This is a genomic window from Geminocystis sp. CENA526, assembly GCF_050753365.1.
Lineage (GTDB): Bacteria > Cyanobacteriota > Cyanobacteriia > Cyanobacteriales > Cyanobacteriaceae > Geminocystis.
Window position 1 is genome coordinate 1 of sequence record NZ_JBLZFY010000015.1, and the last position, 55827, is coordinate 55827.

At 33.9% G+C, this 55827-nt stretch carries 67 protein-coding genes; 25 read left to right on the top strand and 42 right to left on the bottom strand.

What is annotated here, in order from left to right; all coding sequences use genetic code 11:
• Positions 1-126: 126 nt before the first annotated feature.
• From ACN4EE_RS06370 to ACN4EE_RS06380, 3 genes are read left to right on the top strand one after another with little or no spacing between them, the layout of a single operon-like run.
• On the top strand, positions 127-711 hold the full coding sequence (locus tag ACN4EE_RS06370) for a sigma-70 family RNA polymerase sigma factor (RefSeq protein WP_431705642.1): 585 nt from the start codon (positions 127-129) through the stop codon (positions 709-711).
• Positions 708-1058, top strand: coding sequence for a hypothetical protein (locus ACN4EE_RS06375; protein ID WP_431705575.1), 351 nt, complete (start codon positions 708-710; stop codon positions 1056-1058). The genes ACN4EE_RS06370 and ACN4EE_RS06375 overlap by 4 nt, the downstream gene beginning before the upstream one ends.
• Positions 1059-1077: 19 nt before the next feature.
• Positions 1078-1581 (top strand): Spy/CpxP family protein refolding chaperone, encoded by a 504-nt coding sequence (locus ACN4EE_RS06380; protein ID WP_431705576.1) that lies wholly within the window; start codon positions 1078-1080, stop codon positions 1579-1581.
• A 116-nt stretch (positions 1582-1697) separates the two neighbouring features.
• Here ACN4EE_RS06380 and ACN4EE_RS06385 read toward each other — a convergent pair whose 3' ends face one another.
• The 6 genes from ACN4EE_RS06385 to ACN4EE_RS06410 all read right to left on the bottom strand — a co-directional run bounded on the left by ACN4EE_RS06385 (position 1698) and on the right by ACN4EE_RS06410 (position 5763).
• Entirely contained in the window at positions 1698-2999 is a 1302-nt protein-coding gene (locus ACN4EE_RS06385; RefSeq protein ID WP_431705577.1) for a proton extrusion protein PcxA, read from the bottom strand.
• Positions 3000-3102: 103 nt separating this feature from the next.
• The gene (locus ACN4EE_RS06390) at positions 3103-3513 is read right to left on the bottom strand and encodes a type II toxin-antitoxin system VapC family toxin (RefSeq protein WP_431705578.1); all 411 of its coding nucleotides are present in this window, start codon (positions 3511-3513) and stop codon (positions 3103-3105) included.
• Positions 3514-3517: 4 nt separating this feature from the next.
• Positions 3518-3820 carry a hypothetical protein gene (locus tag ACN4EE_RS06395; protein ID WP_431705579.1) on the bottom strand — a complete coding sequence of 101 codons (303 nt, stop codon included), beginning with the start codon at positions 3818-3820 and terminating at the stop codon, positions 3518-3520.
• A gap of 184 nt (positions 3821-4004) precedes the next feature.
• A complete protein-coding gene (locus ACN4EE_RS06400; protein WP_431705580.1) occupies positions 4005-4349 on the bottom strand; it encodes a nucleotidyltransferase family protein in 345 nt (114 codons plus the stop codon).
• Between the two features lie 60 nt (positions 4350-4409).
• On the bottom strand, positions 4410-5384 hold the full coding sequence (gene galE / locus ACN4EE_RS06405; protein ID WP_431705581.1) for a UDP-glucose 4-epimerase GalE: 975 nt from the start codon (positions 5382-5384) through the stop codon (positions 4410-4412).
• Between the two features lie 169 nt (positions 5385-5553).
• Entirely contained in the window at positions 5554-5763 is a 210-nt protein-coding gene (locus ACN4EE_RS06410) for a hypothetical protein (RefSeq protein ID WP_431705582.1), read from the bottom strand.
• Between the two features lie 8 nt (positions 5764-5771).
• Here ACN4EE_RS06410 and ACN4EE_RS06415 point away from each other — a divergent pair, with 8 nt between their 5' ends.
• The 4 genes from ACN4EE_RS06415 to ACN4EE_RS06430 are packed head-to-tail and all read left to right on the top strand — an operon-like array spanning position 5772 to position 8958.
• Positions 5772-5999 carry a hypothetical protein gene (locus tag ACN4EE_RS06415; RefSeq protein WP_431705583.1) on the top strand — a complete coding sequence of 76 codons (228 nt, stop codon included), beginning with the start codon at positions 5772-5774 and terminating at the stop codon, positions 5997-5999.
• On the top strand, positions 5999-7429 hold the full coding sequence (locus ACN4EE_RS06420; RefSeq protein WP_431705584.1) for a hypothetical protein: 1431 nt from the start codon (positions 5999-6001) through the stop codon (positions 7427-7429). Before ACN4EE_RS06415 ends, ACN4EE_RS06420 begins: the two co-directional genes overlap by 1 nt.
• Positions 7404-8303, top strand: coding sequence for an FtsK/SpoIIIE domain-containing protein (locus ACN4EE_RS06425; RefSeq protein WP_431705585.1), 900 nt, complete (start codon positions 7404-7406; stop codon positions 8301-8303). Before ACN4EE_RS06420 ends, ACN4EE_RS06425 begins: the two co-directional genes overlap by 26 nt.
• Before the next feature lie 10 nt (positions 8304-8313).
• Positions 8314-8958: a hypothetical protein gene (locus ACN4EE_RS06430; protein WP_431705586.1), complete on the top strand. Its 645-nt coding sequence runs from the start codon at positions 8314-8316 to the stop codon at positions 8956-8958.
• Here ACN4EE_RS06430 and ACN4EE_RS06435 read toward each other — a convergent pair.
• A complete protein-coding gene (locus tag ACN4EE_RS06435) occupies positions 8952-9206 on the bottom strand; it encodes a hypothetical protein (RefSeq protein ID WP_431705587.1) in 255 nt (84 codons plus the stop codon). The genes ACN4EE_RS06430 and ACN4EE_RS06435 overlap by 7 nt on opposite strands.
• Positions 9199-9450 (bottom strand): UPF0175 family protein, encoded by a 252-nt coding sequence (locus tag ACN4EE_RS06440; protein WP_431705588.1) that lies wholly within the window; start codon positions 9448-9450, stop codon positions 9199-9201. Before ACN4EE_RS06440 ends, ACN4EE_RS06435 begins: the two co-directional genes overlap by 8 nt.
• A 151-nt stretch (positions 9451-9601) precedes the next feature.
• Here ACN4EE_RS06440 and ACN4EE_RS06445 point away from each other — a divergent pair, with 151 nt between their 5' ends.
• From ACN4EE_RS06445 to ACN4EE_RS06455, 3 genes are all read left to right on the top strand, one after another.
• On the top strand, positions 9602-9892 hold the full coding sequence (locus ACN4EE_RS06445; RefSeq protein ID WP_431705589.1) for a nucleotidyltransferase family protein: 291 nt from the start codon (positions 9602-9604) through the stop codon (positions 9890-9892).
• A gap of 221 nt (positions 9893-10113) precedes the next feature.
• The gene (locus ACN4EE_RS06450) at positions 10114-10386 is read left to right on the top strand and encodes a WXG100 family type VII secretion target (protein ID WP_431705590.1); all 273 of its coding nucleotides are present in this window, start codon (positions 10114-10116) and stop codon (positions 10384-10386) included.
• A 21-nt stretch (positions 10387-10407) separates the two neighbouring features.
• Entirely contained in the window at positions 10408-10707 is a 300-nt protein-coding gene (locus ACN4EE_RS06455; RefSeq protein WP_431705591.1) for a hypothetical protein, read from the top strand.
• A gap of 273 nt (positions 10708-10980) precedes the next feature.
• Here the strand turns inward: ACN4EE_RS06455 and ACN4EE_RS06460 are convergent, their stop codons facing one another.
• The 11 genes from ACN4EE_RS06460 to ACN4EE_RS06510 all read right to left on the bottom strand — a co-directional run bounded on the left by ACN4EE_RS06460 (position 10981) and on the right by ACN4EE_RS06510 (position 16901).
• A complete protein-coding gene (locus ACN4EE_RS06460) occupies positions 10981-11529 on the bottom strand; it encodes an NADH-quinone oxidoreductase subunit B family protein (protein ID WP_431705592.1) in 549 nt (182 codons plus the stop codon).
• Positions 11517-12233, bottom strand: coding sequence for a bidirectional hydrogenase complex protein HoxU (gene hoxU / locus ACN4EE_RS06465; RefSeq protein ID WP_431705593.1), 717 nt, complete (start codon positions 12231-12233; stop codon positions 11517-11519). The genes ACN4EE_RS06460 and hoxU overlap by 13 nt, the downstream gene beginning before the upstream one ends.
• A gap of 118 nt (positions 12234-12351) precedes the next feature.
• A complete protein-coding gene (locus ACN4EE_RS06470) occupies positions 12352-12480 on the bottom strand; it encodes a hypothetical protein (RefSeq protein ID WP_431705594.1) in 129 nt (42 codons plus the stop codon).
• A gap of 77 nt (positions 12481-12557) precedes the next feature.
• Positions 12558-12785 carry a hypothetical protein gene (locus ACN4EE_RS06475; RefSeq protein WP_431705595.1) on the bottom strand — a complete coding sequence of 76 codons (228 nt, stop codon included), beginning with the start codon at positions 12783-12785 and terminating at the stop codon, positions 12558-12560.
• Between the two features lie 337 nt (positions 12786-13122).
• Positions 13123-14469, bottom strand: coding sequence for a phospholipase D-like domain-containing protein (locus ACN4EE_RS06480; protein WP_431705596.1), 1347 nt, complete (start codon positions 14467-14469; stop codon positions 13123-13125).
• A gap of 17 nt (positions 14470-14486) precedes the next feature.
• Complete coding sequence (locus tag ACN4EE_RS06485; protein WP_431705597.1) at positions 14487-14627, bottom strand: hypothetical protein; 141 nt, start codon at positions 14625-14627, stop codon at positions 14487-14489.
• 2 nt (positions 14628-14629) lie between these two features.
• Positions 14630-15148 carry a hypothetical protein gene (locus ACN4EE_RS06490; RefSeq protein WP_431705598.1) on the bottom strand — a complete coding sequence of 173 codons (519 nt, stop codon included), beginning with the start codon at positions 15146-15148 and terminating at the stop codon, positions 14630-14632.
• An 8-nt stretch (positions 15149-15156) separates the two neighbouring features.
• Positions 15157-15339, bottom strand: a complete 183-nt coding sequence (locus ACN4EE_RS06495) for a hypothetical protein (protein WP_431705599.1) — start codon at positions 15337-15339, stop codon at positions 15157-15159.
• Positions 15340-15344: 5 nt separating this feature from the next.
• Complete coding sequence (locus ACN4EE_RS06500) at positions 15345-15740, bottom strand: hypothetical protein (RefSeq protein ID WP_431705600.1); 396 nt, start codon at positions 15738-15740, stop codon at positions 15345-15347.
• Positions 15741-15751: 11 nt separating this feature from the next.
• The gene (locus ACN4EE_RS06505) at positions 15752-15886 is read right to left on the bottom strand and encodes a hypothetical protein (protein WP_431705601.1); all 135 of its coding nucleotides are present in this window, start codon (positions 15884-15886) and stop codon (positions 15752-15754) included.
• A gap of 319 nt (positions 15887-16205) precedes the next feature.
• Positions 16206-16901, bottom strand: coding sequence for a DUF3318 domain-containing protein (locus ACN4EE_RS06510; RefSeq protein WP_431705602.1), 696 nt, complete (start codon positions 16899-16901; stop codon positions 16206-16208).
• A gap of 83 nt (positions 16902-16984) precedes the next feature.
• Between ACN4EE_RS06510 and ACN4EE_RS06515 the strand changes: the two genes are divergently transcribed.
• Positions 16985-17389 carry a hypothetical protein gene (locus ACN4EE_RS06515; protein ID WP_431705603.1) on the top strand — a complete coding sequence of 135 codons (405 nt, stop codon included), beginning with the start codon at positions 16985-16987 and terminating at the stop codon, positions 17387-17389.
• 200 nt (positions 17390-17589) lie between these two features.
• Positions 17590-19008 (top strand): decarboxylating NADP(+)-dependent phosphogluconate dehydrogenase, encoded by a 1419-nt coding sequence (gene gnd, locus ACN4EE_RS06520; RefSeq protein ID WP_431705604.1) that lies wholly within the window; start codon positions 17590-17592, stop codon positions 19006-19008.
• A 109-nt stretch (positions 19009-19117) separates the two neighbouring features.
• On the opposite strand, the gene ACN4EE_RS06525 is transcribed toward gnd, so the two are convergent.
• Positions 19118-19831, bottom strand: coding sequence for a 16S rRNA (uracil(1498)-N(3))-methyltransferase (locus ACN4EE_RS06525; RefSeq protein WP_431705605.1), 714 nt, complete (start codon positions 19829-19831; stop codon positions 19118-19120).
• Positions 19832-19944: 113 nt separating this feature from the next.
• On the opposite strand from ACN4EE_RS06525, the gene mtnA reads away from it, so the two are divergent.
• From mtnA to cobU, 3 genes are all read left to right on the top strand, one after another.
• Complete coding sequence (mtnA, locus tag ACN4EE_RS06530) at positions 19945-21051, top strand: S-methyl-5-thioribose-1-phosphate isomerase (RefSeq protein WP_431705606.1); 1107 nt, start codon at positions 19945-19947, stop codon at positions 21049-21051.
• Between the two features lie 371 nt (positions 21052-21422).
• Positions 21423-21713, top strand: a complete 291-nt coding sequence (locus ACN4EE_RS06535) for a DUF2288 domain-containing protein (RefSeq protein WP_431705607.1) — start codon at positions 21423-21425, stop codon at positions 21711-21713.
• Positions 21710-22246: a bifunctional adenosylcobinamide kinase/adenosylcobinamide-phosphate guanylyltransferase gene (gene cobU, locus ACN4EE_RS06540; RefSeq protein ID WP_431705608.1), complete on the top strand. Its 537-nt coding sequence runs from the start codon at positions 21710-21712 to the stop codon at positions 22244-22246. Before ACN4EE_RS06535 ends, cobU begins: the two co-directional genes overlap by 4 nt.
• A 130-nt stretch (positions 22247-22376) precedes the next feature.
• Here cobU and ACN4EE_RS06545 read toward each other — a convergent pair whose 3' ends face one another.
• From ACN4EE_RS06545 to ACN4EE_RS06560, 4 genes are all read right to left on the bottom strand, one after another.
• Positions 22377-24014 carry a response regulator gene (locus ACN4EE_RS06545; RefSeq protein WP_431705609.1) on the bottom strand — a complete coding sequence of 546 codons (1638 nt, stop codon included), beginning with the start codon at positions 24012-24014 and terminating at the stop codon, positions 22377-22379.
• 51 nt (positions 24015-24065) lie between these two features.
• Positions 24066-25526 carry a cysteine--tRNA ligase gene (gene cysS, locus ACN4EE_RS06550; RefSeq protein WP_431705610.1) on the bottom strand — a complete coding sequence of 487 codons (1461 nt, stop codon included), beginning with the start codon at positions 25524-25526 and terminating at the stop codon, positions 24066-24068.
• A 372-nt stretch (positions 25527-25898) separates the two neighbouring features.
• Positions 25899-26252 carry a hypothetical protein gene (locus ACN4EE_RS06555; protein ID WP_431705611.1) on the bottom strand — a complete coding sequence of 118 codons (354 nt, stop codon included), beginning with the start codon at positions 26250-26252 and terminating at the stop codon, positions 25899-25901.
• Positions 26253-26393: 141 nt separating this feature from the next.
• Positions 26394-27224, bottom strand: a complete 831-nt coding sequence (locus tag ACN4EE_RS06560) for an SWIM zinc finger family protein (RefSeq protein ID WP_431705612.1) — start codon at positions 27222-27224, stop codon at positions 26394-26396.
• A 350-nt stretch (positions 27225-27574) separates the two neighbouring features.
• Between ACN4EE_RS06560 and ACN4EE_RS06565 the strand changes: the two genes are divergently transcribed.
• From ACN4EE_RS06565 to ACN4EE_RS06575, 3 genes are all read left to right on the top strand, one after another.
• Positions 27575-28360 (top strand): energy-coupling factor ABC transporter ATP-binding protein, encoded by a 786-nt coding sequence (locus ACN4EE_RS06565; protein ID WP_431705613.1) that lies wholly within the window; start codon positions 27575-27577, stop codon positions 28358-28360.
• 32 nt (positions 28361-28392) lie between these two features.
• Positions 28393-29280, top strand: a complete 888-nt coding sequence (locus ACN4EE_RS06570) for an ROK family protein (protein WP_431705614.1) — start codon at positions 28393-28395, stop codon at positions 29278-29280.
• Between the two features lie 147 nt (positions 29281-29427).
• Positions 29428-30066, top strand: a complete 639-nt coding sequence (locus tag ACN4EE_RS06575; RefSeq protein WP_431705615.1) for a histidine phosphatase family protein — start codon at positions 29428-29430, stop codon at positions 30064-30066.
• Positions 30067-30091: 25 nt separating this feature from the next.
• Here the strand turns inward: ACN4EE_RS06575 and ygfZ are convergent, their stop codons facing one another.
• The 3 genes from ygfZ to ACN4EE_RS06590 all read right to left on the bottom strand — a co-directional run bounded on the left by ygfZ (position 30092) and on the right by ACN4EE_RS06590 (position 33075).
• A complete protein-coding gene (ygfZ, locus tag ACN4EE_RS06580) occupies positions 30092-31075 on the bottom strand; it encodes a CAF17-like 4Fe-4S cluster assembly/insertion protein YgfZ (protein WP_431705616.1) in 984 nt (327 codons plus the stop codon).
• A gap of 184 nt (positions 31076-31259) precedes the next feature.
• The gene (locus ACN4EE_RS06585; RefSeq protein WP_431705617.1) at positions 31260-32000 is read right to left on the bottom strand and encodes a nucleotidyltransferase family protein; all 741 of its coding nucleotides are present in this window, start codon (positions 31998-32000) and stop codon (positions 31260-31262) included.
• A 79-nt stretch (positions 32001-32079) separates the two neighbouring features.
• Positions 32080-33075 carry a glycosyltransferase gene (locus ACN4EE_RS06590; RefSeq protein ID WP_431705618.1) on the bottom strand — a complete coding sequence of 332 codons (996 nt, stop codon included), beginning with the start codon at positions 33073-33075 and terminating at the stop codon, positions 32080-32082.
• A gap of 51 nt (positions 33076-33126) precedes the next feature.
• On the opposite strand from ACN4EE_RS06590, the gene ACN4EE_RS06595 reads away from it, so the two are divergent.
• Positions 33127-33378 carry an AbrB/MazE/SpoVT family DNA-binding domain-containing protein gene (locus tag ACN4EE_RS06595; RefSeq protein WP_431705619.1) on the top strand — a complete coding sequence of 84 codons (252 nt, stop codon included), beginning with the start codon at positions 33127-33129 and terminating at the stop codon, positions 33376-33378.
• Positions 33379-33558: 180 nt separating this feature from the next.
• On the opposite strand, the gene ACN4EE_RS06600 is transcribed toward ACN4EE_RS06595, so the two are convergent.
• The 4 genes from ACN4EE_RS06600 to glpX all read right to left on the bottom strand — a co-directional run bounded on the left by ACN4EE_RS06600 (position 33559) and on the right by glpX (position 36398).
• A complete protein-coding gene (locus tag ACN4EE_RS06600) occupies positions 33559-33900 on the bottom strand; it encodes a type II toxin-antitoxin system PemK/MazF family toxin (protein ID WP_431705620.1) in 342 nt (113 codons plus the stop codon).
• Positions 33887-34111 carry a CopG family transcriptional regulator gene (locus ACN4EE_RS06605; protein WP_431705621.1) on the bottom strand — a complete coding sequence of 75 codons (225 nt, stop codon included), beginning with the start codon at positions 34109-34111 and terminating at the stop codon, positions 33887-33889. Before ACN4EE_RS06605 ends, ACN4EE_RS06600 begins: the two co-directional genes overlap by 14 nt.
• A 54-nt stretch (positions 34112-34165) precedes the next feature.
• Positions 34166-35098: an NAD-dependent epimerase/dehydratase family protein gene (locus ACN4EE_RS06610; protein ID WP_431705622.1), complete on the bottom strand. Its 933-nt coding sequence runs from the start codon at positions 35096-35098 to the stop codon at positions 34166-34168.
• 259 nt (positions 35099-35357) lie between these two features.
• A complete protein-coding gene (gene glpX / locus ACN4EE_RS06615) occupies positions 35358-36398 on the bottom strand; it encodes a class II fructose-bisphosphatase (RefSeq protein WP_431705623.1) in 1041 nt (346 codons plus the stop codon).
• Positions 36399-36659: 261 nt separating this feature from the next.
• On the opposite strand from glpX, the gene gmk reads away from it, so the two are divergent.
• A complete protein-coding gene (gmk, locus tag ACN4EE_RS06620) occupies positions 36660-37235 on the top strand; it encodes a guanylate kinase (protein WP_431705643.1) in 576 nt (191 codons plus the stop codon).
• Here gmk and ACN4EE_RS06625 read toward each other — a convergent pair.
• The 3 genes from ACN4EE_RS06625 to ACN4EE_RS06635 all read right to left on the bottom strand — a co-directional run bounded on the left by ACN4EE_RS06625 (position 37201) and on the right by ACN4EE_RS06635 (position 42176).
• On the bottom strand, positions 37201-38880 hold the full coding sequence (locus ACN4EE_RS06625) for a glycosyltransferase family 4 protein (protein ID WP_431705624.1): 1680 nt from the start codon (positions 38878-38880) through the stop codon (positions 37201-37203). The genes gmk and ACN4EE_RS06625 overlap by 35 nt on opposite strands.
• A gap of 158 nt (positions 38881-39038) precedes the next feature.
• Positions 39039-41183 (bottom strand): WD40 repeat domain-containing protein, encoded by a 2145-nt coding sequence (locus ACN4EE_RS06630; RefSeq protein WP_431705625.1) that lies wholly within the window; start codon positions 41181-41183, stop codon positions 39039-39041.
• A gap of 117 nt (positions 41184-41300) precedes the next feature.
• Positions 41301-42176 carry an energy-coupling factor transporter transmembrane component T family protein gene (locus ACN4EE_RS06635; protein WP_431705626.1) on the bottom strand — a complete coding sequence of 292 codons (876 nt, stop codon included), beginning with the start codon at positions 42174-42176 and terminating at the stop codon, positions 41301-41303.
• Between the two features lie 315 nt (positions 42177-42491).
• On the opposite strand from ACN4EE_RS06635, the gene ACN4EE_RS06640 reads away from it, so the two are divergent.
• A complete protein-coding gene (locus tag ACN4EE_RS06640; protein WP_431705627.1) occupies positions 42492-43244 on the top strand; it encodes an isoprenyl transferase in 753 nt (250 codons plus the stop codon).
• A gap of 130 nt (positions 43245-43374) precedes the next feature.
• Here the strand turns inward: ACN4EE_RS06640 and ACN4EE_RS06645 are convergent, their stop codons facing one another.
• From ACN4EE_RS06645 to kaiC, 5 genes are all read right to left on the bottom strand, one after another.
• Positions 43375-44001, bottom strand: coding sequence for a hypothetical protein (locus ACN4EE_RS06645; protein ID WP_431705628.1), 627 nt, complete (start codon positions 43999-44001; stop codon positions 43375-43377).
• Positions 43970-44221 carry a DNA-directed RNA polymerase subunit omega gene (locus ACN4EE_RS06650; RefSeq protein WP_431705629.1) on the bottom strand — a complete coding sequence of 84 codons (252 nt, stop codon included), beginning with the start codon at positions 44219-44221 and terminating at the stop codon, positions 43970-43972. Before ACN4EE_RS06650 ends, ACN4EE_RS06645 begins: the two co-directional genes overlap by 32 nt.
• Positions 44222-44287: 66 nt before the next feature.
• Positions 44288-47008, bottom strand: a complete 2721-nt coding sequence (locus ACN4EE_RS06655; RefSeq protein ID WP_431705630.1) for a hybrid sensor histidine kinase/response regulator — start codon at positions 47006-47008, stop codon at positions 44288-44290.
• A gap of 462 nt (positions 47009-47470) precedes the next feature.
• Positions 47471-48100 carry an alpha/beta hydrolase gene (locus ACN4EE_RS06660; RefSeq protein ID WP_431705631.1) on the bottom strand — a complete coding sequence of 210 codons (630 nt, stop codon included), beginning with the start codon at positions 48098-48100 and terminating at the stop codon, positions 47471-47473.
• A gap of 307 nt (positions 48101-48407) precedes the next feature.
• Complete coding sequence (gene kaiC, locus ACN4EE_RS06665; RefSeq protein ID WP_431705632.1) at positions 48408-49928, bottom strand: circadian clock protein KaiC; 1521 nt, start codon at positions 49926-49928, stop codon at positions 48408-48410.
• Between the two features lie 166 nt (positions 49929-50094).
• Here kaiC and ACN4EE_RS06670 point away from each other — a divergent pair, with 166 nt between their 5' ends.
• Positions 50095-50661 (top strand): hypothetical protein, encoded by a 567-nt coding sequence (locus ACN4EE_RS06670; protein ID WP_431705633.1) that lies wholly within the window; start codon positions 50095-50097, stop codon positions 50659-50661.
• Positions 50662-50682: 21 nt separating this feature from the next.
• Here the strand turns inward: ACN4EE_RS06670 and ACN4EE_RS06675 are convergent, their stop codons facing one another.
• The 3 genes from ACN4EE_RS06675 to ACN4EE_RS06685 all read right to left on the bottom strand — a co-directional run bounded on the left by ACN4EE_RS06675 (position 50683) and on the right by ACN4EE_RS06685 (position 53212).
• Positions 50683-52131, bottom strand: a complete 1449-nt coding sequence (locus ACN4EE_RS06675) for a GGDEF domain-containing protein (protein ID WP_431705634.1) — start codon at positions 52129-52131, stop codon at positions 50683-50685.
• Position 52132: 1 nt separating this feature from the next.
• Positions 52133-52744, bottom strand: a complete 612-nt coding sequence (locus ACN4EE_RS06680; RefSeq protein ID WP_431705635.1) for a chemotaxis protein CheC — start codon at positions 52742-52744, stop codon at positions 52133-52135.
• Between the two features lie 108 nt (positions 52745-52852).
• On the bottom strand, positions 52853-53212 hold the full coding sequence (locus ACN4EE_RS06685; RefSeq protein WP_431705636.1) for a response regulator transcription factor: 360 nt from the start codon (positions 53210-53212) through the stop codon (positions 52853-52855).
• Between the two features lie 296 nt (positions 53213-53508).
• Here ACN4EE_RS06685 and ACN4EE_RS06690 point away from each other — a divergent pair, with 296 nt between their 5' ends.
• From ACN4EE_RS06690 to ACN4EE_RS06700, 3 genes are all read left to right on the top strand, one after another.
• Positions 53509-53682 carry a hypothetical protein gene (locus ACN4EE_RS06690; protein ID WP_431705637.1) on the top strand — a complete coding sequence of 58 codons (174 nt, stop codon included), beginning with the start codon at positions 53509-53511 and terminating at the stop codon, positions 53680-53682.
• Between the two features lie 34 nt (positions 53683-53716).
• Complete coding sequence (locus tag ACN4EE_RS06695) at positions 53717-54418, top strand: urease accessory protein UreF (protein ID WP_431705638.1); 702 nt, start codon at positions 53717-53719, stop codon at positions 54416-54418.
• Positions 54419-54628: 210 nt separating this feature from the next.
• Positions 54629-55408 (top strand): PspA/IM30 family protein, encoded by a 780-nt coding sequence (locus tag ACN4EE_RS06700; protein WP_431705639.1) that lies wholly within the window; start codon positions 54629-54631, stop codon positions 55406-55408.
• Positions 55409-55827 lie beyond the last annotated feature (419 nt).

Genomic DNA, 55827 nt, shown 5'->3' on the forward strand with positions numbered 1-55827 from the left:
CTTCCCCCTCTTCCCCCTCTTCCCTCTCTTCCCTTCTTCCCCTCTTCCCCCTCCTCTTTTGTATTCAGTGAACTTTTTGATCAATAGTCAAGTCTAAAGATATGAGTACAACAAACAATAAAGATGATGACTGTCTTAGCAAATAACCCTGCACAGATTACTGATTTAGAGTTAGTACAAAAATGCCAACAAGGAGAAACATACGCCTTTCGTTTACTGTATCAAAGGTATGAACAAAAAGTGAGAGGAACTTTATATAAGTTATGCGATAACCAATTATTGGATGACTTACAGCAAGAAGTTTTTTTGAAGGCTTGGAAGTCTTTACCTAAGTTGCGTAATGGGGAGTATTTTTCCACTTGGCTTTATCGTATCTGCTGGAATGTTGCCTATGATTATGGCAAGGCAAGAAAGCGCGATCGAACTAAAATTTTAAATCAAGTTAAGGAATCTATGCAAGATTTAGCAAGATCAACAAATCACCATCAAACAGGATTATTGCAATTACACTATCAAGATATAGTGCAAACTGCATTGCAAAGTCTTAGTTTGGAACATCGTGCTGTTATTGTACTCCATGATTTAGAAGATATGCCTCAAAAGGAAGTCGCTCAAGTTCTCTCTATTCCTGTAGGAACGGTTAAATCACGATTATTTAAGGCACGAAAAGGGTTACGTCAATTTTTGGAACAACAAGGAGTAAATCTATGAGACAAAATTCATCTAATCCTCATGATGAGGAGTTAGTTACATTTTTGAAAACTTATTCCCCTATTTCCCCCCATGAAAATAAACCCTGTGAAGAGTTGGTGATGCGATCGATCGAAACTACTTCTGTTTCTTGCAGTAAAAAATTCTGGAGAAAGGGATGGTTATTGTCCGGTACACTCATCACTGTTTTAGTAATTATCGGGGGTTATCTATGGAATACAAGCTCTCGATCGAACCCTCAATATGCCTCCGATGAAGTAGAAAAGTTAGAAGCATTTATGCTCGAAACTTGGTATGGTTCTATGGGCGGTGAATCAGAATTAAATTTTGTAAGTATTAACGAATAAAAAAGGAGAATATCAGATTATGAAAAATAAAATTAGCTTACTTTTTCCCTTAGTTACTTTAGCTACCGTTTCTTTTGGTAGCAGTGTCATGGCATTGGAAACCGTCAAAGACAATTCTTTAACTTTGGAAGCCGATAAACCTGTATATTTAGCACAAATGGGGCAAAGGCAAAAACGGGGAGGAGAGAAAGGAGACATTATGACGAAACTCAATCTTACCTCCGAACAACAACAACAAATGCAGTCTATCCGCACTAAATATCAACCCCAGATGGATAGTATTCGACAAGAAATGCGTACTGAAAGAGAAGCCTTGCGTCAAATGATGTCTAATAATGCTTCCCCTGATAATTTACGATCGCAACACAACAAAATTGCCTCTTTAAATCAAAGAATGGGAGATTTAAGATTTCAAAGTATGTTAGAAATGCGAGAAGTTTTAACTCCTGAACAACGTCAGCAATGGAATCAAATGATGGAGGAGAAAAAAGCTAACTGGCAAGAAAAAAGACCCCAAAGATAATATATACTCAGGGGGTGCTGAAAAAGTATCATTAAAACAGGCTTTTAGCCTGTCATCCTTAAACTCGATTTGTTTCTATATCAGGATTATAAATTTTTGGAGAAGTCTATTAATTTTTATGATTCATTCATGTTTTTATAAGTAGCAACGGCGGAAGGTGAAATGCGGTTGAGATAACGGAAAATCCAATACTTTAATACGGTATCTAAAATTACGGGAAAAGTGGCAATGAATAAAAAGTTAAAATCTCGGTTTTCTGGTAAGCCAAAATGACGAGCGATACTTTCTAAGATGATTTCCCAACCGTGAGGAGAGTGGAATCCTACAAATATATCCGTAAAGAGAATAATTAAAAATGCTTTAGCTGAATCACTTAAACCGTAAATTGTTTCATCAATAAATGATTTGAAAATTGAGATTTCTCGTTTACTCATAACCAATATAATCGCAAAGGCACTAAAAGATAGTAAATCGGCAAAAATATTTTTCACTGCATTAGAACTTTCGCTACGATAATTATTAGCAATTTCTAAGGCTTTTTCTTTAATTTTTTCTTCTTCTTCTTCTAATGATAAGTGAGATGTTAAACCAATTAAACTTTTTAGACGTAAAGTTTCTTCAAAAGTTCTTAACTCTGTTAAGGCTTCTTCTTCTAAGTCTTGATTGATAAATACTATCTGTTCATTTTTGGCAAAATAAGGATCAATAAATATTTTTCCTAGGGCAATTTTACTTAAATTATGCACTAATAAAGGTACTATAATTAGCACCAATAAAAACTTAACGGAAATAGCTGTTTTATATCTCGATTTCCTAAATTTATTAATCACATCTTGCTCTATATCCCCTGCTTTGGGATCGATTTCTTGCTTGATTCTATCAAGGGTTCTTAAAAACGATCGAGGTAAAACACTGGTTTTATCGGATACGGTTTCTAAGTTTGGTTCTATATTATTTTCTGAGTTGTTTTTCGGCTTAATTGATGAAGATTTACTGAATTTTTTTTCATTATTTTCTACAGTGGGAATCGTTAATGATGCTTCATAATAATTGTTATTATATTTATCAATAATTGTGTCGATAACGTTTAATCTTTCTAAAACTAATTCTTTTTGATAATCTATGTCTTTATTTCCCTTATTGTTGACATTATTATCTAAAAAGTTGTGAACTGATTTACTGGTTTTAAATTGATTTAGTTTGATATTAATTATTTGTAAATTAGATTTTAATTCGCCTTCAAAATAATCATAGACTCGATCGCCATAATTGCAATTTTTAGGATCAATTTTTTGATTATTAAAATGTTCTTCCTCAATTTTTTTGATAGCTAAAGCCTTTTGATATGCTTCTTCTAAGGCATTTTGAGAATTATTACTAATCCAGCGTTTTGTAGAGCGGAAGATACGATTAAACATGGAATGGACTCTAAAATGACATGATTTCACATTTTATCTTAAATGTCAAAAGAGGATACTTGTTTTATTTTTTCTCTATAAATATTTTTATTGTTATGGGAAGTTATGGGAAAAGAATAATAAAACCTTCTTGAGTGAAATGTACATCATGGGTTAAAACCTCATTTATTTTTAATTGTTTCATCGTATTCATGGAGATACAATCAGTTAAGCTATAACCCTTATCTAAACGTTGTTGATATAACTTAAATCCTAACGTGAAGGATTCATGAGTTTGCTTAATTACCTCTATTTGGCTATTTTCCAATATACTATTAATGAAAGTGGTCGTTTTTTGCTTAAGATGATAACCAGATTTAGAATAAAAAGCTAACACTTCTATTAAGACTTCTTCAGTGGTGACAAAAATTATTTCTGATAGTGAATAACTGAGTTTTAAAACTTCTTGATGATAATCATCTTCTGGATTAATCAAAGCTACCCAATAAAAGGTATCAGCAAAAATTTTTTTCATGGATTTATTGATTTATTTTCTTTGTGCCATAAATATAGTGATCATGTTCAACAGCCCCATCCTTTGGTAATTCTGCTTTTTCAGCATCACTCATATCGTTAATTAAATTTTTTGCTATTTCCCAAATAGGTTTATTAATCTTTTTTTCCTGTGGATTGATAGAGGATTTATTATTCGTTTTAATATTATTGATAACAGGAGTTTTTAAGATAATAATTTCAACTTCTCCTGCGCTAAGATTAATATTATCTTCAATGATTAATTGTCCTTTTTCGTTAACAATACCTTTAATTTTAGTTGCTTCCATTGTAATTATTTCTGATATTAATAATAATTTTTGTTTAATGTGAAAGGAAGAGTAAAAATCTCTTACTAAGAAAGAAAAAAAGTTACTCTCTCATTTTATCTTGTTGTATAATTTTTGGTTATATGGCAGTCCGTTATGAGTTGTGAGAATACAATCCTCCCTAGCCTTAAATAAAGGGGGGAATTTAGTTTAAATTTCTCATAAATTTTTTGACATAAATAACTTTTTGATTGTTTAATATTTCTTGTTTGCGTAACCAGTTTTGACTATTTTCAATGGATTTTCGATTAACTAAATCAACTTTTCTTCCAAAAATTATCGCTAATTCTTGTTTCATTTTTACACGATCGAATAAACTCCAATCTGCTTCATCAGAGAATTGAACTAAACAATCAATATCACTATTTGAATTAAAATCATCCCTTAAAACAGAACCAAAAAAAGCAAACTCAACTATTTGCCATTTCTGACAAAATTTAGTAACTTTTACTAGGGGAATATCAAAATTTTTTTTTAATGTTATAGTCATGATTATTCTGATTGATAGTCAATACTTTTACCTAGATACTCATCACTATTTTAGACTGAATTAACCTTTTTGATGCCATTGCCAAGCATGACGAATAATCGTTTCAATATCAGGATATTCAGGTTTCCAACCCAAAATTTTTCGGGCTTTTTCACTACTTCCTACTAAAATAGGTGGATCACCGGGGCGTCGATCGACGACTTTTACGGTAAAATCTTTTTGGGTGACTTTTTTCGCACTTTCAATCACTTCTTTGACGGAAAAACCATTCCCATTACCAAGGTTAAACACTTCACTTTTACCGCCTTTTAATAAGTATTCTACTCCTAATAAATGGGCTTGGGCTAAATCTTCCACATGGATATAATCTCGAATACAAGTGCCGTCTGGAGTGGGGTAATCATCTCCTAAAATAGACACAGAATCCCTTTTACCTAATGCAGTGTATAAAACTAAGGGTATTAAATGAGGTTCAGGATCGTGATCTTCTCCTATTAAACCATCTACGGAAGCACCTGCCGCATTAAAGTAACGAAAAGCTACATATTCCCAATCGTAAGCTCTTTGAAAGTCTGCTAACATCTTTTCTACGATTAATTTGGTATAACCATAAGTGTTAATGGGATTTTGGGGATGATTTTCGGTGATGGGAATTTCGTTGGGTATGCCATAAGTGGCACAAGTGGAGGAAAAGACAATTTTTTTGACTCCTGCGGATTCCATTGCTTCTAATAAGTTAAGGGTAGCAACGGTATTGTTTCGATAATATTTAGCAGGATTTTCCATGGATTCACCCACATAGGCATAGGCGGCAAAATGAATCACGGCTTCAATATTGTATTCCTGAAAAATTTTATCTAATAAGGGTCGATCGATCAAATCCCCTGAAATAAAATTTACTCCTAATCGATCGATGATATATTGATGTCCATAGACTAAATTATCGAAAACTAGCAAATCATAACCTTTACTTTTTAAGAGTTTGACAGTATGAGAGCCAATATAACCTGCACCACCCGTTACTAAAATAGTCATAAAAATAATTACCAATGACGAAGGACAAAATTAGTTTTATCATTTATTTAGCACAAATAAATTAAGAAAATCAAAATTCTGAAAAAACTTTAAACTCGATCGAACTTTAAGGAAAAATTTGATAGATTTCTCGACGATGGGCAACTCTTTCAAAAATTTTCTTGTATATTCAACTTTCCACATTATTTTTGAGGACTTCTAAATATTTTAATGCTTCATCTTTTGATAGAGTTTCTTCATCTTCTACTTCTTCTATCAGTTTTACTAGCCCATAATTTTCTAAAATTTCTTCTATTTTTTCAAATTCGGTAATAGGAATTTGCACCGCTATCGGTTTTTTGTCACTATCTAAAACATAGTTTTTATTAATTTGCAACATTTAGGGTATTGAGAATCATTAACTTTTTATTAAATTTTATCATTAAAAACCCGATCGAACCTCCCCTCAAAAAACTCGATCGAACCTCTCCTCAATCTCTCCTTAAAACCCCGATCGAACCCTCTCCTCCCTGTCATTGCGAGGAAACGAAGCAATCTCCAAAACTCGATCGAATCCTCCAAAACTTAATATATTACTTTCTTATTGTATCTTTTGAGATATTGGTATATTATTAATGAATATATCGATCGAACTTCCTCAAAATGCGATGCAAAGTAACCAGAAAAACTCACACTATCAAGACCTGAAGGAATATTATAATTGTTTAGGAATTATTGAACATCAGGAAAATTTAATATCTTCTGTTAACAATGATTTGTTTTGGTGTTCTTACAAGTTACAAGAAGCTCAAAAATTACTGAAATCCTCTAAGTTTAGTTATCAAAGCATCAATAATATACCTGAAATTAAACTTTCTGCAACAAAAATATATAGAATAACAGTTGAGAATTTTCTAACTTCTATAAAGAAAAATATAAAAAAACTCAATGAAAATGACAAATTAATAATTGATTTAATTGAACGACAGAAAGTTAAGGCTACAGATGTCAAGTTTTTATCATGTGAGCTACAAGAGTTAGAAAAACAACGGATTCAGAACAATAAAATAGGAAAGATACTGACAAGATCTTTGTTTATATGTATTGTGGCAATATCGATATTTATTGCTATTGGACTTTCTGAAATAGCAACTATATTTTTTTTTATAATAATAATAATTATCGGTTTTCTTTTTATTTTTTCACTAGATATAACAGTTGATCTAAGAATAGATGAATTAAAAGCTAACATTGAGAATAATGAATTAATTATTCATAAATTAAAATTAGAAGAAAGTCAAAAAAAAAGAGATATTGAAAATCAAATCTTAAAATCCTTTTCTCAACTTAATGGATATAATAAATTAGCACGTCAAATTACAGAAGAAACAAAGAATCAATTAGAAAAAATATTTCAGGAAAAACTAGCAAATCTTAATCAAATAATTAACAGAATTTATATTTCAGATTATCCCGATAATCGCCCTCGTTTATTAACTCTTAATTGGGATGATCCTTTATGGATTCCCAGAGAAAATGATCCCTCCCATTGGCAACCTCAAATCAATAGTTTCGCCCCTGATATTGTCCGTATTGGAGAAATTGAAATAAAATATCAAGATACTTTGTTAAGATTTCCAGCCCTCGTCCCCATTCGTGACTTTTCCAAACAATTACAAGGAAGTAAATCTGGACATATTGCCTTTTATTCTCAGGATGCTAACTCCCGTCAAACAGCCCTTTTAGCCTTACAATCCCTTGCTTTTAGAATGATTAGTTCCTTTCCCGTGAGAAAGTTTAAAGGCATATTTATCGATCCTGTAGGTATGGGGGATACCTTTCCCTTTGGCAATTTACACGAATTTATCACCAATCAAAAAATCTATACCCGTGCCGATGACATTAGGGAACAATTACGGGGCTTAACGGAACATATTGAACAAGTAATTCAAAATTATTTAGGTAGTAATTACTCCACCATAGAAGACTATAACCTTGATGCAGGGGCGATTTCAGAGCCTTATCGTTACTTATTTATCTTTGATTTTAGATCAACCTCCTGCTAACGAATTGTTTAACCAAATGGCAGAAGCCATTAATCAGGCAATCAGAAACGTAAAAGTAGATACCATCGGTTTTGCTAAACTCTATCCCGATCATAACTGGTTTGCCGACAGTCGCAAGGAAATTAGAACCCCCATTGGTTTGATGGGTGCAAAGGATAAACTAGAATTTTGGTTCGGGGAAAATGAAGACGGAAATATCGTCAGTAATGGTTTATTAGCAGGAAAACCGGGGGCGGGTAAAAGTTTTACTCTCCATGCCATTATTCTCAGTTTAGCCATGCAATATTCCCCCGATGAATTGGAGTTATATTTATTAGATTTTAAACAAGGGGTAGAATTTCAAATTTATGTGGATGCAGAAAAAGGCGAAAATCGTGATTTTTCCACAGAATTAGACGAAACTAGGGCTTTACCCCATGCCAAAGTTATCTCCATAGAGAGCGATCGAGAGTTTGGCTTAAGTGTATTAGAATATGTGAATCAACAAATAGAAGAACGCAGTAAACTGTTCAAATCCGCAGGTAACTTAGAAAAAATCTATGAATACCGCAACGCTACAGACAAAAAATTACCCCGTATTCTGGTGTTAATCGATGAATTTCAATATATGTTTCAAGAAAGCGATGCGATCGCCCAACGCCTTAACGTAGTCATGGAAAACATCGTCAGACAAGGACGAGCATTTGGTATTCATTTATTAATTGCCTCTCAATCTCCCAATGTTTCCAACATGAATCGTAAAATCTATGACTTTCTCGATTTACGCATGGCTTTACAAATGCCTCAAAACACCGCAGGTTATGTCTTAGATGAAAGTAACACCGATGCCATTGATTTATTAGATCGCCCCGGTAAGATGATATACAATTTTTAATATCATTGATTTGTCGATCGAAGATGAGGATAATTATTGGACAGAAATGACCGTTAATTTTAGGGATATTTTTAATGAATTTTTCCCCATTAAAATTGCCAAAAAATATGCTGATAAAGAACAACAAATAATCAAAGCAGAAACTCTTTTAAAAGAAACTTTTGAGGAGTTTGAAAAAAGATTAAAACTAAGAGATGAAAACCCAGAATTGAACCCCGATGAATTGGGAGAATCTCTCTTTTTTATCTATTCGATCGGCGGAATAAATAAAGCATCAAATTTACGTCCTGTCATGGGAAGGAGAGAAGAAGAACCTTCCGAAGACGCTCAAAAAATTTTAGAGTTAATTTCCAAAGGTTCAGAATTAGGCATTCACACCATTTTATGGCTAGAAGATATGAAGGGTTTTGCTAAATTGAGTAACAATAATCGCCAATGGTTAGGCAACTTTGATTTGCGAGTCGGTTTAACCATGTCAGGGGATAATTCTCGTTTATTATTAGGGGAATCTTTTGCGGAAAAATTACCCCGATTAAGAGCATATTTTAAGGATGATTCCTTGAGTATCGATTTAGATAAATTTAAACCCTATGCTGTACCCAGTACAACAGAAATGCTTGAGTATAAAAATAATTTTAAACAACGTTCTCAGTAAAGAAAAACTCTTATTCTCCTGTTCAGTAAAAAAGGGGAAATAGTTAGGGGGGAAGACTGCTTTTGTAGCCAAGAATCAGATACAAATTCAGAAACCGCTAACCCCATTTTCCCACCTGCTAATATTTCTTGACAAACCTCATAAGGCACAAGAACATCTTGATAAAGATGAGATAAAATTTCTAGGTTTCCCAATGCAGAAACTAAAGAAAGTATAGGGGAAGTATTTATCACAATAATTTTACGCATTAGCTAAATCTGATAATAATTCTTCTTCATCTAAGTCAATCATTGGCACACCATAATCAGCAAGTTTCAGTAAAAATGTCACTCTATCAATTCCTAATAAAATTCCAGCCATTCCCGATGAAATTTTTTCCATTTCAAATAATTTAACCGCCATTGCCCATTTTGCCTCTTGTTCAAATTCTTGAGATGTTTGATTAATGGCATCAGGAAAAGTAGAAGGATATTCAATAATTAATTGTGGCATAAATTAAAATAGAAAATAATCAAGGTTTATTTATTTGTAGCAAAAATCATCGTTGATTGACATTAATTGTACACCTTATAAAGTTCAATTATTAAAGTCACTAAAAAATGAAACACTTTGAAGAAAAATAGTTTTTAAGTTAGATGTAATTATGAACAAACAACAAGTAATCGATATTATTAAAGCCCATCAAACACAAATCCATGATTTTGCCGTTAAAGATTTATTTTTATTTGGTTCAGTGGCAAGGGGAGAAGAAACAGAAAATAGCGATGTTGACTTTTTAGTCAATTTTAATCAACCAGTCGGATTATTTACTTTATTGAAATTAAAAAGTTATTTAGAAGATTTACTGGGATGTTCCGTTGATATTGGTACATCTGAATCTCTACGCCCTCATCTTAAAGAAACCGTATTAAAGGAGGTTATTCGTGCCATCTAGGGAATTTGAGTTAAGAATTAAGGATATGTTGATGGAGATTAAAATTGTTAAAACTCTTGTAAAGTTACAAAAAAAATGTCATTCTGAGTATTAACGAAGAATCTCCGAGATATTTCGCTTCACAGAATTACGCTAAGTATAACAACAGTATCTAATTGAGTTTAATGCTAGAATATGAAAATAACTTGAAGCAACGTTTTTAAAGGTTGGGAGAAGATTTGATGACACAGGATATTGATGTTGATATTTATGACTTAAAAGAATTTATTTGTGCTTTACAATCTTTTCAAGATGCGATCGAGGATCAATTTAAAGCGGTAGAATATGATTGGGATTCTTGTGATCAATCTTGGCAAGGAGAATCAAAAGAGCGTTTTACAGACGATTTTGAGCGAATGCGCGATCGAACCAAAAGAACTTTAGAAGCAGGAGAAGATGCCTTACAATGGCTGAAAAAGTATGATCAAATCTTAGAAGATTTTGAGAGATTTTAGTAATAAAAATAGGAGTAAAAAATGTCAGAACAAACAAGATTTAATAAGCAAGATGCTGAGGCTTTATTAAGACAACTACAAAAATTTAACGACATTCTCAACTATGAATGGTTAATAGTTTTAAAAAAATGGGAAAAACTAGAAGTTTCTTGGCGTGACAAACAATTTGAACAATTTGAGCCTCTATTTAACGATTTTAAGGCTAACTACCGAAATGCAGAAAATAATAGCGATGAATTTATCAATTTTATTAAAGAACAAATAACCATTAGTGAAGAAAGGCAACAAGTATTAAGTAATTTTCAAAGAATTAAAAATTAATAATATGATGAGGCTTTAGGGAAGCATAATTTTGATAAATAAACTAATCTTTAAAACCTCACCTTCATCAAGATTAAATTATTTTTGTGCTAAGTAAAAGTTGACGTATTTCCTCGACAAATCTTCTAAAAAACCTCTCCGTTAGAATCAAAAACTTTATCTTGATGATGTTAATTAATATCACAATAAATCTACTTTTGAGTTTAAACTATCACCAAGAAATAGTTATCAAACTTTGTACCTTTAGGTGAGAAAATAAAACCCAAAATTTGCTTAACCAAATTTGATCATTTCTCTCCCTTCCATGACAGGTTTTTCCCCTTTTAACAGAGGTGCGATGGCATCTTTAATGCGTTGAGCGGAAGGAGGGCAACCGGGTAAAAATAAGTCCACTTCTACGATATGATGAATAGGTTGGACTTTTTCGAGCAATTCTGGTACGATGTGAGAGTCCTTTGGTATTTGTCCTGAATCGTCACTTAACTCAAGATAACAGCGTTTTAAGACTGGATCAGTACCGTTTAACATATTTCGCATAGCTGGTACATTAGCGGTGACGGCACAATCACCGAAGGAGATAAGAAATTTGGTTTTTTTGCGTACTTCTAAAAGTAATTCTAAGTTTTCCTCATTGGCGATCGCACCCTCTACCAAACACACGTCAACGTTATCAGGATAATGCTTGATGTCACTGGCAACAGGGCTATATACAACGTCCACCGCTTCGGCGACATCGAACAAAAATTCGTCCAAGTCAAGGAATGACATATGACAACCTGAGCATCCTGCTAACCATACTGTAGCAAATTTTATTTTGTCCATTGGTGTTTCTCCCGTGCATTACTTAAAAATTCAACTTTACTGCGATCTTTGACCATTTCGGCGGTAGTGCTACCTTTACGGAAAATGCTACCTGTAGGACAAGCATCTACACATTTACCGCAGGATGTACAAGCGTCCACCTCTCCCCAAGGCTGATTCAAGCCACTAACGATTTTAGCGGCGGCGCCTCGAAAGGCAACATTCCACACATGGGCGGTTTCGATTTCGGCACACACTCTCACGCATCTAGTACATAGGATACAACGATTGTGGTCAATGCCAAATTGAGGGTGAGATAAATCCACATCTCGCTGAGGGAAGCGATAATTAAATCTAGTATGATCCATGCCTACTTCGATCGCTACGTCTTGCAGTTGACAGTTATTGTTAGCGACACAGACAGCGCAAACGTGATTACCTTCCGCAAAGAGTAATTCTACAATCATCTTGCGATATTCTTGTAACTGCTCAGTTTGGGTTAAGATTTCCATACCTTCTAAGGCTTCAGTGACGCAACTAGGCACAAGGTTAGGATTACCTTTGATTTCTACCAAGCATAAACGACAAGCACCCACATCAGAAACCCCCTCTAGGTGACAGAGGGTTGGAATCGGGATTCCTGCCTCCTTCGCAGCGTTAAGAATAGTTGTACCTGCTTCCACTGCTACGTCAATGCCATCTATTTTTAATGTATTTACAGACATTTTTTTAGTAAATAATGAATAGTCAATAGTGAATAGTTGTTAATTCCCCATTTCTTTTATTTTAATGAAAATTTAACGAGAAATATCATCTTTTTTTCTTTAAGAAAGTTAACATTTTTTAAGATAATAGTTTATCTAAATCCCCCCAAGTATTAAGAGTTAAGATAGAATTGATGATTAAGTCTAACCGTTCGATCGAACTTTGCTCAATTTTTCTTCTATTCTCTAAGGAAATATGGTTCTTCATTGCTCTATTTTGAATATCCTCTAATTCCTCCTCACTAAAGCCATAATGTTGAGCTAATACTTTATCTATTTCATCTATTAACTAAATAAAGCTAATAACTCTTGACTAGAATTAGTTAATTTAAGAGGTAAAAAATAAGAATTAGGATAAAGATAATCTTCTCCTGATTCATCAATAACTCTAATCATATTGTGTTTTTTTGCTTTTTCATCTGGTATAATTTCATAAATTTTCTTAATTTCTAAAGACACTAAATAATCATCATTTTTGATACAAATTACTAATTCTTTGTCTAAATTATTCATATTAGTCTATTATTAAAAACCTAGCCATAGTTTTAATGATTCTTCTAATTTGTTACTATCTTCTATAGTTAAAGTTCCAATTTTTTTGATAATTAATGTATGTTCGATCGTAAAAATTTCTCTTTTAACAATACTTTTTACATTTAACCCTGCTTGTTGCCCAGGGTTTTTTCATTCTCAAATTTTAACTACCTTTTTTTGTCTCATCTTTTTCTCTTTTTCCCTTAATCTTAGACTTAAAATTCAATTTTAACTTTTTTTATTTAGTTTTAATTTTTCAGCGTTTATTTTCCAATTTTTTCCCATGTCGATTCGTGTCTATCTTGTTTTGACTACACTATTGTTGCCAATCGTCGGAATATTCACTGTTTTCAAAGGCTTTTAAAGTACGAGGGCTAATATCTGGATGTTGAATTGCAAAATTAGTATTCCTTAATAATTCTTCTGGTCTTATACCTAAATCTTCATCTTCTCCCACAAATAACCTTAATTGTGCCGACAAATCAAGGTAACTTTTATTGTAGGGGGTAGCAGTTAAGAGAATGCAACGACTCCCACTCTGCTCAATATAATCTTTAATACAAGCATATCTTTTTCCTTCTCGGTTGCGTAGGTTATGACTTTCATCAATCAATACCAGTCTAAATCTAGCAGGTACATTCTCTAATTCTTTTTCTACCATGCTGATAGAGAGAATTTTTGCCCTTAAACCATAGGTATCTCGGTAATTTTCCCACATAGTGACAAGGTTTTTCGGACAGATAATTAAGGTACTAAATCCAAAATCTTCCTCTAACACCCGTGCGATCGCTGTTCCCACCATAGTTTTACCTAAGCCTACCACATCCCCAATAATCACTCCTCCTCGGCGATTAACATGATGACAGGCAATTTTTACGGAGGCTTCTTGAAAGTCAAATAGTTTAAATTCCGAGGGAATAGCGTATTGACTTAAACCATCTCTTGCTTCAGTCGAAAGATGATAAGCCATTTTTACATAAATATAATAAGGAGGAATTAATTTTTCCGTTGCCCAACTTTCATCAATAATATCAGCTAATTCTTGACTAATATCAATGCAAAATCTATCATTCCATCGATCGTTAAACCATTCCTGTAGCTTATTAGTGGCATCATGATCTAAAACATCAATATTTAATTCTCCCTGATTTTTTAACCCTGACAAAGTGAGATTACTACTGCCTAAATAGCCGATAATGGGTTGATCTCGATCGAGTTTATAAAGTAGATAAAGTTTAGCATGGAGAGGATAACGTAAATGTAGTTTAACTTTGACTTTGTTGCTAAGAAGTTGTTTTCTTAATTGTTGTAAACCTTTTTCATCAACACTAGAAGGAATGCCTATCATTAATTGCTCTCGAAATTCACGGGCAATAATGGTTTTTAAATCATTAATTCTTCCCTGAGAAATACGAGTGTCTTCCTTACTTTTGAGTATTTTTAATTCTTCATACAGTTGAGTTGACGGTAATTTTTGCATCCCAATTAATACCCGACACCGTTGATTATCTTCCCCAGAAAAACTCTCTATTTCATCAGCAATTAATCGCCATCCTCTTAAATTAAAATAGCCGACACAAAAGTCTGCACCATAAGCCGAGTCAATACTATATTTAAGACCTTCTAATAATTTTTGGTCAATGTTATCAAATATTCTCGGCATAAAATTTACTCCAATTTTCACAAAAGTTCGATCGAATAACGCCACAGAACGATCGACAAAAGAGAACCAGAAGAAAGATTACTGCGGAGAAAATCAGCTACAGTACCCCGATTATGGTTATCTCTTATTCCTGATGTTAATAGTGTTGGTTGAGTCATTATTATTTATTTTTAATATCCTCTGAAATATCAGTATCTGCTAATTCTTGTAAATTTTTTATTGCTTCATTTAGACAAGCCATTTCTGAGATATATTTATCCTTTTCTTTTTTAATAACTTGTTCCTTTTTTGCGAATAATTGACTGATATAATCAAATAAAGAATTAATTAATCTTTTTAGTTCCACTTTATTCTCCCAACAATAAGTAACTAATTCATTTGTCGTAATACTTTCTTCAAAACTTTTAGGCTTATTTTCCTCAATTATTTGCCATTTAGCTTCATCATTATTGAACAACAGAAATAAATACATTTCATTTGTGCTATAGTTTTCATGGTTACAAAAAGAAATCCCAAAACTATTGGAAACATTATATTTCTTAAAAATCTTAATTGTTAATTCTAATGTTTGTTCTAATTTATCGAAATATTCTCGTTTTTGAAGTTCTTTATCTTCTCCAAAAAAGTTAAGAAAAGAACCTAAATAATTTTTAATTTGTTTCATTTGTGACTCTAACATAATTTACCTCATTTACTAATTTCTACAGGAACACCGCCATAGATAGTTCTACCGTTAACCTGACGGATATTGACATCGATTACAGAGTTACTAGCATTAACAGGGGTAAAACTAGCTAACTCAATCACAATCATCACCAGACTTATCGCAATGACTGTCAAAATAACTTTTAGAGTTCGATCGTTTTTCATAGATTTTAATAATTAGTTAAGAATTGTTCTGCTTTTAGTTTGAGTTTATCCCCTTCTAAAATGAGCATATCAATATAGTCTTTTAGATTAAGATAGGGTTGTCTCAAATTAATTTTTTCTGCTTGAATTGCCCTCCTTGTTGTTTGTCTAATTTGACCTGCTAATCTCCTTTTTCCAAATATGTCTAATCCCACAGAAATTAAACTATCAGGGGTTGATTGAGATGCAGTTTGATTGATTTGCTTTATTTCTAAATTAACCTCCTTTTTTATCGCTTTTAATTGTTTTTGAATGAGATTAATCTGCTTTATTTGTAACTTTACTGATGAGGGATTATCTAAAGTTAAAGTTAATTGATTTTGTAGCTGATTAAGGGTTAATTGAGTATCTGTTATGTCCATTAATTTACCCCTTATTTCTTACGAATCATAATGCACTCATAACTAGCCTTTGTGAAATAACTAGAACCAGAAGTTGCTCTACGACAATCTGTTACTATGAGTAAATTATCTTGGGTAACATTAGAATTAGAGTCTTGTATATTCATGAAATGGATTATCCTTTACAAATTCTTCTATTTACTTATCAGTAGCAGATTAGCAATTTATGCAGTAATCTATAAAATTCTTTCTATAGTTATTATTTTGCTCACAAAATAGATGGTATATTCTAAAATTAATGGAAATAACCCATAATCTTTCTTGCCTCTTGCCTTTTGCCTACCTTCATCAATAATTTATCATACTCAAAGTAGAAAAACCGATTTTCTTTTTGATAGCGATGTGAGAGGGATTAGACGAGATTATATTCTCTTTAGTATCGCTATCGGGATATTTAGGTGATGAAAGGGCACACTTCGATTAGGTTTATATGTTCTTCATTCTAGCACTACTTCTCGATCGAACGGGAGGAGTTTTGAGAGGTTGATTTTCCATCGGTTGCTCTTGTTTTTGTTTAGCTTTAGCCGCACTACGACGCAAAGCCTGTAAACGCTCCTCATATTTCTTACGTTGACTACGATTAGGAGTTTGTTCGATGAGAGTTTTAAATGCACTACCTAAACTTTGATAAGCATTTTTCATGGAATAACCAAAACGAGTCGCAATAATAATAGCTTTTTCATCCGCTTCGATGGCATCCCGAAGATTTTTTTCTCCGTTGTTTTTCTGCCAGAGACGATAACCAGAAATACTGCATAATCCTAAAGCTAACAATAGCAATAAACCATCTTGCACCCACAACTCACCCACAGCACCCCCTAAACCAATAGCTAAGGCTGCCATTTCCCAACCTTCACGGGGTATGGTATCATTTTGAATACGAGCTACCTCATGCCAAAACATCAAATTACGTTGATCTATTGCTAAATTTTCCCATTTTGCTAAGTCAATTTGAATCTCTATCTCATCTTTGCCTAATTCTTCACTACGGATTAAGGGGGGATTAACTTCTGTGGACGCTTCAATCATAACCCAACTCTGTAACTCTGGGGGGAGTAAAGTTTTGAGTCTTCTCAATTCATTCATTTCAGCTCTAGCGGAGGAAGTTGTATAAGAAGTCATATAATTAATTATTCTCAGTGTATCTATTTTTGATAGAGTAAATTCTATTTTATACTTATTTAATTTTAGTTGACAATTTTAACATGGAACGTGGTTTATTATGGTTGCCTTTGCTAGTAGTTTTTATCTGGTTAGCATGGAGTGGCAAAAAAGAATATCAAAAAGTGGAAGCCTATAAACTTTGGGCGCAACAATTTGATAATGCTAAGTATGATATTTATGCAGTTTTAGGTAAAAAAGGAGATTTAATTACATGGGGAAAACCGACTGATAAAGGTATTATTAATGAGCGGACTTTTTCGTTAAAAAATATTTCTAAAATGAATATCACTTTTAAAAATAAAATCGTAAAATTTGATAACATTCCCGACAAAGGAGAAGCAAATTTGGAGTTTTTATTAAAAGACAATGAAACTATTAATGTACCTTTTACCGACGTTAATTTAGCTCTCCAATGGTTTAATTATTTAGCCAAATTTAGGGAATAAAACAAGATTACCTACTCAAAACTATAGGACTTACGCACCTCTAACAATATTCTGTCATTCTGAGAGTAGCGAAGGAATCTCAATCTTTTGATTTTTGGTACAAGTGCATAACTTTTAATATCTTCATGAACCATTCTGAGAAGATCGAGTTACCCTAAAAAGTATATAGATTTATTATCGATCGAAATAGGTATTGTTTTATGACCAAAAGAACTTTTGGAGTCATCGGATTAGCAGTTATGGGGGAAAATCTTGCCCTTAACGTAGAAAGTCGGGGCTTTCCCATTGCTGTTTACAACCGTAGTGCCAACAAAACAGAAGAATTTATGGCAACTAGGGCGCAAGGTAAAGACGTTAAAGCGGCTTATTCCTTAGAAGAATTTGTGCAAACATTGGAACGTCCTCGTAAGATTTTAGTAATGGTAAAAGCAGGGGCGCCTGTAGATGCAGTTATTCAGCAATTAAAACCTTTACTAGATGAAGGGGATATGATTATCGATGGTGGTAACTCCCTCTATGAAGACACGGAAAGACGCACGATCGAGCTAGAATCAACAGGATTAGGGTTCATGGGTATGGGAGTAAGCGGAGGTGAAGAAGGAGCGTTAAATGGACCTTCTTTGATGCCGGGGGGTACTAAAACCGCATACGATGAACTTGAACCAATTTTAACCAAAATTGCCGCCCAAGTGGATGATGGTGCTTGTGTCACCTATATCGGTCCTCGTGGTGCAGGTCACTACGTCAAGATGGTGCATAATGGCATTGAATACGGGGATATGCAGTTAATCGCTGAAGCCTACGATTTGTTGAAAAACGGCTTAGGTTTAGATAACGATAGACTAGGGGAAGTATTTAGTGATTGGAATACAACAGATGAGCTAAATTCCTTCTTAATCGAGATTACTGCCAATATTTTCCCGAAAAAAGATGCGGAAACGGGCAAACATCTTATTGATTTAATTGTGGATGCGGCAGGGCAAAAAGGTACAGGTAGTTGGACTGTAATTAATTCATTGCAAATGGGTGTACCCATTCCCACGATTTATGCGGCGGTGTATGCTCGATCGATCTCCAGTTACAAAGAAGAAAGGGTGTTAGCATCGAAGGAATTAACGGGCATTACCGAAAAATTTGACGGTGATGTAGAAAGTTTTATCACTAAAATCAAGGATGCTTTATACTGCTCGAAAATGTGTTCCTATGCTCAAGGTATGGCTTTGATTGCTAAGGCTTCAGCAGAATATGATTATAATATCAATTTACCCGAAGTTGCTCGAATTTGGAAGGGAGGTTGTATCATCAAAGCGGGTTTCTTAGGTAAAATTAACAAGGCTTTCACCGATAACCCTAATTTAGCTAATTTACTCCTCGCACCTGAGTTTAAACAAAGTATTCTCGATCGACAACAGGCATGGCGTGACGTGCTAGTATTAGCGACTAAAATGGGCATTCCCGTTCCTGCGTTTAGTGCTTCCTTAAACTACTTTGACAGTTACAGGCTCGATCGACTTCCTCAGAATTTAACCCAAGCCCAAAGGGATTATTTTGGGGCGCACACTTACGAGCGCATCGACAAACCCAGAGGGGAATTTTTCCACACAGAATGGATTAGCTAAGTATGGGTAATATTAAGTTTAGCTTTTAGATTTAACTTGTAGGTTGGGTTAGTGATAACGTAACCCAACAAAACCTCAGTTTGACAGAAGAAAAATAGACTAAGCAGACTTAATTGAAATCGAAAGAAGAAACAAGAGACATTGCCATAATAGGCGCGGTGACTGCTCTTAAAATTCTATTGCCCAATGAAATCTCTTGAAACCCGTGTTCGATCGAACTTTGTACTTCCTTCGGAGTCCAACCGCCTTCGCATCCTGTGGCAATCACCATTTCAGAGGGTGATAAATTTTGTTGCAGAAAATGTAACAAATGGGGTGCATTCGATCGAGCCACGGCGATATATTTAGGTATATTAAGATCATGAAATTGTGAAAAAGCCTGTTTAACGGGGATAGGAGGCTCAATATTCGGCACAATTAACCGTTCACATTGTTCAGAGGCTTCCATGGCAATTTTACGCCATCTTTCGAGCTTATTCTCCTTCGGTTTGACGATAGTTCGATCGCTGATGACAGGTTGTAACGAATTGACACCTAATTCTGTCACGCAACGAATAATATCCTCAAAACCGTTACCTTTAGGCAAGGCAATCATTAAAGTCACTTTCGTTAGTAACTCTCTATTTTCCATTAGAGAATCGAGAATTTCGCCTCCATCGGCGGTTAATTTAACTTGCCAACCTTTACCATTACCATCTAAGGCAATAAAAATATCTCCATTATTTAATCTTACTACTCGACGCAAATAATGTTCTTGATCTGATTCTAAATTTATCAGATTATCTTGTTTTTGATGGGAATTAATAACAATACGATATAACAATTTTGGCTCTCTTACTTTGAGTATGATAGATTCTGTCTAAAAAAAGGTGTCAGGTAGCAGGTATTATAGCAATCAGAAAGTTAAATTTACTAATTTTTTAAAATTAAAACTATATGAAAATTAACGGCAAACATTATCAAACTATTTGGATAAGCCAAGAAAATAAGCAAATTATACAGGTTTTTGATCAACGATTTTTTCCTCATCAAATTGAAATTTTCGACATCAAAACTACCGATGATGCAATTTTTGCCATTAAAGAAATGGTGGTAAGGGGTGCGCCTTTAATTGGTGTTACCGCCGCCTATGGTTTATATTTGGCTTGTGTGGAAGCTCAAAATCGATCGAAACCTGAGATATATATAGAAGAAGTAGCACAAAAATTAGCCCAAACTCGCCCTACGGCGGTTAATTTAGTCTGGGCAATCAATGAGATGTTAACCATAATTCGTCAAGGGAAAAATGTTGAAGAAAAAATCAACATTGCCTTAGAAAAAGCGGATCAAATTAAGCAGGAAGATATAGAGATTTGCTTTAAAATTGGGGAGTATGGGCTATCTCTCATCAAAAAAATTGCGGAGGAAAAACAGGGTAAAACCGTTAATATCCTCACCCATTGTAACGCTGGTTGGTTAGCTACGATCGATTGGGGTACAGCAACATCACCGATGTATCAGGCACAACAAGCAGGAATTGATATTCATGTGTGGGTTGACGAAACTCGCCCCCGCAATCAAGGCGCAAATTTAACCGCTTTTGAGTTAAATCAACAAGGCATCCCCCATACTTTGATTACTGACAACACGGGAGGGCATTTAATGCAACATGGTATGGTGGACTTGGTTATAGTTGGAACTGATAGAACTACTCGAAAAGGTGATGTAGCGAATAAAATTGGCACATATCTTAAAGCATTGGCGGCTTACGATAACAATATCCCCTTTTATGTTGCCTTACCTTCTTCCACTTTAGATTGCTCTATTGCCGATGGTATTAAAGAGATTTCGATCGAGACAAGAAATCAAAACGAAGTAAAGTATATACAAGGTAAAGTTGACGGAGAAATCAAATCAGTGTTAATTTGCCCTGAGACAACACCTGCGATGAATTATGGTTTTGATGTGACTCCTGCCAAATATGTCACGGGATTAATTACCGAGAGGGGAATTTGTGACGCATCCGAAGAAGGTATTAGAAGTTTGTTTCCAGAGAAATTTTAAATGGCTCTTCTACAGTAGTTATGATATTTTAGTAATAAATAATCGTTAAAAGTATTGATATATAATAGATTTAGGATTTTAAAAATGCAAATATTATAAATTTACAGTTTTAATTTAACCTAACACCTGCCACCTGATACACTTCGACTACGCTCAGTGCGCCGCCTGACACCCTTTTCGATTAATTTATCATACTCAAAGTAAGAGAGCCTTTTAAATTAATGGAAATAACCCATAATCTTTATTGCCTATGCCCCGATGCCTCTTACCTTTTGCCTGTCTTTATCAGTAAACTTAAATGCGTTCTAGCTTATTGACAATTAACAATCGATCGTGAATAATGGATAGTGAATTTTCTATCATCATTTTTCATGTCAGATTTAAAAGCTCAATTACAAGAACAAATAGCACCGATGGATTGGAAGGATTTAAAACCCCATGCCCAAAGAGACGCTCTTATCGTGGTGGAGGCTAATTTGGACTTAATTGAGGTAGGATATGCCATCGCAGAGGATAAAACCGAATTAGTACAACGGTGGATAAGTGAACAATTAATACAAAAACCTACAGTCGAACAGTTGAGTGCATGGAATGAAGATGAAACCCATAAATTTAACACCATTATCGTTCAACCTTTTGTGTTAATTTCCCCTTGTGTATGAGTAATGTTGTTTTAGTTACGGGGGGTGCAAATTCTGGTAAGAGTGAATGGGGAGAGTCTTTAGCTATTGAGAGTCAAAAATCTGTGGTTTATATCGCTACCGCTACCAAAAATGATGATGATGCAGAATGGACTCAAAAAATACTCGAACATCAGCAAAGAAGACCAAAATATTGGCAAACCCTCGAAATTCCCTTGTTTTTAGGCAGTTCGATCGAACCCATAACGGAAGATAATTGCATTTTAATCGATTCTTTGGGGACATGGGTGGCGAATTGGCTAGAAAAAGATGAAGTATTGTGGCAACAAGAAGTAGAGAAGTTTCGATCGAGCCTTGAAAATAGCCCTTGTGAGATAATCTTAATCGCCGAAGAAACAGGATGGGGAATAGTACCTGCTTATGAATTAGGGCGGTTATTTCGTACTCGTTTAGGAAAACTAACCCGCCTTATGGGGGGAATTGCCAACACGGTTTATTTAACCATCGGAGGCTACGCTGTAGATATTAGTAAAATAGGAGTAAAATTACTTTAGGGTTTGCTGAATAAATCAGAACATTAAGAAAATCAAGGCATTAGACTTCTCCAATAATTATGATTTTACCATCGTAGAACAGGCATCTTGCCTGTATTTTTGAAGATGTCTATTCAACACATTAAATTAACTAGGGGGTGGTAAAAGAGTTAATTTTTAGATATAACTCCGAGAGACGAATGGGTTTATATAGATAAATAATCCCCTCTGTTGGCATAATAAAACTATGTTTTTGATGATCAATTGTTGGTGATAATAAAATAATAATTGGTTTTTTTTCTCCTTGTAAACCTGCAAAAATTTGCTCTATAGTATTTACTTGTTCCTGATAAATATTAGTAGAAATATCAATTAAAATTAATTGTGCATTATCCTTTTCAATAAGACTGTGAGCATCTCCGTCATTTTTTTTAATTAAAATCTTATAACCTTTCGCTCTTAAATAATTATGAATTGTATTGATATTCGCATTTTTTTCATCCACAATAAAAGTAATAGAAAGTGGCTTTAAATGTTGATCTTCTTTTGTATATTCATTTGTCGTATAAATTGATAACTGATCTTTTTCTAACGAAATCATGCCTTTTTCCTGATGTACAGGAATGGTAAAGCTAACACAAGTACCTTGCCCTAATTTGCTACTTAAATCAATATTTCCACCATGATGCTCAACTATTTTTTTTACTAAAAATAAGCCCAATCCTATGCCTTCATATTGACGATTTAACTTACTATCTATTTGAGTAAAAGGTTGAAAAAGCTCAGAGTAATTTTCTTCAGCAATGCCAATACCAGTATCCCTAATTGAGACATTAATTAATTCTTTTGTCTCTGGATGAGATGCTTGAATTAATGAGACATTAAGGGTAACTTTTCCCTCTTCTGGAGTAAATTTAACAGCATTATTCAACAAGTTAATTAATACTTGACGGATGCGTTTTTCATCAATAAGCACTGGTGGTAAATCATTTTGAATAATAATATCTAATTGTTGAGACTTGTTCGTTGCCAATGTTTCAATAAAATTAACACTGGAATAAATTACATTTTCAATAGAAGTTTCACATAAAGATAATTCTAATTTATCTGATTCTATATTGGCAAAGTCGAGAATATCGTTAATTAATGCTAAGAGATGATTCCCCGCTTTTTGAATAACATTAAGGGGTTTTATTTGTTGCTGATTGATTTTTCCAAATACTCCTTCTAATAATGATTCCGTCATCCCTAAAATGGCGTTGAGAGGAGTGCGTAATTCATGACTTATATTAGCAATAAACTGACTTTTGGCAATATTTGCCTTCTCGGAGGCTTCTTTTGCTTTTTTTAAGGAGAGGGTTTGCTGTTCAATTTCTGCCTGTAGATTATGGGTAAGTTTACTTAACTGTATATGAGTTTTGACTCTGGCAAGGACTTCTTGAGTTTGAAAGGGTTTAGTAATATAATCTAATGCTCCTAATTCAAAGCCTTTGATTTTGTTGTCGATGTCGTTTAATGCCGTCATGAAAATCACTGGTATTTGAGACGTTTGTGGATTATCTTTAAGATGTTGACACAAAACAAACCCATCCATCTTTGGCATTTGAATATCTAACAGTATTAGGCTAGGATGGATTCTCTGTAATTGTTTTAATGCCCTTTCTCCGTTGGTGGCAATTGCAATTTCATAATCAGCTTCAATCAGGGTTTCTGAAAGTATATTTAAGTTACTAGGTACATCATCGACAATTAAAATTAAATCTTTAGTGGGTTGTAAATCGTGATTCATAATCGATAGGCAGAACTTTAAAAGTTATAAGCTAGGACGCATCTAAGTTTACTAATTGAGATAGGGTAGCTCGATATTAATTTGCCATTTAGTAACACCGCCGGGTGCATCAATTAAGGTAATTCCCTTCTCTTTTAAAAAGTCTCGGATTCGATCTCCCTCTTGGTAGTTTTTCGCCTTTCGTGCCTCCAATCTTTGTTGAATTAAAGTCTCAATTTCTGCCTCAGAAATAGACAAAGCTACTGGCTCTTTTTCTTCATAATGTGCCTCTAATCCTAATACTTGGGCTAAAGTAACTAAAGTGTGCCATTTATCTCCTAATTCTTGGCTCGATCGAACGGTTTTGCCCTCATGGCTTAATAGATTACCTTCTTTGCGCAACTCTTTTGCTAGTTCAAACAAGATAGCTAACCCCGATGCAAAATTAAAATCTCGATCGACGGCTTGACAAAACTCCTCCTGAACTGATTTAATAATTGTAAACTGTCCTTTTTCTGTCCAATTTAGCTTATCTCTATACTTAATTCCAAAAAGTAAGCCCTCGGCAAAAGTATGCCAACCATTAGTTACAGCATTCAAAGCATCATCCGTGAAATCAAGAGGTTTACGATAATTAGCTTGTAAGATAAAAAGACGAATCGCCATAGGGTCATATTTTGCCAATAAATCCCGAATAGTAATGAAATTACCGAGAGATTTTGACATTTTCTCCCCGTCAACCTTCACCATGCCATTATGTAACCAATAGCGAGATAAAGGTTTCCCTGTCACCGCTTCCGATTGAGCAATTTCGTTTTCGTGGTGAGGGAAAATTAAATCATTACCTCCTACATGAATATCGATCGTTTCTCCTAACATCTCCCTAACCATAGCCGAGCATTCAATGTGCCAACCGGGGCGCCCTTTCCCCCAAGGAGAATCAAAACTAGGCTCATCTGGTTTAGCAGATTTCCACAAAGCAAAATCAAAAGACTCTTGTTTAACCGCTTCACTTTGATTAACTCTACCACTAGCACCCGTTTGTAGATCTTCCAATTTACGCCCCGATAACTTGCCATAGTCTTTAAACTTGCTTACGGAATAATAAACATCCCCTTGGGTTTGATAAGCAAAGCCCTTCTCCTCCAATTCCCAAATCAATTTTTTGATACCGTCTAGGGTATGAGTAGCACGGGGATAGGAGTCAGCTTTTTTGACGTTTAATCTTTCCATATCCTCAAAATACGCCTCAATAAAACGCTCGGAGACAGCCTCCATAGTGGTTTTTTCCTGTCGCGCCCGATTAAGAATTTTGTCGTCAATATCTGTAAAATTTTGAATATATTTAACCTTATAACCACGCCACTCTAAATAACGTCTCACCACATCCCAAATAATACAAGTCCTAGCATGACCTAAATGACAATAATCATACACTGTTATACCGCAACAGTACATATTAACTTTGTTGTCATGGAGAGGGATAAATTCTTCTTCTTGGTTAGTGAGAGTGTTATAAAGGGTTAAATTCATCGTTGTAGTAATGAAGAATGGAAAATTAAGAAGGTCGAATGATTAATGAAACAAGTTTTTTGGTGTTAATCAATAACCCACATTGAAATAAATGAAGCCGTTGGCTGATAAATCTTAACATAAAACTTGACAAAAAGTAGGTTTTATGCAATGAATCACTTCGCAATAAATTGACGAAGCTAATAGCCCAAGTCGGCTAAAGCAACTGAAATGATAATGTAATTGCGAGGTATATCCACAATCTCAAAACCTTATGCTATATCAATCACTATTAGACTTCTGGTAAAAATTATTATAAATTAGTTCGTAGTAATGGCTTTAGCCGTCTTTTTGATAATAACTCTACACTATTCACTATAAACTATCCACTATTTATTGTTGATTGTCAATGGTTTGAGAGGGGGTTGATTGTTGTTGTTTTTGCATTTCCATCATACGTTGTAATTGTTGTTGTCTAAAGTCTTGGGCGGCACTATCAATATTTTTGTTTGTATCTTCGACAAATTCTTCTCCTGTACGGCTATTGAAAAAGTTGGCATTGTGAATCAACTGCATGGGGTTAAAGCCACTTGTACCGTGCATGGGATTGACTTCATTACTTTGAAATGGTTGAGGTTGTTGATTATTGCCGATACTTTGGGCATTAACAGAATTATGACTCATGGCGATAAATCCTAATGTCATAATTACACTGGTAAAAATAGGGGAATTAGTTATGTTTTTCATGGTTTAATATTTCCTAACTTACTTATGATGGTTGACGATAGTATGGGAATTTTGTTTCTTAATATTCTTGGTATATGAATGTAAGTATTCAGGCAAGATAGATTGTATATTTTGAAATTAATAATCTGATCCAACTTTCAATTATAATGTTTTGCGAACTCGACTATAAAAATCGTCCATGATTTCGATAAAAGAACTATCTTTATGCCAAAATGGAGGATTATCTCCTGCTTTTTTGATGACAATAGCGGGGATAGTATTAGGGGTATTATCTGGTAAATTTTCTGGGATTCTTTTTTCTCCTTGCCAAAATTCTTTTTGATTTATGTTGCTATTAGGTGTTACTAAGATTGGCTTAGTATAATAGGATTCTACTGGTTCTGGTGCTAAATTCTCTGTGGTTAATCCTTGAGACAAAACTTGTCCTAAAGGAGATTTGATTAATTGCTCATGAAGTTTCTCTTTAGAAAGTCCACGCAATTCAAACAGTAAAAAGGGATCTCGATCGATCTCAGAAGCGATAAGATAATAGACTCCAGCTATATGTTTACACGGATTTGACCAATCGGGGCAAGAACAATCGGTATCAAAATCTCTACTATTATGGGGAAGTAGATGTAACTTTAATTTTTGATAAAATACTTCGTCTATATTGTCGGGCATGTCATTCATCAATAGTTTACTGACGAAACTGGCTTGAGAAGACAGAAGTTCGATCGCTTTTTCCCAATCTTCTTGAGAAATGGGAGTTAAAGAAATTTCAGTTTTGTACAAAGGTTCTTTATAAACGCCAAAATAAGCATTAACTGAACCTCTCACTTTTGCTGTGATTTTTCCATTAGTAATTTTATACTGTTTAATTCGATCGTTGTTGGCATAACTACGTCCTCGACTTAATCTTCCTGAATCCATCAAAGATTCTAAGGCTTCGATAAAACGTTTTCCCCACCATGTTTTACTAAATTTACTCATTTTATTACTATTAATAAATAGAAATTAATTGATGTGATTATTATTTGATTTTTAATGAAATTTAACTATAGCATTCCTATATGAGTTGAAACCATTATCCTAACGTGTAATTCATTACACGTCTAATAGCGATAGTTAAATAAATTTAACTCAATTTCTACAAAAATATCATGGTTTTTCATAATAATTGATTTTCTAACCATAAAAAATGGCTAAATTTCATGTCAATTATAGTTTCTTCTTAGATCAAATTTCGAGAATGAAAACGCCCTGTTTGCGAAGTTATTGTAAAATTAATTGGAGTTGACGATCGAGCTTAACCATAAAATCCTATTGATAATATAACCAGAATGATCGAATTTGAGCAAATATTTTACACTTATTCCTGTAGTCAAAAACCAACAATAAATAACCTTTCTTTACAACTAAAAGAAGGAAAACGCTACGCTTTAATTGGTAATAATGGTTCAGGAAAAACTACTTTTTTACGATTAGCAAACGGTTTATATCGTCCTGATCGAGGTGTTATTCGGTTTTTCGGTCAACCTTTAAAGTATAATCATCGAGGGATCGATCGAACCTTATTTAAACAGTGGTATCAACAAGTAGGATTAGTATTTCAAGACCCCGAACAACAATTAGTCGCCACGACTGTAGAAGAAGATTTATCCTATGGCTTGTGTAATTTAGGAATCCCCGATGATGAAATTGCCTTGCGAGTAGCCAATACTTTAAAAGAATTTAACCTAGAAGAATTAGCCCATTTTCCCGTTAATTATCTCAGTTTAGGACAAAAAAAGCGCCTTGCCATCGCCGATGTGATGATTCTGAAACCTAAAATCTTATTACTAGACGAACCTACAGCATACCTCGATCCTCGACAAAGAAAAGAACTAATTAAACAATTACAACAAATCTCGATCGAGGGGACAACAATTTTACTGGCAACCCACGATCTAGATTTTATCTATGGTTGGGCGGACTGGATTTTCGTCATGGATAAGGGTAAAATTGCTCTACAAGGCACACCTGACGAAGTTTTTGACAAAAAAGACCTTTTAGAAGGATTAGACCTTGATATACCCCTAGAATTAAAACTAAGAATGAAAATTTTATCTGAGTCTAAAAAATTATAAAATTATCAATAGCTAACCTTATGAATAACACCATGACAGAAAAAGAAGTAATAGGAGTCGATTTAGGCGGTACAGCGATTAAATTAGGTCGATTTTTGGCTAATGGCACTTGTGTAGAATCTCTCACCATTCCCACTCCCCAACCTGCAACCCCTGAAGCGGTAATGAGTACGATCGAACTAGGAGTGAAAGAATTAAACCATCAAAAAAAAGCCGTAGCATTAGGTATAGGTACTCCCGGACCAACGGATGCCCAAGGTAGAATCGCACTGGTAGCAATTAACTTAAGCGGTTGGCATAATGTACCCTTAGCACAAACCCTCGAAGCAAAAACAGGCTTAAAAACTTCGATCGCCAATGATGCCAACTGTGCAGGATTAGGAGAAGCATGGCTAGGCGCAGGAAAAAACTATCAAAACTTAATTATGTTGACATTAGGTACAGGGGTAGGCGGTGCAATTATTCTTAACGGTAAACTATTTACAGGGCATTTGGGTTCAGGTGCTGAATTAGGGTTGATTACTCTCAATCCCGAAGGTCCTCCTTGTAACAGTGGTAATCAAGGTTCATTAGAACAATATGTATCCGCTACAGCCATTTATCGAGATACCCACAAAACTCCTGCCGAATTAGGGCAATTAGCCGAAAATAATGACCTTTCAGCCTTGACATTTTGGCAAAATTATGGTAAGAAATTAGGTGCTGGATTAGCCAGTTTAATTTATGTGTTGACACCCGAAGCCATTATCATTGGGGGGGGAGTGAGTGCTAGTAGTAAATATTTTCTCCCCTCTGTGGAAGCGGAGATAGAAAAAAGAGTTTTACCCACCTCAAGAGTCGGACTAAAATTAATGGTAGCGCAACTAGGCAATCAAGCAGGAATTGTCGGGGCGGCAAAACTAGCCTTAGATTTAGTTTAAAAGTTTTCAAAACAGCACAGTTTTTTCCCAAAATTCAACTTAGTTCGATCGAATATTATCGAATAATAAGGTTATTCAAAATACAAAATCACTGGCAAAATGAAAAATATTAGAATACGATCGAAAATATAACAACCATGAACAAATATGAGTTTGACAATTTATTTTCTCAGACACGGAGAAACAACATCGAGCATGACGGGAGGCTATTGTGGCATCCTCGATTTAGATTTGACGGAGGAAGGATACTTAATGGCGGAGGATTTTTGTCAAGCCTATCAACATCTGCCTTGGCAGGGGATTTTTTCTAGCCCCCTTTCTCGAACCATTGCCACTGCTACCCCTCTGGCAAAAAGTCTGGGTATGGGTATTCAACAAAGAGATGGATTACGAGAGATTGCTTATGGTAACTGGGAGGGAAAAACGCCAGAACAGGTTAATCAAGAATACCATGATGAGTATGTACGTTGGTTAGCCGATCCGGGGTGGAATGCCCCTACGGGGGGTGAAAAAGGCATTGACATTGCACGGCGCAGTAGCCAAGTTTTAGAAGAAATTGAACAAAATTATTCTACTGGTAATGTTTTAGTTGTGTCTCACAAGGCAACTATTCGCATAATGCTCTGTAGTCTATTAGGTATTGACATTGGACGTTACCGAGATCGAATTTCTATGCCTGTAGCTTCTGTCACCGTAGTAGAATTTACGGAAAGAGGTCCTTTACTCAAAATTTTAGCCGATCGATCGCATTTACGGGAGGATTTGAGAAATAGAAAAGGAACTTAAAATCCGTTAATTTTTTGGTGGTTATTTAAGAATCATTTTGAGAGTTAGGTTGATAATATTCATGACGAATAAAAGGTATATTAATTACTTCTCCTTCTACCTCTGAGATAGTAACTTTTAAGCCTATGTCTCCTGCTTTGGTGCGGATATAACCCAAGGCAAAATTTGCTTCTGGTAAATAGCTAGTAATTTTACCAACTTTTTCTCCTTCTACCATAATAATATTGTCTTTTTCAGGTTCGATCGAACCCTTTAATTTAATGCCCCAAAGTTTTTGTTTTACGCCTTTATAAGTATTTAAACGAGCAATGGTTTCTTGCCCGATATAGCAACCTTTATTGAAAGAAATTGCATCCCATAAACCACTTTCAAGGGGATTATATTCTTCCATTAATTCATGGTTTACCCTTGGTTTACCTTGCATAATTTCTAAGGTTTGATAATCTTCATCGGTTAATAATAAAGGATTTTTCGCTGTTAATTTATCCCAAATTTGAGGAGCTTTTTCTTGAGGAATAATCAGATTATAACCAGTTAATTTTAAATTGCAACCCACCGTTATAATTACTTCTATATCTTCAATATTAACGATTTTATGACTAAATTCTGGACTATTTAAAAACTCATTTTCTACCCATTCAGATAATAACTCTTGACTTTTTTCACCAACTATAGTAAAAATTTTATAGTCCTTAGTCACGTCTTTTATCGCTACTTTATCAAAAGGAAAAATATATCGATCGAGCCAATCATATAAAGATTTATTTTGATGAGGAGATACTAATAATAAGACTTGATTTTCTTGAATATAAGCACTAACTAAATCGATATTTCTTCCCGTAGAATTAACTAAAACGGTATCACAACCTTCCCCTACTTTTAATCCTTGAATATTATTCGTACTTTGATTATGTAAAAAACGAAGTCGATCGTCTCCTGTTATACTAAGTAAACCGTGATTTCGATCGATTAAAGCCACTGAATTGTTAATAAAATTTAAGTCAATCATTATTTTTTAAAATACTAATTAAAGTTTCAATAAAAATTTTTAATTTGTTCGTAGTTAGGGCTTCAGCCCTTGTTTTAGTAATTAATAGAGATGTCTAATAGACATTGATTAAAAGACAGGCAAGATGCCTGTTTTACGGAGTGACAATTATGATTTTTTATGATTTTTTATGATTTTTTGAACATTAAAAAGTCCAATTATTTTTGATAAAATTTTCAGCTTGAATTAAAGTTTCAGGAGTACCAATATCTAAAAAAGGTGCTTCCGTTATATGTACTTTAATTTTACATCCTTTTTGAAGTAACTCAGGAAAAACATCATATTCAAAACTGAGAGGTTTTTTATCAGGAAATTTGTTAATCACAGAATGTTTAAAAATATAAACTCCAGCATTAATAACACCTTTTCCCTGTTGTTTTTCCGCAAAACTAATTAAATTATAATCATCATCATATTTTAACGAACCATAACGGGAAGCATCAGGTAAAGATAACCCTAAAATCACCCCTTCAATCTCATCATTATTCAGATACTCAAACATGGGATTTAAGTCAGTAAAAATGAGAGAGTCACCGTTAGTTACTAACCACGAATTAGGTATTTGATTAGACAAATTTACTGCATTAACAAAGCCTCCTGCTGTGCCTAAAGGTTCATTTTCTTGATAACAATTTATCTTAATTTTGTTGAAAGATTCTTGCTTAAAATATTTTTCTATCACATCCCCTAAATAACCTGTAGAAAGGATAAATTTATCGATATTTTGTTGCTGTAAATAGTTAACAATCCATTCGATAAAAGGTTTATCGGCGACTGTTGCCATGGGCTTAGGAATATTAGGTAAAAGATGCTTAACTCTCGTACCAAATCCTCCTGCTAAAATAACCGCTATTGTGTTTTGACATGGTTTGATCGAATTTTTCATATAATAATTAATAGTATTCAATATTTACAATAACCTAAAGTATTAGAGAGATTGCTTCGTGCCTCGCAATGACAAAAAATTAGAAAAAAGACTTAATTTTTTTGATAACTTTCTCTAAAGAAAAGGGCTTGTTTTGAATAATCGGAGGAATATTCGCAGGATAGGATTTTTGATGATCAAAAAAGAGATTAATTTCCTTAAATATATGATCAAAACGTTGTTTTATTAACGGTAAACGATAATTATTAACTATGTCTAAATTGTTTGTATTTGATTGCCAATTTTCCACCGCCGATAAAATTCTTTGGACATCATATTCCTTAGAATAAACCCGCAATTTATGACAATTAAAACTAGGGTCTAAATAATCTGATAACGCATCATTTATACTAGAAAAAATTGTACATCCACAAGCCATTGCTTCTAAAGGAGGCAACCCGAAACCCTCACTAGCTCTCGCTTGTACCCAATATTCCGTAGAATCATAAAGATACACTTTCGTTTGATTAAATATAGTGGCTAAATCCTCCACCCAGTAATCAATTAAGGTCAAATTACAGTGCGGATTTAACGCTGGTACAAGTTCTTCGATTAAATATTTGGAAGATTTGCGTTTCTGTACTAATACATCGATCGATCTTTCTCCTGAGTGCTGTTGATATTTGTCGGAAATCTCATTAGGAAGATAAAAAATAAGGTTATTTGGAGCAAATCTACCCCAATAGGCTTGAGAATGCTTACTAACGTTGATTATCGGCACTTTTGAGGGGATTTTAAACTTATATCCTGTACTGTGAGCAAAATAAACTACATTAAATTTGTTAAGTTTTGTTAAAAGTTGTGGAATATCAGGACCCCAATGAATAGCATAAATATTATTAGTCGCACTAATATCCCTAATTACCTCATCTAAGTACAGAATATTCGCTTCTTTCTTCCTATAGGTGACGGGTTGTACATCGCATATACCTAGAAAATGCTCCTGTGCGATCGACATAAACTTCATTTGAGCGATATGCCCTCCACTATTGATATTCATTTCGGGGAAGACAAAATAGAGATTCCTTTGTGTCATGGTTTATTTAGTTAGTGTTATTATACAATGTATAATTTCAATCAAAAAATTATGGAAATTGAATTAAAAAAGTGGGGAAATAGTCTTGGTTTGCGTATTCCTCATACTTTAGCGAAAAGTTTAAATTTAGATACACAGTCAGTAGTTGAATTAATTCAAGAAAATGATAGTTTAATTATCAAAAAAAAGAAAGAATCTTTGACTCTTGATGAATTATTAGAGAGTATTCCATCGGATTTTACTTATCCTGATGATGTGAAAGAATTTATGAATAGTGAATCAGTGGGAGCTTTTAACTGTTAACAGATAGTTTATTATACTTCCTCATATCTACTTATTCTGGTAGAAGCAAGAAGTAAACGTCATAGTTAACTATGAGTAAGTTTTATATAACAGAAGAATTAATTTGATGAAAATTCAACGGGGAGAGATTTTGAGAATTAACTTAAATCGTACCATTGGTACACTTAACACATTAAGCCCTTACGGATTTAAACCTAAATGTAACTTAATTGCCATGTCAACTATAGTCATTATATTTTGATTAAGAGTAAAAATTCGATCGCCCTTCAATCTTTGTTTAGAAATTGTCCTAATTTGTTGGGCTTGAATTTTTGAGTCTTCAGGTAAACCCGACTCATTTTTAGAGATAAACACCTCAAAAGGATAAACTTTGATTGTATTAGAAGTTATGGGCAATACCGTTACAGTGGAAGCCATACGATTATTGATGTCATTACTGACGATTAAAACAGGACGAATTTTGGCAATTTCTGAACCAATGGTAGGATTAAGATTAGCATAGAAAATATCACCACGTTTCATCACTTAATCCATCTCCTGCTAATACATCCCATGAATCATCTATTTCTGTGTTAGCTTCCCTGTAGGCATTTTCTAATTCTTTTTCTCGAAGTAAAATTAATGCTTCTTCAACTATTTGTGAAATAGACTTACAATCTTTACTTTTTTTATAATTCTCCATAAATACTGCTAAATCAGCAGAAATGGAGATAGAAATTTTTTTTGCAGTCATAAGATTACTAAAAAGTAGTCAAAATTTTTACTACTCAATAGTAACATTATATTATTAAACGTTAGAGTAAATGGTATTGCGAAGAATAGTATAACCTTTGATTAATTCTTTGATACCTCTGGCTAATGTCCAATCTGGAGTAAAACCAGTACTTAAAATTCGGGCATTAGAAACAATATAATCTCTTTTGTCGGGGTCTTCACCAATAGGTGCTTCAATATAATAGAAATTGGGTATCTGTTTCTGAATTTCGGCACACAATTCTAATTTTGACAGGTTAGCGTCTTCTAAGCCTACGTTATAGGGTTTACCCTTCATACTCTCAAAGTTGTCTAAACCGTGTAAAAACACCTTCACCACGTCTCGGATATGGATATAGTTACGCTTAAAGTGTCCTTCAAATACTACCACAGTTCGATCGGTCACGGCACGATAAACAAAATCATTGACTAATAAATCCACTCTCATACGAGGAGACATCCCGAAAACCGTAGCCAAGCGGAAACTAATACTATTTTCTCTCTCTAAAATGGCTTTTTCTGCTTCCACTTTAGTGACACCATAGGCAGAAATAGGGCGTAATGGGCTTTCTTCCGTACAAAATTTACCTTTCTCTCCGATACCATAACCGCTATTGGTAATGGGTACTAAAAATCTTTGCTCTTTACTAGCTAAACGGCATAACATTTGGATAGCATCTCGATTGGTGGTTTCTGTTGCTATCTTGTCTCTACCGCATAAAGGCGCACCTACTAACGCCGCTAAAGGAATAATGACATCGGCATCTTTCACTAAATCTTTCATTAACCCTTCGTCTCGACAATCCCCCCTAACTACGTTAAAGGTATCGTATTGACAACATTCGGCGAGGCTATTTTGACGAAACATAAAATTATCAACGACAGTTACTTCATAGCCTTTACTTAATAAAACAGGCGTTAATACTGAACCGATATAACCAGCGCCACCAGTAATTAAAATTTTCATATTTACAATATCAAGTTTGAATATTTATCTATATCTATATTTGCCGTATTCAATCATAAGGGATAAGGGTAATTAGGGATTACGGTAAAAGTATCGGTAAAAAATAGAAAATAGGGAATGAGTAAGCTCAAATTTATTCCACATCGTCAAAAATTTTTTATTTGTCTGTAGGGGTTGAATAATATTCAACCCTTCTTTTCTTATATTACGATCGAAGTTTATTAGAATATTAAAGGTGGGCAATGCCCACCCTACGTTATTATTTTAATTGGATATTTTTGGGTTTATCGAACATATGAATAGTATCCACAAAACGAGCAGTACCAGACTGACTAGAGATTACTAAACTTTGAGTTCTTGCACCACCATGGAAGAAACGAACACCCTGCATTAAAGTACCGGGGGTGATACCACAAGCGGCAAATAATACGGTTTCACCCGATGCTAACTCGTCAGCGTTATAAACTTTGTCAGGATCAGTAATACCCATACTGCGTAAACGCTCAAGGTTACTTTCTTTACTCTCACCAATTAAACCAGTTTTCACTACTTCAGGATCATAAATTAATTGTCCTTGGAAGTGACCACCTAAGCAACGCATAGCGGCGGCGGAAATAACTCCTTCGGGAGCGGCACCGATACCCATTAAAGCGTGAATGTTGCTACCTGAGAAAGCACAAGAAATAGCGGCAGAAACGTCACCATCACTGATTAAACGAACTCTTGCCCCTGCTTCACGAATTTCTTTCACTAAGTCGTTATGACGTGAACGATCCATTACTACAACAACTAATTCCTCTATACTACGATTCATGCACTCAGCAATGATTTGGAGGTTTTCTGTAGCAGTTTTGTTGATGTCCACATGACCTTTTGCCGCAGGAGGGGCAGCTAATTTTTTCATGTAGAAGTCGGGTGCTGCAAATAATCCACCTTTTTCGGAAATTGCGAGTACTGCCATAGAGCCATTTTGTCCATAAGCAACAAGGTTAGTACCTTCACAGGGATCAACTGCAATATCGATCTCAATTAATTCATCAAGATTACAGTAATTTCCTGCATCGGGGCGAGTACAAATACCTACTTCTTCTCCAATATAGAGCATGGGTGCGTCATCTCTTTCGCCTTCTCCGATAACGATTCTGCCGCGCATTCTGATTTTATTCATTCTTTCGCGCATGGCTTCTACGGCTACTTCATCCGCAGTATCTTTTTCTCCTTTTCCCATCCATTTAGCAGATGCGATCGCAGCTTGTTCTACTACTTCAATAATCTCTAATCCGAGAGTTGTTTCTAACATTTATATCCTCCAAAGATATGTAATTAAATTTATTGGTATCTAAATTAATAAAAAGTTATCCACAAAAAGTGTATCAGAGTCAGGGATCACATCCCAAAGTTTTTTTATTTATTCAAATCGATCGATCTCATTGAGTTAATTGAGGTTACTTGAGATTGCTTCGTGCCTCGCAATGACAGAATAAGTAATCAGTTAAATGCAAATTAGCTTATAATTGCTTAAGCTGTATATAAGATTTTGGAAAGGATAGATAATAAAAACATGAATGATGAGGGAAAATTAGTTGTCATTACTGGACCTAGTGGCGTGGGTAAGGGTACAATAGTTAAGGCTTTGCGTCAAAAATACTCAAACATTTTTTTATCTATATCAGCGACAACTCGTCTTCCTCGTCAGGGAGAGGTGGATAAACAGGATTATTATTTTTTGTCTCGTGACGAATTTGAAAGAATGATTAATGATAATCAGTTATTGGAATGGGCGCAGTATGCAGGAAATTATTATGGGACTCCTCGTCAACCTGTGTTAGAACAAATTAATCAGGGTAAGGTTATTATCTTAGAAATTGAGGTTTTAGGGGCAAGGCAGGTTAAACAGAGTTTTCCTTCTGCTATGAGAATTTTTATTTTACCCCCTTCTTTAGAGGTTTTAGAGCAAAGATTGAGGGGGAGAGGCACAGATTCGGAGGAGGTGATTGTCAAACGTTTGACTAAGGCAACGGAGGAGTTAGCCGTTAGCCATGAATTTGATTATCAGGTGATTAATGATACCTTAGAAAGTTCGATCGAACTGGTAGAAAAGATTATTTTTCCCGATGCAAACCTAAAAAACGTTTAAGACGAAACCATTGATTTCTCATAATCCAAAACTTACTACTTTTCATAGCATTAATTTCTTCCTGTAAAAGATGATTATTTGTTGATAATTCCTCCATTTTGATTTGCAGATTATCTAAGATATTTTTTAGGGTAATTAAATCATTGTCAATCAACTTAAAATCTTGATTTTGTTGAGTTAAATTATAAACTAACTCATGATTATTTTTTTCTAATTGTTGAATTTTAACTAAATTATTTTGATTAACTTCTTCTAGTTTCTCAAGTTTTAGGGCTTCCTGTTGATTAATTTCTTCTAACTTGTGAATTTTAATGAGATTATGTTGATTAATTTCTGCTAAATGTTTTACTTGTATTTGGGTTTGATTTAAAGCATCTTTAATTCTTTTATTTTCTAAAGATAACTTTAATGTTTCCCATGATTTAATCTCTAAATCTTTTTTATATAAGTTCGATCGAGCTACTAAATTATCATTATAAATAGTCTCTTTTTCATCAGTATATAAACTTTGATAAAATTCATATAATTTTTGAGTATTGTTACTCCAATTAAAAAAACTTTGAGCAAATTTTACGGCATTTTCTGACAATTTTTGAGCTAAATTTTGATCATTAATGACTAAATCAATGGCAGATTGCAACGATTCTTCATCTACATTCGGCAAAATCAAAGCATTTTCTAAATGAGTTAACATTTTTCCAATATTAGTATCAGGAAGAATAACAGGTTTTCCCATTGCTAAAAATTCAGGAATTTTAGAAGGTAAACGATAATCATTAAAATCATCAGGTTTCCCCGGTTGAATTAGCACATCTGCTAAAGCCAAAATATCAGGAATTTTCTTTCTTTCTACCCATCCTAATTCTTTAATATATTCTTTAATCCATAACTCATTTTCCTCTAACAATGGTAAGTCATTATCAACTCCCGTGCGAATTAATACTGTCGGTTTTCCCCTCTTATTCCGTTTGCCTACGGCTAAGTAAAGTCTTCTTACTTCCTCTTGGTTCGTAGGATGTATAATTCCTGTATAAACTAAGATAGTGGTATTTTCAGTAATGCCTAATTCTTGCAACAATGTCAGATTTTTGGCACGGGGATAAAATTCGGCGGTGTCAACCCCCGGATACAGGGTAAGAGTAGGAAGGGAAGACGGAATAAACTCTCGTAATCTATCAATAATAATAGTCACACCATCGGCGGTGGAGAGAAATTCTTTATATTTTTGGGGATGAGATAAATTATAGGGTAAGAGTCGATCGAACTCTGATGTCCAATCCTTAACTGGTATCTTAAAAAATCTTTCGATGATACATTCTTCGCTATCTTCCCAATGAATTACCAACTTAAAATTGTAAAGAGAAGCTAAGTGATAGCAATAAATTCTAACGTGTTCTCTAGGAGTCCAACAGTGTACAATATCGGGGGGTTGATTATTGCTAAAGTAACTAGAAATATTGGCTATATCTTCATAACGGGTAACTTGATACAAATTACCGTCAATAGAAGTGACACTTTTTTCATCCCAAGGCACGGCTACCACACAGTCTAACCCTAATTTTATCAGTTCATTGGCAAAATGATGGACATGAATAGCACTATTCATGGGAAAGTCGGAATGAGACACCATTAAAATATTTTTCATAAACTAATTAATCAGGTGATATATTCAGGTAGGTTTAAACCTATTATTTACCGATAGTCATAACTTTACTCATAGATTCGATCGAATATTGATAATGATCAAAAGTATAATTCTTCAATACCTTCGCCAAAAAAAGACCATAAAATGTCATATATTGTTCACCTAATAATATGATTGATGAGGGTTAACCAATTTTTTTCCTCGATCGAAATATCTGGACTTTCAAGGGCATTTTTGAGCCATTGTTTATCTTCGGGAGTGAAACTAGCGGGGGAAAGATTGCATAAACGGGTTAAATCCCAACGCCATAATTTGAGAGTTCGATCGAGACTACCTGTAATCAAAGTATGACCATCAGGAGTCATTCTAATCGTAGTAATACTATTTTGATGCCCTCTTAAAACAGCAATATTTTCACCTTTGGAGATATTCCATAGTCGTACTGTATGATCTTTACTACCAGTGGCTAATAATTCTCCATCCTCACTGATAGCTAAACAAAAGATTCCACCCTCATGTCCTGTTAGGGTATGATTTAGTTTACGAGTTGCAATTGACCATACTTTAGCAGTTCGATCGTCACTACCCGTCACCAAAGTTTTACCATCGGGGGTAATGCCCAAACACCAAACTTTTCCTTCATGTTCACTTAATGTAGCAATTTCCGTATTATCAGATAAAGACCACAATTTAACGGTATGATCTTGACTAGCAGTAACTAAAGTATGATTATCAGGGGTAATCACCATATCCCAAATACCGTCTGTATGTCCGCTCAAAGTACATTGATGATCACCACTAGGTAATGACCATACTCTCACTGTGTTATCATTTTTTCCACCGGCAGACACTAACAAATTACCATCGTGACTGAGAATGATTTTATCAACTTCCCTTTGATGTCCTCTCAAATTCTTAAACAATTTACCCGAAGGATACTGCCAAAGACGAATTTCTTGATAACTAGCACTAGCAATCATATTAGCAGAAGTTGTCATGGCTAATGACCATACTGACGCTACATTTGCCGATAAATTAGCCAATAAATTACCATCAGGTAAGCGCCATACGGAAATAGTTTTGTCTCGACTACCACTAGCTAAAATTGAACCATCTTCATTTAAACAAAGAGTTGTTACCCCTTTTAAATGTCCTTTTAAGGTGTTTAATAATTTTCCTGTGTTAATATCCCAAAGGCGAATGGTATCATCTCCTGCACTAATCAGAGTTTGGCTATCGGGAGTAATTTCTGTGGCGATAATACCGTGAGTATGCCCTTGCAGAGTGTGAATACAACGAATTAATTTACCTTGAGGGGGGGTTTTCGTTTTGACACTTTTAACGATTTTAGCAAATTCAGAGTATTTAATTTTCTCTGCTGGTTCTTTGGGCAACCAACGGTTATTTTCTAATCTTTTCAGAGTGGGTTTAATTAAAATAATGGGCATTTGGGGCATTAAATACCAAATAGTTTCCCAATGTTTACCGTTAGCTAACACATCAATAATTTTATCCCATTGTTCAAGGGTGACATCGGTAATTCTACGCCCTTCTTTTCCCCCTAAACGCATCCACACCCATTCTAAACGTTTATAAATTTTGCCATGCTCATCAATCCTCTGTTTTAATTCTTCGGGGGCGTTATAATAAATTTCCTCTAATAACTTATATTCGGGATCAATTTCTTGGTATTTATCCCATAATTGAGTAAAGTAACAAAATAAGGCACTTTGGGATGGTTCGCTAGGGGTATAACCGCAACGGGTAGCGACTTCTAAGGCTAGTTGATTATTTTCTTCACTGGCAAGACGACAAACTTCTTCTTGTAATTCAGGGTTGCTTAAATTACTACTCCATTGTTTAGCGGTTTGTTGAATAAAGCTATCTTCATCTTCAAACAAGGATAATAACGGGGCAATAATTTCTTTTCCTTGTTCATCTATAATTCCTTGCCACCCCAAATTTAGCGCAGTTAACAGCCTTAATGATAAAGGTTTGGAGGCTACCCATGCTTTCAATTTCAAGATTTTACCTAGTTCAACATCTCTACTTTCTGCCCATACTTTGCACACTACGTCAATTAAATCTTTTTCCTGCATTTTGATTTGACGTAATGCCCCTAATACTATGTTTTGAAAGTTCTTATCTTTACTGAAAATAAGGGCTTTGGTTAAAGATTCGAGGGCTTGAATACTTCTGTCTTGTACTAATTCTTTGGCGGCTTGTTGTCTGATTCGATCGCCAAGAATAGGGGTTTCGTTGTATAATTTTTCTTCTAGTTTCTTTAACTTTTCAGCATCCATGAAATTTGATCCAATGGGGTTAGCAAACTTTATTATAAGTCAAAAGTTCGATCGAGGGAAAATATTACCTATGACTTAATTACTTCCCTAGATTAACGATTTTATCTTGAACGGAGGTCAATTACTACCGATCGAAATCCGTGCTATCCAGAATAAAATAAGGGATAATATAGCTAAAAAATCAAAAATACTAAGTTTTAATTGATGCCATTGTACTTGATGTTGATTAGGTGTTGTAAATCCTCTTACTTCCATAGCAATAGATATTTGTTCTGCTCTTAAGAGGATATTTTCTAATAATCTTTCGGCAACAATTACCCATACTTGCATACTTTTTTTAATACCTAATTTCTTCCAGTTTATAGCCCTTGTGCGGATCGATCGAATCAAATTTTGGATTTCTTCTAAGACTAAAGGAATAAATCTTAAGGCTAAAGTTAAGGTTAAAATAATTTCTGTAATGGGAATTTTAAACTTTCTTAAAGGGGATAATAATTCTTCCATTCCTGCCGTAATTTGTTCAGAAGCGGTAGTCAATAAATATAAATTACTACTATAAATTAAAGTAAAAAATAAAGTACTAACTCTAATAGCTAAATCGAATGATCTTTGAGTAATTTTAAACTTACCTATTTGATAAATTATATACTGAAAATCCGTTGGTTGAGTTATGGAAATTTCACTATTCGGTAATCGTGGTTGATAAGTAATATTGAAGCCATCGGGGGCAAAGGATGTCATGATGAAAATAAGAGTAGAGAAAAACAAAAGAAAACTGAGTTGTTTTTTTTGCACACGCCAAGGAATCAAGGCTAACCCCGTGATGATGATTAAAAATAATACCAGAAAAATACGCCAATATACATTAGCTAACAAGGGTGATAAAATTAAACTCATTAACCATGCTAATTTGACTCTGGGGTCTAATTTATGTAACCATGTTAAAGGTTTTTCTAAGTATAATCCAATGGGTAACGATCGTAATAAATCCATATATTAGAATTAAGAATTAAGAATGAAGAATGAAGAAGGAAAAATAGAGAATTATGGAGTTAATCAAGAGTCCACCCTGTAATGAATTACACGGCTAATAGTAAACGTTCAATAAATTGAACTAAAAATTAAAATTGAGACACAGGGATAATATTGTTAATTATTCATTATTAATTATTCATTATCCATAGACTTTAAAGGACGATCGAGATAAAATTAATTTTGTTGATAAGTTTTTATTTTACTGTTATCGATGCAATATCTGTAATCATCATTAATCCCATTGTTGAAAATCCTATTTAGTTAATAATTCAGATGAGTGTGAAGCAAAGTTTGGTAGAATTACCCTTAGATTTAGATCGACAAAGGATTCCTCGTCATGTAGCAGTGATTATGGATGGTAACGGACGTTGGGCAAAAAGTCGAGGTTTTCCCCGTATAATTGGACATCAAAAAGGGGTTGATGCGCTCAAAAGTTTACTCCGTTGTTGTGATGATTGGGGTATAGAAGTTTTAACTGCCTATGCTTTTTCCACAGAAAATTGGGGAAGACCCACCCATGAGGTAGAATTTTTAATGACTCTTTTTGAGCGAGTATTGCGCAAAGAATTGGAAGAAATGATGGCGGAAGATGTTAAAATCCGTTTTGTAGGTGATTTAAAGGCTTTACCCGATTCCTTACAGGCACAAATCGCTTATTCTATGGAAAAAACCGCTAATAATAAGGGTATTCAATTCAATGTAGCGACTAATTATGGTAGTCGTCAAGAAATACTCCATGCTTGTAAATCGATCGCTTCTGAAGTACAGCAAGGTAAGATTAGAGTAGAAGATATTAACGAAGAATTATTTGAGAGAAATCTTTATACGGGAGAGTTGATTAATCCCGACTTGTTAATTCGTACTAGCGGTGAAATGCGTTTGAGTAACTTTTTGTTGTGGCAAATGGCTTATGGAGAAATTTATGTTACGCCTACCCTATGGCCAGATTTCGATCGAGAGGAGTTTCATCAAGCCTTGTTAAATTATCAACAGCGAGATCGACGTTTTGGTAAAATAAAACACTAAGCTAGGAAGCATCTAAGTTGCATATTATTTTGTTATAAATAAATCAACAAATCTCCCTTGTCTTCTAGTCTTCCGAGTCTTACCTTCATCAGTAAATGTAAATGCGTTTTAGCTTAAATCAAAATATTTTCTAGGGTAAAAGTAAATTAGCGTCTCCGGGTTGAGGTAAAACGAAACCAGAAGACGGAGGGGAAGAAGATTCGGAAGGTTTGCTTCGGTTTTCTCCTTTTGTTTCTTCAGGGGTAGGGTTATAAATACTCACTAACACATTAACTAATTCTTCCCTCTGTTGCATGGTTAATCTATCGATGATGGCTCGATCGAACTCTAGGGGATTTTGTGTTAAAGTACTTCTACCCGGATACCTTTGCTCATCGATAATTTCATTTTTGCGCAGATAATCCGCTAAAGTCAATTTCCAATCGAGACGATAAGTCAACGGGCGCGCTTTGACAAACTCATGATAGCGTATCATACGACTAACTAAAGTGTTTTCGATCGCCCTTTCTCCACTACTGACACTGATATAATCGTTACCTTTAGGTAAGTCTGGGATTTTTTCATATACTTTTTGTGCCACTACTTCTGGGGTTAAACGTTGAGCTAGAACGATCGTAGAATAGGAATAATTAGGGCTAAAATGTTTTACCATACCAAAAAAATTGATATGGGTAACGAGGAGAAAAGTGGTTAAAAATAAAGATAAATGTAACCATTTACTTTTGTTACTTTTGCCCAATATTTTTGTATAAGTCATCACTAATAATCTGAGGTTGAGTAATTTCATCAGACATTTCTATAATAGCTCTTAGTACGGGTTTCATCACTTCTTCAATATTTTCAAAGTCTTCTTTTCTGCGTTGTTTCGCCCTTTTAGCTACCGCCACAGTAATTTTATAACGATTTGATGCCGCATTCATCAATTCATCACTACGAAACATTATTTGACTAGAATCAAAGCTATTTTTCTTGAGCATTTTTGTTTTCAGTTCAGATTTCGATGTCTCATTATACCCGAACAATTAACAATTAACAATTATTCATTATTCATTATTCATTATCTCGATTAAATTAGTAATTCGATCGAACTCCAAAGAATCAACTATTTTAGATAAACCTTGTTTTAAATGTTGTTGCTGAGGAGGAATTTCTTGAATTAAATCAATAATTAATTGCTCATCTAATTCAAGACTAGCTTGATATAATTTTTGTACCCAATCTTCAGGCATAACCGAAAAATCAGAGGAAATTAACTCCCTTGATTGATTATTTTTTTCAGAGTTTTCATCATCAATTTGAGCATAAATAAAACGCACTCCTAAATGTTGAGTTAATATGGAAAAAATTGTTTCCTGACGAAAAGGTTTCCGCACAAAATCATCACATCCTGCTGATAAAATAACGGCTTTTTCTTCCCCCAAAACACTGGCAGTTACTGCCACAATAGCCGTTGCATTTCCTTTTGTCGTTCCTTTAATTATTTTCGTTGCCTCATAACCGTCTAATATGGGCATTCTCATATCCATAAAAATTAAATTAGGTTGCCATTCTTCCCAAATTTCGATCGCTTCTTGTCCATTACTTGCCTCTTTTAATATAAACTCAAAAGGGGTTAATAATTTTACTAATAAACTACGGTTAAAATCTTTATCGTCCACAATTAATAGTTTAAATACTTGTTGATTTTTTTCTATGCCAATAACGTCTGGAATAATATCATTAGTAGTGATTTCATCAGAAGCAATGGATTTTGTATTAATGGTAAAAGAAAAAACACTTCCTTTATTTTCTTCACTGGTAACATCAATTTTTCCTCCCATTAATTCAACAAATTTTTTACTGATAGATAATCCTAAACCAGTACCTTCATTAACTTCTTTTCCTACTTTAGTCTGAGTAAATGGTTGAAATAAACTTTCTAATTCTTCAGTTTTAATTCCTTTACCTGTATCTCTCACAATAAAGAGTAATTTTAAATGATTTTCGTTTTCTTCAACATTAGCTATTTGCACAGAAATTCCCCCTTCGTCAGTAAATTTAATGGCATTGCTAATTAAGTTTAATAAAATTTGTCGTAATTTTGGGGCATCTGCTTCAATAAATTGAGGTACATTATCTAACTTTTCGATAATTAATTGCAGTCCTTTTTTTTGACATTTATGTTTAAATAAATCTTCAATATCATCTAATAGTTTATCAAAATTAATTTTGTCTAAATTTAAACTAATTTTACCTGCTTCAATTTTGGACAAATCCAGAATATTATTGATTAAAGTTAGCAAATGTTCACCACTTCTATTAATAATATTTATGCTATCTAAATGCTCTTTTGGTACATCTTTTGATCTTAAAATAATTTGGGCAAATCCCAAAATTGCATTTAACGGAGTGCGCAATTCGTGACTCATATTCGCTAAAAATTCACTCTTTGCTTGATTGGCTACCTCCGCTTTTTCTTTGGCTTTTGATAGTTCTTCTGTCCTCGATCGTACTTTGCTTTCGAGGTTTTCTAATAAATCATGTATTGTGTTTGCCATATCATTAAACGCTAAGGTTAAATTACCTAGCTCATCTTTGCGAGTGACATCGATCGATTCATTATAATTTCCTTCTTTGAGACGAGAAACAGCGTTATTGAGTTGTAAAATCGGTTCAGTGATATAGTTAGTAATCCATAAACCAAGAAAAAGAGAGACAATCAAGGTTAAAAGCCAAATAATGACGGTTATTCTCGTATTCGCATTAATATCTCCCATTACGTCTTTTTCGGGTAATAAAATCACTACTAACCAAGGCTTTTCTAAATGACTTTCAAAGGGAAAAATCTGGACAAAATAGGGAATATTATCTAATTTTAGTTGTAAAAATTTAGGACTTTTAATCTCAGAAAAACTATTAAATTTTTGTGTAATTTCTTGATTAACTTCCCTAATTATGCTAAATTGACTATTAGCAATATTGACTCTTTCAGCTTCTTGATTCAGTTGATCTGCATCAGGATTAGGGATAATAAAAGGTGGTTCTAAAGAACTGCCAATTAGATAACCTGATGAGTCAATAATAAAAATATCTCCTGTTTCTCCAATAGATAATTTTTCTAAAAAATTACTAACTAAAGATAATAATAAATCACTGAATAAAACCCCTTGAAAATTATTGTTTTCATCATAAATAGGCACAACAGCAGAAATAGCTAAACGGGGAGTACCTTTATATAAAAAAACATCACTCCATGTTGGTTTTCCTTCAGTAAACGCTTTTTGATACCAAGGGCGTTGTTGATTAATAAAATTAGGAATAACGCTTTTTTGCTCTCCCCTATTACCTTGATTATCCGTAGCATAAATCCTTAAATTCAAAGGAGAAGATTCATCCATAATATTAAACTCAATATTTCCGTTATCGAGTCTTTCTACTCCCATTAAATTGCCTTTTTCATTGGCATAACCGATAAAACCAATAGCAGGAAAATTATTAATTTGTCTCCATAAATATCTTTCCATGAAAGAAAAATCATTATAATCTAACCATCCAAAATAACGGTTATCTAAATTAATTTGATTAATTTGTAAAGGTGTAGATAAATAATAAGTTAATTCTTGCTCTACTTTTTCATTAATCTCTCTCTGTAATTCTCTCGCTAATTTTTCTACTGTTTTACTACTATTAGAAAAGGAAACATAGCCAACTAATCCCACACTACTAATCATGGGGATAACTAATAATAGGATAATGCGAAAACGTAGGGAGAGAAAAGGTAGCATGATGAAAAATTGATTAATTAGGAAGGAGGGAGAGAGGGAGAGAGGGAGAAAGGGAGAAAGGGAGAAAGGGAGAAAGGGAGAGAGGGAGAAAGAGAGAAGAAATAATTATTGTTTTTTGATGGGGTTGGGTTTAATATGTTAAACCCCTACATTTCTTGTTACTCTTATCTTTGCCTCTTGCCTTTTTTTATTCTTAACTGATGTTACGCAAAAATAGAATTAGTTGTTGATTGGAGGTGTCAGGTTTCAGGCTTAAAAATCAAAAAAATTCAGACTCTTCTACAGTAGTTATGCCAAATTAATAGAAAATAATTAATATAAATTTTATCACCTATAGCTTTGATTATTTTCAAAATGTAATTGTTATAAATTAACAGTTTGAATTTAACCTAATACCTGCTACCCGATACCTATTAAAATTTAACCCATGAGTGCGTAACGTCAATTCTTAATTCTTAATTCTTAATTCTTAATTCCTAAGTAGTTTTTTTTGAAAGTATATTGCACAAAATCCCTCACTAGGTGCATTTGAGCGGGGATAATTTCATGCCCGATGGGAAATTCTTTATATTCTACAGACACCCCTACCTTTTCTAATTTTTGTTTTGCTTCCCTTGCCATACTAGCAGGTACAACATTATCTAGTGTACCGTGAGAGATGAAAGTAGGAGGAAAAGGATTTCTGTCGGCGGTGGGTTGAAAATGTAAATATCCGCTTAAACTAACAACTCCAGCTAAGGGTAATTGTAAACCCACATCTAAACTCATAGCACCTCCCTGAGAAAAACCCCCCAGAATGGTTTTAGATAAGGGAATGTTAGTGTTGTCTTCTAGGGATAATAACCATTGGTAAAGTTGATTTAAACTCGCTTCAATACCTTCGTTACCATTTTCTAAAGCATACCATGCCCTTCCCCCTTCCACTTGATAATGAGCATAAGGCGCATTGGGAAACAAGTATAAACAAGAGGGTAAGTTTAACATCGGCACAAGCGCGGTTAAATCGTGGTAATTTGCACCCCAACCGTGCAGTAACACCATGACAAATTCGGGGTTTTCTCCGTTTTTAGGTTCGATCGAAATTACATCCATAATTTAGTGAATAGTGAATAGTGAATAGTGGATAGTGGATAGTGGATAGTGGATAGTGGATAATTATTAACAACTTAGCTGACAATACTTTGAGATTGCTTCGTGCCTCGCAATGACAATCAATTTTGCTAATTTTTATCTAAGTCGCTTTAGCAGACGGTAGCTATTAGGCGTAAGATTGCTTCGTGCCTCGCAACGCTGTGCGATTTATTACACGCTGGGTTATTGATTAACAACAATTCTTCATTCTTCATTCTTCAATTCTTGATTCTTGATTCTTCATTCTTCATTCTTCATTCTTCATTCCTCATTCCTCGAAAAGATTACTGAGTCTTTCGACTTCCGTTTGAGTGGTGTACATAGGTGTACCTGCTAAAATTCCAGTCACGTTACGGAAAGGATGCCCGATGTGCATTCCTTGATGATCAATGGTAAACTCTCTAATATCTTTATCGTGCATTGAGCCTCGCATTTTTAAGACAGTTATACCTCGACGCATTTCTCCATACATTTCTACATAACGCAATAAGATAATCGAATCAGTAATAGTAGAAATATGGGCTTCGGTAATGGATGAACCGCCTAGTAACGTGGGAGTAGTGGAAGTGAATAAACCACCGATTTCCTGTTGTTTGATGAAAGAGGTTAAGCCAATGATAAATTCTCGGAAACCTTTAAGATTTGATACCCTCTCCAATGCAGAAAGGCTATCGACGGCGACTCGATTTGGTTTAAATTCTTTGATAGTTTCTTTCATGTTGATGAGATGATTTTCTAATCCTGTGGTTTCGGGATAGCGACACACTACTTTTAATTTGCCGTCTTTTTCCATCTGCTGAAAATCCACCCCCCAACCTGTAGCATTTCTAAAAAGTTGCTCTCTACTTTCTTCAAAGGCAAATACTAAACAACGCTCGTTATTTTGCACTCCTCCTGCCATAAACTCCGTTACCATCAGGGTTTTACCTGTACCTGTTGCCCCTGATACCAATATAATCGAGTCTCGAAAGAATCCTCCTCCGCACATCCTATCCAATTCTTCACTACCCGAAGTTATTCTAATATTAGAGGAATGTTGCTCTAATTCGATCGCGCTTAAAGGTACAACTACCATGCCTTTACGGGGAATAATAGTGAAGGGATACTCCCCTTTTTGATGATCTGTACCACGATACTTCAAGATTTCGATCGTACGGCGACGTTTTTCATCATTTAAGACGTTGCGCAATATCACTACGTTATCCGCAACAAACTCCTCTACCCCGTAGCGACTAATCTCCCCGTATTCTTCTGTACGTTCAGCCGTCATAATGGCGGTTACATTTAGCTCTCTCAAAGCGGAAGCCAGTCTAAATAAATCATTTCTCACTTGAGCGCTATCGGCAAGATGACTAAAAATAGCTCCTAAAGAATCTAAAGACACCCTTTGGGCAGAGTATTTTCTTATGGCATACTCAATTCTGGCAATCAATGCCCCTAAATCGTATTCTCCTGCTACCATAGGAGTTTCTCCGGGTTGAGGTGAGGCATCCACAAACGCCCATTGTCTATTTTCTTCCCATTCTCGTATTTTCCAACCAAAACCCGACATATTGCGTCTAATGGCTTTAGGTGGTTCTTCAAAGGTTACAAAAACACCATTTTCTCCTAATTTAATCCCTTCTACTAAAAATTGACAAGCAAATACAGTTTTAGCACTTCCAGCAGTACCTGAAATGAGTGTTGCCCTTCCTTTTGGTAATCCCCCTTCTGCTAGAAAATCGAACCCCGGAATCCCCGTCTCTAGCTTTTCTATGTAGTCAATATCGAAATCCACTTCTTGACTCATTCATTTTCTCTCTAAAAAATCAACAATAATATATTATCTGGTCTGATCACCTACAATGCAAGTTTTATTTTAACAAAGTAATGAGTAATAGTGAATAGTGAATAGTGGATAGGTAATAGGTAATAGATAATAGGTAATAGGTAATTCTTAATTCTTACTTCTTAATATGTTTAAACTTAAATTTATTATTATTTTATTATTTTTACCCTCTGGTTTCGGTTTATTATGGCATTCTTTCAGTATCAATAATTTATCTGAGCAGTTAATTTCTTTTGCTTTTTTTGTATTTTGTTTAGAACAAGCTAAAATGGCTTTTATTGATGTCAAACCTTGTATTTTTAGGTTGGATAATGTTCAAAATTCAAATTTGAATTTATCTTATTTTTTCATTGTGGTTATTATCACGATCGTAATTGAATTATTTGGATTTTATTTTGCTTTATTTAATGTAGGTTGGGGAGCAATCTTTGTTTTAATTAGTCAAATTTGGTTTAATTGTTTCGCTCAAGTGAAAATAAATGAAATAGATAATCAACCTATTCAATACTATTTTTCTGATAAAATTATCGTTTTAGGTGCAGATTTTCTCTGTTTATTATTAATGGGTTTATGGATAATGAATATTTACCCTTTAACCATCGCTTTTGTGATGCTATTTCTAACGGTATCTTTTATAGGAGTAAAATACTATTTTCGTTTAACACAATGTGCTAATCACATTCTTAATTCTTAATTCTTAATTCTTAATTCTGCATTATTTTGTCGAAGCAATTATAACTCGATCGCGCCCTGATTCTTTCGCTTGATAAAGGGCATTATCAGCCGCAAAAAGAATTTCTTGAGAGGTTAAACCATGCTCAGGAAAAGAAGCAATACCAAAAGATGCGGTAATATTTGGTAAGAATTCTTGATTATAAATTAAGTTTAATTCCTTGATTTCCTCTCTAATTTTTTCTGCTCTCAAAAAGGTTTGTTGTAAAGAACTATTAAGCAAAATCATAGTTAATTCTTCTCCACCATAACGAAAAACAAAATCAGAAATACGAATTTTTTGTCTTAAAAAATTACTAACTGTTATTAAGACAAAATCTCCTGCATCATGACCAAAAGTATCATTAATTTTTTTAAAATAATCAATATCAATCATAATCACACTTCTTATCTCATTATTCTTTGTAGCTATGGTAATTTCTCTGGTTAAAATCTTATCTAAATAACGCCTATTATATAAACCTGTTAAAGAGTCAGTGATACTCATTTCATACAAATTTTTCTGCATGGCAATATTAGCTAAAATTAAGGATATTTGTTCAGCAAAATTAATAGCAAATATTTTCTGTCCTTCACTAATGCCTTGGGAAGATTCATTACTTAAATAGATAAAGCCAAATTCTTTATTTTTTGCCTTTAAACCACAATAAAAACTTTGAGATTGTGATGTATTAAAAATATTAATTGATTCTTTCTTTTGTTCATAAAAATTGATACATTTTTTGCTAAGTCCTGCATCTAAATTACCCCAACTAATCGTATTAATTACCTTACTATTTTCATCGGTAAAGAAAATTCCACCAGTAAAATTTTCAAATAGTAATTGTGCGGAATTTTTAATGACTGAATAGGCTTGTTCTATATGGTCACAATTTTGTAATAATTGACTCATTTTATATAGTTGAGTTAATTGTAAATTACGATTTTGCAACTCTTTTGTTTTTACTGACAATGCTTTTTCTATTTCCTTGCGATAATTAAGTTCTTTTAAGGCTTGATCTCGCATTTGTTGATGTTGTTTAATTAAATTAGAAGATTCCGTGACATCTTGAATCACAATCATGGCATCATAACCATTTTTTTTGAAATGAGGTATAGGGGTTACGATCGTATGTTGAATGCGAAATTTGCCTTCTGACAAAGGAGAAGGAATCAGATGTTTATGAAGTTGAGAGGAAAAAATTGTCGCAGGACTACCATTAAATATGCTTTGAATACGATTATAATATTTAGGCTTAATTAAATGGGGAAAAAAGTCTTGAATTTTCTGATTTAAAATAGTTTGACGAGAAATATTAGTCCATTTTTCTATACATTTATTCCAAAAAATTACTGTCATATCTTGTTTAAGAATACAAATTCCGACGGGAATATGATCTAAAATATTAAATCGTGATTCTGTGATTTTACGCTCTAAACGGTTAATGTTCATTTTAACCCCCATCTAATCCTTCTAACATTTCTGATATTTTATGAAAACTACCTAGATGAAAAATGAGAATAATATCACCTTGAATATTAGTTTCTTCTATAAAAAAACGAGTTTGTGCTAATACCAAAGTAGAGTGTTTTTCTAACTTTTGATGTTCAATTAAAGTATCGATATTACCTTCAATATAAGAGGGCAAAAAATACTCTAAATCTTGAGATAAAATATTACTAATTGCTCCCATTACACCACTAATAACAATATTGCCAATTTCCGTTAATGCTCCTACTTTAAGCTCATCCATTTCTGACTCGGAAACTTCCGTTTCTTCATCCGTAACAATAGAAACTAATTCGGCAGCACTATCGGTAGGAAAAACTAATTCGGCATTGCCACTAACCGAGCCAAAAAACTCTAATTCTACAGCAGAAAATTTACCTTTTCCTAACTTTAATTCTAACTCTTCTTTAACTAAATCAGGACTAAATGTTTTAATGAAAGGTATCTGAAGCGTTATATGACTACACAGCATTTCATTTAAAACTCCAGCCGCTTGTCCTACACCTATATTAATAATCTCTTGTAGTGCATCAATTTGTTCAAGGGTGAGATTCATCTTTGTTAATTATTTTATGGTTATTGATCGAGAATAAATGACTAGAGGATAAGAATTTTAAAGATTTTCATAGAAAAAAATACAACCGTTATATATTCTAGTTTAACATTATAAATTAAGGGCATTAACTATCAATTTTTCTAATTGTTCGGATTTCACGGGCTTATTTAATACCGCTATAGCACCCAATTCTAAACCTTTTTGTTTCGTGGTTTCTTGAGTGTCTGCTGTAATCATTACTATTGGAATAGAGTAACTTTCTTGTTGCAATTTTTGTAACACTTCTAATCCCGTCAACTTAGGGATTAACATATCTAAACAGACAAAATCGGGTTTTTCCTCTTTGATTTTCGTTAAGGCTTCTTCTCCATCTTTCGCTTCTATGGTAGAATGTCCTAGATTTTTGACGATTTTTTTCACCATATTTCGGGATAATAGTGCATCATCAACAATTAAAATTAATGCCATTTTTTGATTAGTTTTTAAGTATTGTTAAGTATATTTCGATCGAACTGTAATAAAAGTAACAGTTTTTGACAGATTTTCTATTTTTGAATATAGTAATAATCACAATAGTATATATTATATAGTAATAACAATTATCTGATTATTTATTTTCATGTTAAGAAATATAGCAAAATATTAATCTTTTTTAAAAAAAGTTGTGGAACTTGAAAAAGGTGTTAGTTTTAATTGATACCAATTTATCGAGAACAATTGGGATTAAAAATACTAATAAAAATATTATCTTAAATTTTTCAACCATGAATAATAATCAAGAAAAAGATTTAGTAAGTGCAGGTTTAACGGCGGCCATTGGTGCAGGAATTATCACTTCCTATGCTGTGAGTCAAGGGCAACATCCTTTAGTGGCAACAGGAATTACCGTATTTTCTGCATTATTAGCTGTAGTTATTCATCAAGCTGATTTAATTTAATCTAAAATGAATAATGATTTATTCGAGATAATTAATGATTAACAAACAACTTTTAAATTCAGAAAAATTATTATTACTTTTACAACTGTGTAATTCTAGTTTGCCATTAGGTGCGTATAGTTATTCCGAAGGGTTAGAAACTTTAGTTGAGCAAAAATTAATTAGTCATTATCAGCACTTAAAATCTTGGCTATTAAATGAGTTAACATACGGCTCAATTCGAGTAGAATCTGCGATGGTAATGAGAGCTTATGATAGTTATTTAACTCAAAATATTGATAATTTATTATATTGGAATAACTGGTTTAGTGCTAGTCGAGAAACCTTTGAATTAAGGCAACAAAGTTGGCAAATGGGCAAAAGTTTACTGAGATTAATTAATTCTTTTGAACCTGAAGATTCATTTTTACAAACATTAATTAACAACTTAAAATCTAGTGCAAATTATTCGATCATATTCGGTATAATAACGGCTCATTGGCAGATTGAAAAAGAAAATGTCTTATTAGGTTATCTTCATAATTGGGTTAACAATTTAGTTAACGTGGGAGTAAAATTAATTCCTTTAGGGCAAACAGACGGACAAAAATTATTACTATATTTTAATCAAGAAATTTGTCAACAAATTCCCGATATTTTATCCTTAAAAGATGATGAATTATCTAGTTGTAGTTGGGGATTATCCTTAGCTAGTATGAGCCACGAACAATTATATAGTCGTTTATTTCGTAGTTAGTTCTAAAATCATAAGAATTAAGAATTAAGAATGAAAAAGGCAAAAGGTAATAGTCGTATTATTCTCCACCTGTCCACTTGTCTTGTCTTCATCATTTTATATCAAACTCAGGTTAAGTCTAGTTTGTGAATTGAGGTGTTAAGATAATCAAAGTATCGTTTAAAATGAGATTAGAATTGAAATAATATAAATATTAAAGGTTAAACTATTATGGGAATATTCGATCGTATCAGCAGAGTCGTACGAGCTAACGTCAATGACATGATTGACAAAGCAGAAGATCCAGAAAAAGTACTAGAGCAAAGTATTCGAGAAATGGGGGATGATCTCGTCAAAATGCGTCAAGCAGTAGCACAAGCGATCGCATCCCAAAAAAGAACCGAACAGCAGTACCAAAAAAATATGTCCGAAGCCAATACATGGCAACAAAGGGCGCAATTAGCATTAAGCAAAGGTGAGGAAGGTTTAGCCAGAGAAGCATTAGTACGCAAAAAAACCCATGCCGACACCGCCGCTACTCTCAAAACTCAATTAGATGGACAAATCGGGCAAATCGACTCTTTACGCCGTAATTTGACAGCCTTAGAAAGTAAAATTTCTGAAGCCAAAACCAAAAAAGATATGCTCAAAGCACGTCTGAGTGCGGCTAAAGCTAATCAGCAGTTACAAAATACCATTAGTAATATTAACACCAGTTCCGCCATGTCGGCTTTTGAACGTATGGAAGACAAGGTTTTACAGATGGAGGCAGTATCTCAATCTGCTGGAGAATTAGCAGGAATGGGAGAAGAGTCTAAATGGGCGCAGTTGGAAGGAGGAAGCGCTGTTGATGACGAGTTAGCCGCTTTAAAAGCCCAATTATCTGGTACACCTACCCCCTCAGCCTTACCCTCTGGTACAACATCTTCTACTCCTGCTCAATCTACTCCTGTTAGTGCGGTAGATGATGAATTAGAGCAATTAAGACAACAGTTAAACAAGGGCTATTAATTTAAGAAGAAGAAATGTAGGGGCTTAATAAGCAGGGTTTTTTCAAAGTCGGGGTAAAATTGCATTTTATCAGTTCAATTCATTTCTGTTAATTAGACGTTAGTTAAAAAGTATTTTGATCAGGGTAATGAATAGTGAATAGTGAATAGTGAATAATGAATAGTGAATAGTGAATAGTGGCTCTTTCTTCTACTTTGAATATGATAAATTATGTCTAAAAAAAAGATGTCAGGTATCAGGTAAGGGTATTAAGTTAAATTCAAACTGTTAATTTATAAAACTTGTATTTTTAAAAGACTAAAAGCTATAGCAATCAAGGTTTATATTAATTATTTTCTCTTAATTTTTCATAGCTACTGTTAAAAAAGCCAAAATCTTGAGATCATCAATTTCTTATATCGAAACGAAGTGACATATTT

Coding starts and splice junctions, on each gene's coding strand:
- glpX (WP_431705623.1), bottom strand. CDS start 36,398: ATGTTAGAAACAACTCTCGGATTAGAGATTATTGAAGTAGTAGAACAA.
- ACN4EE_RS06395 (WP_431705579.1), bottom strand. CDS start 3,820: ATGGAAGCAACTAAAATTAAAGGTATTGTTAACGAAAAAGGACAATTA.
- ACN4EE_RS06590 (WP_431705618.1), bottom strand. CDS start 33,075: ATGACACAAAGGAATCTCTATTTTGTCTTCCCCGAAATGAATATCAAT.
- ACN4EE_RS06645 (WP_431705628.1), bottom strand. CDS start 44,001: ATGACTTATACAAAAATATTGGGCAAAAGTAACAAAAGTAAATGGTTA.
- ACN4EE_RS06385 (WP_431705577.1), bottom strand. CDS start 2,999: ATGTTTAATCGTATCTTCCGCTCTACAAAACGCTGGATTAGTAATAAT.
- ACN4EE_RS06420 (WP_431705584.1), top strand. CDS start 5,999: ATGAATATATCGATCGAACTTCCTCAAAATGCGATGCAAAGTAACCAG.
- galE (WP_431705581.1), bottom strand. CDS start 5,384: ATGACTATTTTAGTAACGGGTGGTGCAGGTTATATTGGCTCTCATACT.
- ACN4EE_RS06400 (WP_431705580.1), bottom strand. CDS start 4,349: ATGACTATAACATTAAAAAAAAATTTTGATATTCCCCTAGTAAAAGTT.
- ACN4EE_RS06475 (WP_431705595.1), bottom strand. CDS start 12,785: ATGAATAATTTAGACAAAGAATTAGTAATTTGTATCAAAAATGATGAT.
- ACN4EE_RS06480 (WP_431705596.1), bottom strand. CDS start 14,469: ATGCCGAGAATATTTGATAACATTGACCAAAAATTATTAGAAGGTCTT.
- ACN4EE_RS06695 (WP_431705638.1), top strand. CDS start 53,717: ATGATTAACAAACAACTTTTAAATTCAGAAAAATTATTATTACTTTTA.
- hoxU (WP_431705593.1), bottom strand. CDS start 12,233: ATGTCTGTAAATACATTAAAAATAGATGGCATTGACGTAGCAGTGGAA.
- ACN4EE_RS06660 (WP_431705631.1), bottom strand. CDS start 48,100: ATGGATGTAATTTCGATCGAACCTAAAAACGGAGAAAACCCCGAATTT.
- ACN4EE_RS06655 (WP_431705630.1), bottom strand. CDS start 47,008: ATGCTACCTTTTCTCTCCCTACGTTTTCGCATTATCCTATTATTAGTT.
- ACN4EE_RS06565 (WP_431705613.1), top strand. CDS start 27,575: ATGATCGAATTTGAGCAAATATTTTACACTTATTCCTGTAGTCAAAAA.
- ACN4EE_RS06575 (WP_431705615.1), top strand. CDS start 29,428: ATGAGTTTGACAATTTATTTTCTCAGACACGGAGAAACAACATCGAGC.
- ACN4EE_RS06555 (WP_431705611.1), bottom strand. CDS start 26,252: ATGAAAAACATAACTAATTCCCCTATTTTTACCAGTGTAATTATGACA.
- ACN4EE_RS06515 (WP_431705603.1), top strand. CDS start 16,985: ATGGAACGTGGTTTATTATGGTTGCCTTTGCTAGTAGTTTTTATCTGG.
- kaiC (WP_431705632.1), bottom strand. CDS start 49,928: ATGAGTCAAGAAGTGGATTTCGATATTGACTACATAGAAAAGCTAGAG.
- ACN4EE_RS06675 (WP_431705634.1), bottom strand. CDS start 52,131: ATGAACATTAACCGTTTAGAGCGTAAAATCACAGAATCACGATTTAAT.
- ACN4EE_RS06445 (WP_431705589.1), top strand. CDS start 9,602: ATGAACAAACAACAAGTAATCGATATTATTAAAGCCCATCAAACACAA.
- ACN4EE_RS06685 (WP_431705636.1), bottom strand. CDS start 53,212: ATGGCATTAATTTTAATTGTTGATGATGCACTATTATCCCGAAATATG.
- ACN4EE_RS06625 (WP_431705624.1), bottom strand. CDS start 38,880: ATGAAAAATATTTTAATGGTGTCTCATTCCGACTTTCCCATGAATAGT.
- ACN4EE_RS06380 (WP_431705576.1), top strand. CDS start 1,078: ATGAAAAATAAAATTAGCTTACTTTTTCCCTTAGTTACTTTAGCTACC.
- ACN4EE_RS06390 (WP_431705578.1), bottom strand. CDS start 3,513: ATGAAAAAAATTTTTGCTGATACCTTTTATTGGGTAGCTTTGATTAAT.
- ACN4EE_RS06680 (WP_431705635.1), bottom strand. CDS start 52,744: ATGAATCTCACCCTTGAACAAATTGATGCACTACAAGAGATTATTAAT.
- ACN4EE_RS06635 (WP_431705626.1), bottom strand. CDS start 42,176: ATGGATTTATTACGATCGTTACCCATTGGATTATACTTAGAAAAACCT.
- ACN4EE_RS06450 (WP_431705590.1), top strand. CDS start 10,114: ATGACACAGGATATTGATGTTGATATTTATGACTTAAAAGAATTTATT.
- cysS (WP_431705610.1), bottom strand. CDS start 25,526: ATGAATTTAACCCTTTATAACACTCTCACTAACCAAGAAGAAGAATTT.
- ACN4EE_RS06460 (WP_431705592.1), bottom strand. CDS start 11,529: ATGGACAAAATAAAATTTGCTACAGTATGGTTAGCAGGATGCTCAGGT.
- ACN4EE_RS06490 (WP_431705598.1), bottom strand. CDS start 15,148: ATGTTAGAGTCACAAATGAAACAAATTAAAAATTATTTAGGTTCTTTT.
- ACN4EE_RS06435 (WP_431705587.1), bottom strand. CDS start 9,206: ATGCGTAAAATTATTGTGATAAATACTTCCCCTATACTTTCTTTAGTT.
- ACN4EE_RS06485 (WP_431705597.1), bottom strand. CDS start 14,627: ATGACTCAACCAACACTATTAACATCAGGAATAAGAGATAACCATAAT.
- ACN4EE_RS06510 (WP_431705602.1), bottom strand. CDS start 16,901: ATGACTTCTTATACAACTTCCTCCGCTAGAGCTGAAATGAATGAATTG.
- ACN4EE_RS06535 (WP_431705607.1), top strand. CDS start 21,423: ATGTCAGATTTAAAAGCTCAATTACAAGAACAAATAGCACCGATGGAT.
- ACN4EE_RS06440 (WP_431705588.1), bottom strand. CDS start 9,450: ATGCCACAATTAATTATTGAATATCCTTCTACTTTTCCTGATGCCATT.
- ACN4EE_RS06505 (WP_431705601.1), bottom strand. CDS start 15,886: ATGAATATACAAGACTCTAATTCTAATGTTACCCAAGATAATTTACTC.
- ACN4EE_RS06410 (WP_431705582.1), bottom strand. CDS start 5,763: ATGTTGCAAATTAATAAAAACTATGTTTTAGATAGTGACAAAAAACCG.
- ACN4EE_RS06375 (WP_431705575.1), top strand. CDS start 708: ATGAGACAAAATTCATCTAATCCTCATGATGAGGAGTTAGTTACATTT.
- ACN4EE_RS06650 (WP_431705629.1), bottom strand. CDS start 44,221: ATGCTCAAGAAAAATAGCTTTGATTCTAGTCAAATAATGTTTCGTAGT.
- ACN4EE_RS06690 (WP_431705637.1), top strand. CDS start 53,509: ATGAATAATAATCAAGAAAAAGATTTAGTAAGTGCAGGTTTAACGGCG.
- mtnA (WP_431705606.1), top strand. CDS start 19,945: ATGAAAATTAACGGCAAACATTATCAAACTATTTGGATAAGCCAAGAA.
- ygfZ (WP_431705616.1), bottom strand. CDS start 31,075: ATGATTGACTTAAATTTTATTAACAATTCAGTGGCTTTAATCGATCGA.
- gmk (WP_431705643.1), top strand. CDS start 36,660: ATGAATGATGAGGGAAAATTAGTTGTCATTACTGGACCTAGTGGCGTG.
- ACN4EE_RS06640 (WP_431705627.1), top strand. CDS start 42,492: ATGAGTGTGAAGCAAAGTTTGGTAGAATTACCCTTAGATTTAGATCGA.
- ACN4EE_RS06670 (WP_431705633.1), top strand. CDS start 50,095: ATGTTTAAACTTAAATTTATTATTATTTTATTATTTTTACCCTCTGGT.
- ACN4EE_RS06545 (WP_431705609.1), bottom strand. CDS start 24,014: ATGAATCACGATTTACAACCCACTAAAGATTTAATTTTAATTGTCGAT.
- ACN4EE_RS06470 (WP_431705594.1), bottom strand. CDS start 12,480: ATGAAGAACCATATTTCCTTAGAGAATAGAAGAAAAATTGAGCAAAGT.
- ACN4EE_RS06600 (WP_431705620.1), bottom strand. CDS start 33,900: ATGAAACGTGGTGATATTTTCTATGCTAATCTTAATCCTACCATTGGT.
- ACN4EE_RS06700 (WP_431705639.1), top strand. CDS start 54,629: ATGGGAATATTCGATCGTATCAGCAGAGTCGTACGAGCTAACGTCAAT.
- ACN4EE_RS06595 (WP_431705619.1), top strand. CDS start 33,127: ATGGAAATTGAATTAAAAAAGTGGGGAAATAGTCTTGGTTTGCGTATT.
- ACN4EE_RS06455 (WP_431705591.1), top strand. CDS start 10,408: ATGTCAGAACAAACAAGATTTAATAAGCAAGATGCTGAGGCTTTATTA.
- cobU (WP_431705608.1), top strand. CDS start 21,710: ATGAGTAATGTTGTTTTAGTTACGGGGGGTGCAAATTCTGGTAAGAGT.
- ACN4EE_RS06630 (WP_431705625.1), bottom strand. CDS start 41,183: ATGGATGCTGAAAAGTTAAAGAAACTAGAAGAAAAATTATACAACGAA.
- ACN4EE_RS06585 (WP_431705617.1), bottom strand. CDS start 32,000: ATGAAAAATTCGATCAAACCATGTCAAAACACAATAGCGGTTATTTTA.
- ACN4EE_RS06370 (WP_431705642.1), top strand. CDS start 127: ATGACTGTCTTAGCAAATAACCCTGCACAGATTACTGATTTAGAGTTA.
- ACN4EE_RS06610 (WP_431705622.1), bottom strand. CDS start 35,098: ATGAAAATTTTAATTACTGGTGGCGCTGGTTATATCGGTTCAGTATTA.
- ACN4EE_RS06560 (WP_431705612.1), bottom strand. CDS start 27,224: ATGAGTAAATTTAGTAAAACATGGTGGGGAAAACGTTTTATCGAAGCC.
- ACN4EE_RS06500 (WP_431705600.1), bottom strand. CDS start 15,740: ATGGACATAACAGATACTCAATTAACCCTTAATCAGCTACAAAATCAA.
- ACN4EE_RS06605 (WP_431705621.1), bottom strand. CDS start 34,111: ATGACTGCAAAAAAAATTTCTATCTCCATTTCTGCTGATTTAGCAGTA.
- ACN4EE_RS06495 (WP_431705599.1), bottom strand. CDS start 15,339: ATGAAAAACGATCGAACTCTAAAAGTTATTTTGACAGTCATTGCGATA.
- gnd (WP_431705604.1), top strand. CDS start 17,590: ATGACCAAAAGAACTTTTGGAGTCATCGGATTAGCAGTTATGGGGGAA.
- ACN4EE_RS06570 (WP_431705614.1), top strand. CDS start 28,393: ATGACAGAAAAAGAAGTAATAGGAGTCGATTTAGGCGGTACAGCGATT.